Source organism: Kurthia sp. ISK08 (assembly GCF_046159805.1).
Classification (GTDB): Bacteria; Bacillota; Bacilli; order Bacillales_A; family Planococcaceae; genus Kurthia; species Kurthia gibsonii.
On record NZ_JBJXHL010000003.1, the window covers coordinates 346029 to 403699 of the forward strand.

General features: G+C 35.9%; 64 protein-coding genes, 3 riboswitches and 2 other annotated features (2 of these 69 cut by a window edge). Of the genes, 22 read left to right on the plus strand and 42 right to left on the minus strand.

What is annotated here, in order from left to right; translation table 11 throughout:
- A protein-coding gene (locus ACKVQX_RS08350) for a heavy metal translocating P-type ATPase (protein ID WP_409136195.1) crosses the window boundary here: on the minus strand, window positions 1-616 show its beginning. It extends 1514 nt beyond the left edge of the window; 616 of the gene's 2130 nt are visible here — the first part of the coding sequence; the start codon lies at window positions 614-616; the stop codon falls past the left edge of the window.
- The gene (locus ACKVQX_RS08355; RefSeq protein WP_017474136.1) at window positions 609-977 is read right to left on the minus strand and encodes a metalloregulator ArsR/SmtB family transcription factor; all 369 of its coding nucleotides are present in this window, start codon (window positions 975-977) and stop codon (window positions 609-611) included. The genes ACKVQX_RS08350 and ACKVQX_RS08355 overlap by 8 nt, the downstream gene beginning before the upstream one ends.
- 225 nt (window positions 978-1202) lie before the next feature.
- Between ACKVQX_RS08355 and ACKVQX_RS08360 the strand changes: the two genes are divergently transcribed.
- Both ACKVQX_RS08360 and ACKVQX_RS08365 read left to right on the plus strand, forming a co-directional pair.
- Window positions 1203-1403: a hypothetical protein gene (locus ACKVQX_RS08360; RefSeq protein WP_325943114.1), complete on the plus strand. Its 201-nt coding sequence runs from the start codon at window positions 1203-1205 to the stop codon at window positions 1401-1403.
- A 129-nt stretch (window positions 1404-1532) separates the two neighbouring features.
- Window positions 1533-2150, plus strand: a complete 618-nt coding sequence (locus ACKVQX_RS08365; protein ID WP_409136196.1) for an SdpI family protein — start codon at window positions 1533-1535, stop codon at window positions 2148-2150.
- Between the two features lie 293 nt (window positions 2151-2443).
- Here ACKVQX_RS08365 and ACKVQX_RS08370 read toward each other — a convergent pair whose 3' ends face one another.
- Window positions 2444-2953, minus strand: coding sequence for a DUF1648 domain-containing protein (locus ACKVQX_RS08370; RefSeq protein WP_121177254.1), 510 nt, complete (start codon window positions 2951-2953; stop codon window positions 2444-2446).
- Window positions 2954-3152: 199 nt separating this feature from the next.
- Here ACKVQX_RS08370 and ACKVQX_RS08375 point away from each other — a divergent pair, with 199 nt between their 5' ends.
- Complete coding sequence (locus tag ACKVQX_RS08375; protein WP_156422352.1) at window positions 3153-3293, plus strand: hypothetical protein; 141 nt, start codon at window positions 3153-3155, stop codon at window positions 3291-3293.
- A 343-nt stretch (window positions 3294-3636) separates the two neighbouring features.
- Window positions 3637-4503 carry a hypothetical protein gene (locus ACKVQX_RS08380; RefSeq protein ID WP_121177251.1) on the plus strand — a complete coding sequence of 289 codons (867 nt, stop codon included), beginning with the start codon at window positions 3637-3639 and terminating at the stop codon, window positions 4501-4503.
- 54 nt (window positions 4504-4557) lie between these two features.
- Here ACKVQX_RS08380 and ACKVQX_RS08385 read toward each other — a convergent pair whose 3' ends face one another.
- The 3 genes from ACKVQX_RS08385 to ACKVQX_RS08395 all read right to left on the minus strand — a co-directional run bounded on the left by ACKVQX_RS08385 (window position 4558) and on the right by ACKVQX_RS08395 (window position 7546).
- Window positions 4558-4836 carry a hypothetical protein gene (locus ACKVQX_RS08385; RefSeq protein ID WP_121177249.1) on the minus strand — a complete coding sequence of 93 codons (279 nt, stop codon included), beginning with the start codon at window positions 4834-4836 and terminating at the stop codon, window positions 4558-4560.
- Between the two features lie 151 nt (window positions 4837-4987).
- Window positions 4988-6265 (minus strand): C4-dicarboxylate transporter DctA, encoded by a 1278-nt coding sequence (gene dctA / locus ACKVQX_RS08390; protein ID WP_068453430.1) that lies wholly within the window; start codon window positions 6263-6265, stop codon window positions 4988-4990.
- A gap of 225 nt (window positions 6266-6490) precedes the next feature.
- Window positions 6491-7546: a DctP family TRAP transporter solute-binding subunit gene (locus ACKVQX_RS08395; RefSeq protein ID WP_087680763.1), complete on the minus strand. Its 1056-nt coding sequence runs from the start codon at window positions 7544-7546 to the stop codon at window positions 6491-6493.
- A gap of 102 nt (window positions 7547-7648) precedes the next feature.
- On the opposite strand from ACKVQX_RS08395, the gene ACKVQX_RS08400 reads away from it, so the two are divergent.
- From ACKVQX_RS08400 to ACKVQX_RS08425, 6 genes are all read left to right on the plus strand, one after another.
- Entirely contained in the window at window positions 7649-9238 is a 1590-nt protein-coding gene (locus tag ACKVQX_RS08400) for an ATP-binding protein (RefSeq protein WP_409136209.1), read from the plus strand.
- A 12-nt stretch (window positions 9239-9250) separates the two neighbouring features.
- The gene (locus ACKVQX_RS08405) at window positions 9251-9931 is read left to right on the plus strand and encodes a response regulator (protein WP_082701416.1); all 681 of its coding nucleotides are present in this window, start codon (window positions 9251-9253) and stop codon (window positions 9929-9931) included.
- A gap of 66 nt (window positions 9932-9997) precedes the next feature.
- Window positions 9998-10312, plus strand: coding sequence for a hypothetical protein (locus ACKVQX_RS08410; protein WP_068453425.1), 315 nt, complete (start codon window positions 9998-10000; stop codon window positions 10310-10312).
- Between the two features lie 57 nt (window positions 10313-10369).
- Entirely contained in the window at window positions 10370-10828 is a 459-nt protein-coding gene (locus tag ACKVQX_RS08415; RefSeq protein WP_068453423.1) for a hypothetical protein, read from the plus strand.
- A gap of 90 nt (window positions 10829-10918) precedes the next feature.
- Window positions 10919-11500: a GNAT family N-acetyltransferase gene (locus ACKVQX_RS08420; RefSeq protein ID WP_285216379.1), complete on the plus strand. Its 582-nt coding sequence runs from the start codon at window positions 10919-10921 to the stop codon at window positions 11498-11500.
- Between the two features lie 16 nt (window positions 11501-11516).
- Window positions 11517-12020 (plus strand): GNAT family N-acetyltransferase, encoded by a 504-nt coding sequence (locus tag ACKVQX_RS08425; protein ID WP_087680768.1) that lies wholly within the window; start codon window positions 11517-11519, stop codon window positions 12018-12020.
- A gap of 57 nt (window positions 12021-12077) precedes the next feature.
- On the opposite strand, the gene ACKVQX_RS08430 is transcribed toward ACKVQX_RS08425, so the two are convergent.
- Entirely contained in the window at window positions 12078-12458 is a 381-nt protein-coding gene (locus ACKVQX_RS08430) for a hypothetical protein (protein WP_285216380.1), read from the minus strand.
- A gap of 119 nt (window positions 12459-12577) precedes the next feature.
- Between ACKVQX_RS08430 and arsC the strand changes: the two genes are divergently transcribed.
- Genes arsC through ACKVQX_RS08455 form a run of 5 tightly spaced genes read left to right on the plus strand, consistent with a single transcriptional unit; the run spans window position 12578 to window position 16209 of the window.
- The gene (gene arsC / locus ACKVQX_RS08435) at window positions 12578-13021 is read left to right on the plus strand and encodes an arsenate reductase (thioredoxin) (protein ID WP_368634109.1); all 444 of its coding nucleotides are present in this window, start codon (window positions 12578-12580) and stop codon (window positions 13019-13021) included.
- Window positions 12999-13367, plus strand: a complete 369-nt coding sequence (gene arsD, locus ACKVQX_RS08440) for an arsenite efflux transporter metallochaperone ArsD (protein WP_068453412.1) — start codon at window positions 12999-13001, stop codon at window positions 13365-13367. The genes arsC and arsD overlap by 23 nt, the downstream gene beginning before the upstream one ends.
- Complete coding sequence (gene arsA / locus ACKVQX_RS08445; protein ID WP_368634110.1) at window positions 13364-15118, plus strand: arsenical pump-driving ATPase; 1755 nt, start codon at window positions 13364-13366, stop codon at window positions 15116-15118. The genes arsD and arsA overlap by 4 nt, the downstream gene beginning before the upstream one ends.
- Window positions 15118-15399, plus strand: a complete 282-nt coding sequence (locus ACKVQX_RS08450) for a Fe-S cluster assembly protein HesB (RefSeq protein WP_068453408.1) — start codon at window positions 15118-15120, stop codon at window positions 15397-15399. The genes arsA and ACKVQX_RS08450 overlap by 1 nt, the downstream gene beginning before the upstream one ends.
- A gap of 12 nt (window positions 15400-15411) precedes the next feature.
- Window positions 15412-16209, plus strand: a complete 798-nt coding sequence (locus ACKVQX_RS08455; protein ID WP_068453406.1) for an arsenite methyltransferase — start codon at window positions 15412-15414, stop codon at window positions 16207-16209.
- A gap of 221 nt (window positions 16210-16430) precedes the next feature.
- Here the strand turns inward: ACKVQX_RS08455 and ACKVQX_RS08460 are convergent, their stop codons facing one another.
- A complete protein-coding gene (locus ACKVQX_RS08460; protein ID WP_156422351.1) occupies window positions 16431-16592 on the minus strand; it encodes a hypothetical protein in 162 nt (53 codons plus the stop codon).
- Window position 16593: 1 nt separating this feature from the next.
- Complete coding sequence (locus ACKVQX_RS08465; protein ID WP_068453404.1) at window positions 16594-17595, minus strand: DUF4097 family beta strand repeat-containing protein; 1002 nt, start codon at window positions 17593-17595, stop codon at window positions 16594-16596.
- Between the two features lie 292 nt (window positions 17596-17887).
- On the opposite strand from ACKVQX_RS08465, the gene ACKVQX_RS08470 reads away from it, so the two are divergent.
- Window positions 17888-18490, plus strand: a complete 603-nt coding sequence (locus ACKVQX_RS08470; RefSeq protein ID WP_285216387.1) for a tetratricopeptide repeat protein — start codon at window positions 17888-17890, stop codon at window positions 18488-18490.
- 44 nt (window positions 18491-18534) lie between these two features.
- On the opposite strand, the gene ACKVQX_RS08475 is transcribed toward ACKVQX_RS08470, so the two are convergent.
- The 14 genes from ACKVQX_RS08475 to ACKVQX_RS08540 all read right to left on the minus strand — a co-directional run bounded on the left by ACKVQX_RS08475 (window position 18535) and on the right by ACKVQX_RS08540 (window position 33346).
- Window positions 18535-19116, minus strand: a complete 582-nt coding sequence (locus ACKVQX_RS08475) for an aminodeoxychorismate/anthranilate synthase component II (RefSeq protein WP_087680779.1) — start codon at window positions 19114-19116, stop codon at window positions 18535-18537.
- A complete protein-coding gene (gene trpE, locus ACKVQX_RS08480) occupies window positions 19113-20501 on the minus strand; it encodes an anthranilate synthase component I (RefSeq protein WP_068453398.1) in 1389 nt (462 codons plus the stop codon). Before trpE ends, ACKVQX_RS08475 begins: the two co-directional genes overlap by 4 nt.
- 72 nt (window positions 20502-20573) lie before the next feature.
- Window positions 20574-20780, minus strand: a binding site (T-box leader).
- Window positions 20781-20816: 36 nt separating this feature from the next.
- The gene (locus ACKVQX_RS08485) at window positions 20817-21563 is read right to left on the minus strand and encodes a hypothetical protein (RefSeq protein WP_336663930.1); all 747 of its coding nucleotides are present in this window, start codon (window positions 21561-21563) and stop codon (window positions 20817-20819) included.
- Window positions 21564-21601: 38 nt separating this feature from the next.
- Complete coding sequence (locus tag ACKVQX_RS08490; RefSeq protein ID WP_121177218.1) at window positions 21602-23218, minus strand: S8 family serine peptidase; 1617 nt, start codon at window positions 23216-23218, stop codon at window positions 21602-21604.
- 114 nt (window positions 23219-23332) lie between these two features.
- Window positions 23333-24025, minus strand: coding sequence for an ECF transporter S component (locus ACKVQX_RS08495; protein ID WP_082701415.1), 693 nt, complete (start codon window positions 24023-24025; stop codon window positions 23333-23335).
- The gene (locus ACKVQX_RS08500; protein ID WP_409136197.1) at window positions 24018-25673 is read right to left on the minus strand and encodes an ABC transporter ATP-binding protein; all 1656 of its coding nucleotides are present in this window, start codon (window positions 25671-25673) and stop codon (window positions 24018-24020) included. The genes ACKVQX_RS08495 and ACKVQX_RS08500 overlap by 8 nt, the downstream gene beginning before the upstream one ends.
- Window positions 25646-26527 carry an energy-coupling factor transporter transmembrane component T gene (locus ACKVQX_RS08505; protein ID WP_285216393.1) on the minus strand — a complete coding sequence of 294 codons (882 nt, stop codon included), beginning with the start codon at window positions 26525-26527 and terminating at the stop codon, window positions 25646-25648. The genes ACKVQX_RS08500 and ACKVQX_RS08505 overlap by 28 nt, the downstream gene beginning before the upstream one ends.
- A gap of 4 nt (window positions 26528-26531) precedes the next feature.
- On the minus strand, window positions 26532-27437 hold the full coding sequence (locus ACKVQX_RS08510; RefSeq protein ID WP_409136198.1) for a DUF4430 domain-containing protein: 906 nt from the start codon (window positions 27435-27437) through the stop codon (window positions 26532-26534).
- A gap of 81 nt (window positions 27438-27518) precedes the next feature.
- On the minus strand, window positions 27519-29063 hold the full coding sequence (locus ACKVQX_RS08515) for an Ig-like domain-containing protein (RefSeq protein ID WP_325943093.1): 1545 nt from the start codon (window positions 29061-29063) through the stop codon (window positions 27519-27521).
- Window positions 29064-29186: 123 nt separating this feature from the next.
- Window positions 29187-29369: riboswitch (cobalamin riboswitch) on the minus strand.
- A 125-nt stretch (window positions 29370-29494) separates the two neighbouring features.
- Window positions 29495-29656, minus strand: coding sequence for a transcriptional regulator (locus ACKVQX_RS08520; protein ID WP_068453384.1), 162 nt, complete (start codon window positions 29654-29656; stop codon window positions 29495-29497).
- Between the two features lie 205 nt (window positions 29657-29861).
- Entirely contained in the window at window positions 29862-30620 is a 759-nt protein-coding gene (locus ACKVQX_RS08525; RefSeq protein WP_068453382.1) for a cyclase family protein, read from the minus strand.
- A 72-nt stretch (window positions 30621-30692) separates the two neighbouring features.
- Window positions 30693-30796: riboswitch (SAM riboswitch) on the minus strand.
- 65 nt (window positions 30797-30861) lie between these two features.
- Window positions 30862-31827, minus strand: coding sequence for an NAD(P)H-dependent flavin oxidoreductase (locus ACKVQX_RS08530; protein ID WP_409136199.1), 966 nt, complete (start codon window positions 31825-31827; stop codon window positions 30862-30864).
- 18 nt (window positions 31828-31845) lie between these two features.
- Window positions 31846-32589, minus strand: a complete 744-nt coding sequence (locus tag ACKVQX_RS08535; RefSeq protein ID WP_325943091.1) for a tyrosine-protein phosphatase — start codon at window positions 32587-32589, stop codon at window positions 31846-31848.
- 13 nt (window positions 32590-32602) lie between these two features.
- Window positions 32603-33346 (minus strand): tyrosine-protein phosphatase, encoded by a 744-nt coding sequence (locus ACKVQX_RS08540; protein WP_285215003.1) that lies wholly within the window; start codon window positions 33344-33346, stop codon window positions 32603-32605.
- A 385-nt stretch (window positions 33347-33731) separates the two neighbouring features.
- Here ACKVQX_RS08540 and ACKVQX_RS08545 point away from each other — a divergent pair, with 385 nt between their 5' ends.
- Entirely contained in the window at window positions 33732-34769 is a 1038-nt protein-coding gene (locus ACKVQX_RS08545) for a PTS transporter subunit IIC (protein WP_409136200.1), read from the plus strand.
- Between the two features lie 126 nt (window positions 34770-34895).
- On the opposite strand, the gene ACKVQX_RS08550 is transcribed toward ACKVQX_RS08545, so the two are convergent.
- From ACKVQX_RS08550 to ACKVQX_RS08565, 4 genes are all read right to left on the minus strand, one after another.
- Complete coding sequence (locus tag ACKVQX_RS08550; protein ID WP_068453372.1) at window positions 34896-35744, minus strand: MurR/RpiR family transcriptional regulator; 849 nt, start codon at window positions 35742-35744, stop codon at window positions 34896-34898.
- A gap of 169 nt (window positions 35745-35913) precedes the next feature.
- The gene (locus ACKVQX_RS08555) at window positions 35914-36969 is read right to left on the minus strand and encodes a MupG family TIM beta-alpha barrel fold protein (protein WP_409136201.1); all 1056 of its coding nucleotides are present in this window, start codon (window positions 36967-36969) and stop codon (window positions 35914-35916) included.
- Between the two features lie 69 nt (window positions 36970-37038).
- Window positions 37039-38733, minus strand: a complete 1695-nt coding sequence (locus ACKVQX_RS08560; protein ID WP_285215005.1) for an EAL domain-containing protein — start codon at window positions 38731-38733, stop codon at window positions 37039-37041.
- Window positions 38734-38902: 169 nt separating this feature from the next.
- Entirely contained in the window at window positions 38903-39847 is a 945-nt protein-coding gene (locus ACKVQX_RS08565) for a tyrosine recombinase XerC (RefSeq protein ID WP_368634116.1), read from the minus strand.
- A gap of 920 nt (window positions 39848-40767) precedes the next feature.
- Between ACKVQX_RS08565 and ACKVQX_RS08570 the strand changes: the two genes are divergently transcribed.
- Both ACKVQX_RS08570 and ACKVQX_RS08575 read left to right on the plus strand, forming a co-directional pair.
- Window positions 40768-41154: a DUF485 domain-containing protein gene (locus ACKVQX_RS08570; RefSeq protein ID WP_082701412.1), complete on the plus strand. Its 387-nt coding sequence runs from the start codon at window positions 40768-40770 to the stop codon at window positions 41152-41154.
- An 8-nt stretch (window positions 41155-41162) separates the two neighbouring features.
- A complete protein-coding gene (locus ACKVQX_RS08575; protein WP_068457356.1) occupies window positions 41163-42707 on the plus strand; it encodes a cation acetate symporter in 1545 nt (514 codons plus the stop codon).
- 328 nt (window positions 42708-43035) lie between these two features.
- Here the strand turns inward: ACKVQX_RS08575 and ACKVQX_RS08580 are convergent, their stop codons facing one another.
- From ACKVQX_RS08580 to ACKVQX_RS08615, 8 genes are all read right to left on the minus strand, one after another.
- On the minus strand, window positions 43036-43236 hold the full coding sequence (locus tag ACKVQX_RS08580; protein WP_068453366.1) for a cold-shock protein: 201 nt from the start codon (window positions 43234-43236) through the stop codon (window positions 43036-43038).
- A 188-nt stretch (window positions 43237-43424) separates the two neighbouring features.
- Window positions 43425-43901, minus strand: coding sequence for a GNAT family N-acetyltransferase (locus tag ACKVQX_RS08585; RefSeq protein ID WP_068453364.1), 477 nt, complete (start codon window positions 43899-43901; stop codon window positions 43425-43427).
- Between the two features lie 58 nt (window positions 43902-43959).
- Entirely contained in the window at window positions 43960-44745 is a 786-nt protein-coding gene (gene trpA / locus ACKVQX_RS08590; protein ID WP_068453362.1) for a tryptophan synthase subunit alpha, read from the minus strand.
- Complete coding sequence (gene trpB / locus ACKVQX_RS08595) at window positions 44738-45937, minus strand: tryptophan synthase subunit beta (protein WP_068453360.1); 1200 nt, start codon at window positions 45935-45937, stop codon at window positions 44738-44740. Before trpB ends, trpA begins: the two co-directional genes overlap by 8 nt.
- Entirely contained in the window at window positions 45938-46555 is a 618-nt protein-coding gene (locus ACKVQX_RS08600; RefSeq protein WP_368634117.1) for a phosphoribosylanthranilate isomerase, read from the minus strand.
- Window positions 46555-47337: an indole-3-glycerol phosphate synthase TrpC gene (gene trpC / locus ACKVQX_RS08605; RefSeq protein ID WP_409136202.1), complete on the minus strand. Its 783-nt coding sequence runs from the start codon at window positions 47335-47337 to the stop codon at window positions 46555-46557. Before trpC ends, ACKVQX_RS08600 begins: the two co-directional genes overlap by 1 nt.
- On the minus strand, window positions 47334-48359 hold the full coding sequence (gene trpD / locus ACKVQX_RS08610) for an anthranilate phosphoribosyltransferase (RefSeq protein ID WP_325943083.1): 1026 nt from the start codon (window positions 48357-48359) through the stop codon (window positions 47334-47336). Before trpD ends, trpC begins: the two co-directional genes overlap by 4 nt.
- A 75-nt stretch (window positions 48360-48434) precedes the next feature.
- Window positions 48435-48652 (minus strand) — a binding site (T-box leader).
- Between the two features lie 115 nt (window positions 48653-48767).
- Window positions 48768-49412 carry an alpha/beta hydrolase gene (locus ACKVQX_RS08615; RefSeq protein ID WP_068453352.1) on the minus strand — a complete coding sequence of 215 codons (645 nt, stop codon included), beginning with the start codon at window positions 49410-49412 and terminating at the stop codon, window positions 48768-48770.
- A 149-nt stretch (window positions 49413-49561) separates the two neighbouring features.
- Between ACKVQX_RS08615 and ACKVQX_RS08620 the strand changes: the two genes are divergently transcribed.
- Window positions 49562-50014: a hypothetical protein gene (locus tag ACKVQX_RS08620; protein WP_068453350.1), complete on the plus strand. Its 453-nt coding sequence runs from the start codon at window positions 49562-49564 to the stop codon at window positions 50012-50014.
- Between the two features lie 118 nt (window positions 50015-50132).
- Here ACKVQX_RS08620 and ACKVQX_RS08625 read toward each other — a convergent pair whose 3' ends face one another.
- The 6 genes from ACKVQX_RS08625 to ACKVQX_RS08650 form a co-directional block, all read right to left on the minus strand.
- On the minus strand, window positions 50133-50606 hold the full coding sequence (locus ACKVQX_RS08625; protein ID WP_325943082.1) for a hypothetical protein: 474 nt from the start codon (window positions 50604-50606) through the stop codon (window positions 50133-50135).
- Window positions 50607-50659: 53 nt separating this feature from the next.
- On the minus strand, window positions 50660-52030 hold the full coding sequence (locus ACKVQX_RS08630; RefSeq protein WP_409136210.1) for a DHA2 family efflux MFS transporter permease subunit: 1371 nt from the start codon (window positions 52028-52030) through the stop codon (window positions 50660-50662).
- A 106-nt stretch (window positions 52031-52136) separates the two neighbouring features.
- Window positions 52137-52718 (minus strand): TetR/AcrR family transcriptional regulator, encoded by a 582-nt coding sequence (locus ACKVQX_RS08635; protein WP_068453346.1) that lies wholly within the window; start codon window positions 52716-52718, stop codon window positions 52137-52139.
- A gap of 198 nt (window positions 52719-52916) precedes the next feature.
- Window positions 52917-53777: an RsiV family protein gene (locus tag ACKVQX_RS08640; RefSeq protein ID WP_068453344.1), complete on the minus strand. Its 861-nt coding sequence runs from the start codon at window positions 53775-53777 to the stop codon at window positions 52917-52919.
- Between the two features lies 1 nt (window position 53778).
- A complete protein-coding gene (locus tag ACKVQX_RS08645) occupies window positions 53779-54288 on the minus strand; it encodes an RNA polymerase sigma factor (protein ID WP_068453342.1) in 510 nt (169 codons plus the stop codon).
- Between the two features lie 111 nt (window positions 54289-54399).
- Complete coding sequence (locus ACKVQX_RS08650; RefSeq protein ID WP_068453340.1) at window positions 54400-55521, minus strand: sensor histidine kinase; 1122 nt, start codon at window positions 55519-55521, stop codon at window positions 54400-54402.
- A 146-nt stretch (window positions 55522-55667) separates the two neighbouring features.
- On the opposite strand from ACKVQX_RS08650, the gene ACKVQX_RS08655 reads away from it, so the two are divergent.
- Window positions 55668-56204, plus strand: a complete 537-nt coding sequence (locus ACKVQX_RS08655) for a PadR family transcriptional regulator (RefSeq protein ID WP_068453338.1) — start codon at window positions 55668-55670, stop codon at window positions 56202-56204.
- A gap of 45 nt (window positions 56205-56249) precedes the next feature.
- On the opposite strand, the gene ACKVQX_RS08660 is transcribed toward ACKVQX_RS08655, so the two are convergent.
- The gene (locus tag ACKVQX_RS08660) at window positions 56250-56708 is read right to left on the minus strand and encodes a hypothetical protein (RefSeq protein ID WP_068453336.1); all 459 of its coding nucleotides are present in this window, start codon (window positions 56706-56708) and stop codon (window positions 56250-56252) included.
- A gap of 99 nt (window positions 56709-56807) precedes the next feature.
- Window positions 56808-56905, plus strand: a riboswitch (TPP riboswitch).
- A gap of 143 nt (window positions 56906-57048) precedes the next feature.
- Here ACKVQX_RS08660 and thiM point away from each other — a divergent pair.
- Window positions 57049-57671 carry the 5' portion of a hydroxyethylthiazole kinase gene (thiM, locus tag ACKVQX_RS08665; RefSeq protein WP_325943079.1) on the plus strand. 133 nt of this gene lie beyond the right edge of the window, so the window shows 623 of its 756 coding nt (coding positions 1-623); the start codon lies at window positions 57049-57051; the stop codon falls past the right edge of the window.

Here is a 57671-nt window from a genome sequence, read left to right on the forward strand (position 1 = left end):
CTTCTTTTGGGGCAATATCCATTAAAGATTCAATAGATTGACGCGCTTTATCCATTGAATAACGCTCTAATGCTTCACTAATCGCAAATAGGATAACAACGGTTGCCCCTTCACCCCATTCACCAATGATTGCAGCTCCTATAATTGCAATAGTCATAAGCGTATTCATATCGAAATTTAATCTGCTTAGATTTTTGAGACCTTTAATGAATAACGAATATCCACCGATTAAAATGGACGCTGCATAACCAATTGTCGGTAGAACATGCTCTTCACCATACTGCTCTCCTAAGAACCAGCTAACTACAAGTAAAAGAGCTGATATATATACCTTAATGTTTTCTTTCTGCTTCCAAAAAGGTTCTCGTTCTACCCTTTGTTCTTTTTCATCTCGAATTTTTAAATTTTCAAATGCTCCTGCTTTTTCTAATTCTTCAATGGTTGTCGTCCCTTTAACATAAACTTTAGATGCTCCGAAATTTACTTTCGCATCCTGAACACCGGGAAGTTCTTTAACATTATTTTCAAAAATGGCTGCACAGTTAGTACAAGTAAATCCTTGAACACGATAGGCTTTCATTTCTTCTTCAGACAGTTTTGCTTTCCCACTAGACATTGATCTTCACCTCTTTCTTATGTGCCAATGCAATCATCATAATTTGTCTGATATGCTCATCATCTAATGAATAAAATGCAAGTTTTCCCTCTTTTCGAAACTTAACAATCCCTTGCTTATGGAGCGTTCGCAGGTGATGAGAGGCATTTGCAACCGTAACACCTATAATATTTGCTATATCACACACACACAGTTCGTCATCTTGACATAAAGCATAGGTAATTTTTGCTCTATTTTCATCTGCAATAGCTTTTAACATTTGGGCAACACTAGAAATATCTACTGTCTGTAAATTACCTTGTATTCGATTGACCTTTTCTTCGTCATAACAATAAATTTCACAAGTATCTTTCTTAATCACATTCTCACCCCAATATCATTCAAGTGTTTATTTGAATATAGTATAACCATTTTTAATAATTCATTCAAGTGTTTGTTTGAATGAATAAAAAAATTCATAAAAAAAGAATTGGAGTACCCAATTCTAATAACAAAATAACCAAACTGCATAAGACTTTAAGTACATAACATTATCTGGCCAATTAGTAGTAAGGGAATTACATAAGCGTTATTAAGGGGCGGTAATTTGAAAAGCATAACAACTGTTATAACGATTATTCTAGGTATCGTGATTATATTTGTGCCAACGATTATTACTGGGCATGGCTATAACGATGAAAAAATGATGGGCGCATTACTTGTTGCTGATTATACATTGAGAGTGGTTTCGTTAATAATTGGACTACTTGTGATTAGCTTTGCTATTAGAGGTTCAGCTAAAAATTAGCTAAAAGAAATTACCAAAAGCACCTTCTCGTTGTAAAAGAGGGTGCTTTTTATATTGTCTTTGTAGTTCCTTTTCACGTATTAGTGGAATCGCTTTCCTCGATATTTAAAGCAAGAAAGGATGAATGTATTGAAAAATGTATTATTATTAGTTGCATCTTTTTTCATGTCTCTCATTGTGTGGTTAAGTACATATCGTTCTTTACCAGAAAAAGTTATCATGCATGATAATTCAGGTGGAATAACGGATTATGCACATAAAAGTTTCATGTTTCTCATGTTTATGATTATTTCATTTTGTGTCCTCGTTATTTTTTACGCTTTGCTGCTCATCGATAGAAAAAATGAAAATAAAAAAATGAATACAGCATTTGCTATGATCGGTGGTTTATTCGTTATTGGATTAAATATTGTCTACATACTCAATGTCTGTAATGAAGCGTTAAACACAGAACGTCTCTTTTTAATCTTTGTAGGCTGTATTTTCATTATCATCGGCAGTTTCTTACCTACAGTCAATTACAATTCTAAAGTGGGTGTTCGAAATACCGCTAGCTTTCAAAATAAAAAATCATGGACTCAAATTCAAAGATTCAGTGGATGTGCGTTTATCATCTGTGGTATATTCATAGGGTTTGCAGCTTTAATTCCATCATTCTTATATGAGATTCTTGTCATTTCACTACTGATTGCTGCTATGTTATATAGTATTCAGTTATACTCGAATAAATTGCTTAAAAATGAGTAGACGTTTAGCTCTCAAACACAGGTAAGTATAATAAAGTGAAGGTGATCCATTGGAAGTTATAATTGGATATGGATTAATACTCTTTTTCCTTGTCAATTTTTGCGTGATGATGTACCAGGCTTATAAGGAAGTGAAAGAGAACCCTAAGAGCTTTTTTAGAATGCTGATTTTCATACCTCTTGAATTATTATTAGGTACATATGGTTTCTATGTAGCAATTGTCTTGGGAGCACTGTTAATAGGTATCCTACTTGTTTTCTATCCATAATGAATCTAAAAAGCGAGTAACACGTTCAGCGTGCTACTCGTTTTTGTTTTGAGTTCATATACTTCTTTTTACACGAGGATTCGATTATGCCATACACAATCACCGATAGAATCAATCCACCGAAATACACGATAATAATATAAGAAGGAATTTTCTCTAGAGGCTGAATTTGTATAGAGGCATAGAGCAATATAAAAAAGAAAAACAGTGTCAAAGCGGATACGAGTGAAGTCCAAGAGCAATAGAGTTTGTACAGTTTCATACTTAGTTGTTTATCAAACTTTGCTAAATAGCGATTGAATTTAATAAATCGAAAGCTTTTTAACCCTGCAAACAGTAAGATTGAGACAATCGGCAATATCCATAAAACATATTTTGAACCGTAACCATCTGGACTACCTAGTAAATTAAAATGAATCGGAACCCGCCCATCTAACTCTTTCCAATACAACAGCAATATGACGATTTGAGCTAACATGAAAAAATATGAAATCGCATCGAGGTAATATGTATGTTTGGGTAGTATATACTTCATTAGATCTCCTCCTACTTAAAATTTTGTAATTAAAGATTCACTATCAGCTAATGAAAAAGTAGTTTTCAACAACAGCTTATACATCATATTTGAAGGCAATACTACATATATTTTAATCTAGCACCAAAAGGTCGTTTTCGTGCTACAATAAAATGGCAGCATTTTCAGCTGACTCCTTTTTCGGAAGGAGGTGTACTACATGCCTAAATACTCGCGACAAGAGAAAGTAAAGGCTGAACGAAAGAAAAAGCGTGAAGAAGGACTGACCATCTTTCGATATGCAGCGGATCTATTTCGATTCGTGGATACAATTTATCGTTTCTTCCGTATGATGCTGTAAGAAAAAAGAGCGTTGATTCCAACTGGATTCAACGCTCTTTCTATAGATTTAATACATAAAAAACGCCTGGTGACCAAACCAGGCGCTGTACTACATGTGATTCTCGCGACAAGAATCTTACTAACTTCATTGTATGATGATTGTAGATAGAAGTCAATTAAATAAGATAGAAATTAGTTATACTTATTGAGAGAAATTATATTATAAAAAAACTTATCTTAAAATTAGCATTTCAGAAGATAATTGCAATTTACAAACATTGCTTTTTATTCTATTTAATGTTATTTTATTAAAGACTTAATATGCAAAAGAAGTCACAAAATATATAATTAGGAGTGTAAAAATGAAAAAGTATTTATTTTTTTCGATAATATTGTTATTCTCTACAATTTTTTCACCAGTAACTGCATTTTCTAAAGATAAGACAGAGACAGTAAGAGATAGTGTAAGTAACTTTCAAGAAACTACATATGATAAAAACGGCAATAAAATTCAATTAAAATACAATTTAAATCAAAAGAGATTAAAAGTTGAAACTTTTGTTAATGATAAACTATTTGATTATGTGACTATTGCATATAAAAATGGTATATATTCTAATGAAATTATGTATTATAAGCCCAAAACTTCAAATAAAAAAATTAATTTGTCTAATTCAAGTGTTAAAAAATACTATGTTACCGATTTTATTAAAGAAACAGATGTAGGTACAAATCATATAAAGTCACCTCAAATGACTATTACTAAAAGTGCAGCAAAATCTTCTAAATATAAATATATAACTAGTAAGTATAATAGTACTTTAAAAGTCAAAGGTAATTTATGGGGATATACAACTAAGAAAAATAAAAAGAAATATATGTTTGATTTTTCTAAAGGAGCAGCTATTTCCATAGTTGGAGCAGCGCTTACTGTTATGTTCCCTCCTGGAGCAGTTGTGAGTATATTTTTATTATTGGCAGACTTAGGTGTTGGATATGCTTTCTCAAAATTAACAACCTCTTTAAATGGATACTATAATGCAACTTATTATAATTATTATTATAAAGTCTATGTAGGTAAAAAGGTGACATATAATCATAAACAATCCAGAACGGTTGTTTATTATTATAATGATAAAAATGGTAAGAAAGCTTCTAGATCTAAAAGAAGTGCTAGTTGGGCATCACAAAATGCAATCATGAATGTAGGAATTTTAGCAGGTGCTTAAAACATTAATAAGGCTTAATTCACCGAGTAAGGGTGGATTAAGCCTTATTTTTAGTTACGATGATTTCGAACGTTTTTGAATCTCTTGTTTACTTTGTAAAATCTTATATGCTAGATGTACGACAATTCCAAATAGCAGAAGTGCGAAAATAGAGGCTAAGCCGATAAAGGTCGGTTCACCAAAGCGCCAGAAAGACTCCGGTTCTTTTGCGGCAAATGAACGTGAAATCTGTAGCAAGACAACAAAGAACAATGTCACAATCGATACAAGCCCCACTTGTTTGACCTTCTTTTGCAAGAAGATCGCTTGCTCTTTACGCGATGTTAATTTCATTATGTAAAACTCCTTTAAAACATACTACCTTCTATAGTAATGGTTGAACTAAAAAGACGCAATTCTTTCCTATTAAATAGATATTCAGATTAAAAGAGTAGGCTAAGTAATTAAAAAACGAAACCGCACATATAGCGCGATTTCGTTTTTCTTATGCATGTTCTTCTTTAATTTCTTTCACGAGTGCTTCGTGTTGCTCTGGGTTGTATTCATTTTCTAGTTTTGATACAACAACTGTTGCTACTGAGTTACCAATTATGTTTGTGATGGCACGCGCTTCTGACATGAAGCGGTCTACACCGATTAGTAGGGCAATACCTGCTACTGGAATCATTGGGAACGCAGCTAATGTTGCAGCTAATGTAACGAAACCTGAACCTGTAACACCTGCAGCACCTTTTGATGTAACCATTAATACTAATAATAATGTTAGTTGTTGCCAGATAGATAGGTCAACATTGTAAACTTGTGCGATAAACATAGCAGCCATTGATAAGTAGATGGCTGTACCATCTAAGTTGAATGAGTAACCTGTTGGAATAACTAAACCAACGACTTGTTTTGAACAACCGAATTTTTCTAATTTCTTCATGATGCCTGGTAAAGCTGTTTCTGAAGAAGATGTACCTAATACAAGTAATAATTCTTCTTTGATATAAGCAAGGAATTTGAAGATGTTGAAGCCGAAGCCCTTCATAATACCGCCAAGAATTAAGAAGATGAATAGCGCCATTGTAATGTAGATACAAATCATTAATAATGCTAAGCTTTTTAAAGAACCGAAGCCGAATGAGCCGATTGTGTAAGCCATTGCACCGAATGCTGCTAATGGTGAAATAACCATGACCATACCGATGACTTTGAAGAAGATTTCAGAAGCAGATGTCATAACCTTCATAACAGGTTGTGCTGCTTCACCAATTGAAGCAGATGCTAGACCGAATAGCGCCGCACATACTAAGATTGGTAATAAATCACCGTTCGCGATTGCGCCAACGAAATGCTCTGGAATAATGTTCATAATGAATGGTACGAAGCCAGACTCTTGGGCTGCTGCTTGATCTGTAAAGTTTTGAACGGCTGATGTATCAATTTTTGATACGTCAATACCTGTGCCTTTACCTGGTTGGATAATATGTACCACGATAAAACCAATTGCAAGTGCAACTGTTGAAACAATCTCGAAGTAAATTAATGCTTTACCCCCAATTTTACCAACTTTTTTCATATCCCCCATGTTACCAATACCAATCACAACCGTTAAGAAAATAATTGGTGCGATTAACATCTTAATTAATTTGATGAAAATATCTGCTAGGATTTTTAAGTCTTGACCGAATGTTGGGAAGACGCCACCAACGATGATCCCTAAGATAATCCCGATGACTACTTGAACCGTTAAGTTCTTATACCACTTTTTCTTTTTCATGTTCATCCCTCTTTGTTATTCAATTTTGTGATCGCTTACATGTATCATAAGCGCTGTTTTAGTACAAAGGAATAATTCGGTTATAAAGTTCTTTTTGGTCATAAAGTTCTTTTTGCCGAAAAAGGATAAAAACATTGATTTAACAGCATTTTAAAAGACTGAACAAAGATGTCCAGTCTTGTATGAAAACGCTTTATGGTCATTTTTCTATTGTTGTAATACAGTTTAGGTATCTGTTTTTTTCTGAATCAATTGCTGAATTTCATGTAGATAATGTGCATCACTACGATTTTCAAATGAACGATAGAGTGGCATAAACGCTTTTTTCCACGCTGTTTGTTGCTGCGGTGTTAAAGTGTGTATCTCAACGGAGAGATTCTTCAGTTGTTGTAAGTCATGATCGTTCATCTGCATAGCATTCTCCATATTCCATTCTGTTGCATCTTTTAACGCCTGCTCAATCAATTGCTGATCGGCTGGTTCGAGTTGTTGCCAAAACTGTTTATTAATAATGACCGCATAGGCAAGAATGCCATGATTTGAAATCGTTAAATGATTTTCTTTTTTATACAGGCTTTTTGAGTAGATATTTGAAATTGTATTTTCAAGTGCATCCATCTTTTGTTTATTGAGTTCTGTAAACAATTCGTCAAATGAAGAGGTTACAGGCGTTGCTTTCACTTGCTCGAATTGTTGTTTAAGCATATCACTCTCCATCGCGCGCACGCGAAGCCCTTTAAAATCTTGTACATCTTGAATGATTTCTTTTTCATTAATCATCTGTTTAAAGCCATTTTGCCAAAAGCCAAGTGCTTTCATATTTTCATGCTGGAGTTCGTTTAAAAGACGTTCACCGACATCACTTGTGAATACTTTTTGAACTTCAGCAGTGGATGAAAACAAATAAGGTAAATCTAGAACTTCCCAACTCGGTACTTCTTTTGTTACTTTAGAAAGAGTCGGGGCAATCATCTGAACGTCATTATCTTTTAGCGCTTGTAATTCATTCACATCATTGTAAAGCATACCATTCGGTGAAATTTCAACTTGAATACGATGATGCGAGCGCTTTTGAACGAGTTCAGCAAATTTCAACACAGCTTGTCCCTTCGGTGTGTCTTCTGCGACAACATGTGAAAAACGAATCGTAATTTGATCTTTTAATCCCTCTTGTTCTTCGTCATACGGTAATGTTTCGCTTTTGAAAAAGCCTTGTTCATAGCTCATATAACCGAGTAAAGCGATGACGACGAATAGAGCGGATAGCATATATGTACGCAACGTCGACCCTCCATTTTGATTTAATTTTTATTAGTTTAACATAATTGAAGTGGTACAATGTTAAAAAGTATAAGAGAGGTGGCTTGTTTGTTCAAACAAAAAATGACCTTAAATAAAGGGATGATTGCACTTACGTTTTTCATCATTGCCTTCTCATTATTGATTGCGGGCGTCTTTATTTTAGGGAGTATTGTCAATTCAAAAGAAAAGGAATTACAGGAGCAGTCGATGCTTGTAGCGAGAACGGTAGCGACATTACCTGAAATTGAAGAAATCTTACATAACGAGAATAATTTATCTATTGAAGCACAGGCACGCCGAATTAATCAAACCGTTGAGCAGCTGCGAACGGTCAATTCTGCAGATTATATTGTAATTATGAATATGGATCATGTGCGACTGTCGCATCCTTTAACGAGTAAGCTTGGCACAGTTTCGACAACACCAGATGAAGAAGCAGCGTATTCAGAGCATTATTATACGTCGAAAGCAAAAGGTGAAGTGGGTGTAATGGTACGCGCCTTTGTACCGATCATGAATACTAAACATCAGCAAATCGGTGTTGCAGTCGTTGGCTATCGCTTACCGAGTGTTCTTGAAGTGTTAGGTGGAATGAAGTGGGAGATTGCACTTGCACTGACACTATCAATTGCCTTTGGTTTATGGGGAGCGCTGATTCTAAGTCGTCGTGTGAAGAAGCAGATGCTGGATTATGAACCGCATGAGATTGCTAAATTATATACAGAGCGTATTGAGACATTCAATGCGATGCATGAAGGAATTATCGCTATTGATAAAGAGTTTACAGTGACCATCTTCAATCCGAAAGCGCGACAAATTTTAGGGATTGGCGAGCAGAATTTGCTCGGAAAGAAGATTTATGATATTTTACCTGATACACGCTTACCAGAGATTTTAGATTTCAATCAGCCCATTTACAATAAAGAATTACATATTAATCAACATACGATTTTAAGTAATCGCGTGCCGATTGAAGTAGACGGTGAGACGGTCGGGGCGATTGCCATTTTCCAAGACCGTACAGAAGTGAAAAAGCTAGCGGAAGAATTAACGGGCGTAAAAGAGTTCGTGCAAGCACTTCGCATTCAAAATCATGAGCATAAAAATAAGTTGCATACGATTTCAGGACTTCTACAACTAGGTCATCATCAAGAAGCGATGGATTACATTGTAGAAGTGCAAACGACGCAGGAAGAAACAACGAATTTCTTAAATCAGCGCATTCAAAATCAAAATATTGCAGGTCTGGTACTGAGTAAGATCAATCGTGGTAAGGAGCTTGGCATTGATGTCATGATGGATGAGCATAGCACACTCGAACGCTTACCAGAAAAGCTTGATTTCCACGATTTTGTTGTGGTGTTTGGAAATCTTGTAGAAAATGCTTTTGATGCGCTGCAACTGACAAGTAGTTCATCAAAAGAAATCTTTATTAGTATTGACCAAAACGATGAAACATTATCCATTTTAGTGGAGGATAATGGTGTCGGTATGACCGATGAACAAATTCAAAAGATTTTCGATAATGGTTTTACAACGAAGAATTCTGCCAATCATGGCATTGGTTTATATTTAATTTCAGATATTTTAAACAAAACGAACGGTAGTATTGATATTACAAGTTCGTTGAATGAAGGAACGAGTATTTTAGTTACGTTTACAATGGAGTAGGGGGAACATCGCGTGATAGATGTTGTATTAATTGAAGACGACCCAATGGTACGTCAAGTCAATCGCCAATTTTTAGAGCAAATCGAAGGCATTCGTATTGTAGGAGTGGCGAAAGATGGAATTGAAGGGGTAGAGCAGCTGAAAACATTAGCGCCAGATGTAGCACTTATGGATATTTTCATGCCAGAACAAGATGGAATTAAAACATTGCAACAAATTCGAGATCAAGGTTTACCTGTCGATGTTATTGCTGTAACTGCAGCGAATGATATGAAAACAATTGAAAAAATGCTGCAATTAGGTGTTTATGATTATATTATGAAGCCTTTTACGTTTGATCGTATGAAGCAGACCATTCAGCAATATTTAGCGTATAAAGCGTATATTACGAAGAAGGAAACACTCAATCAGGATGAACTGGATCAATTACTGCATCCAACAAGAGAGACCGACCATTACCATGATGCTTTACCAAAGGGATTAAATGGTGCAACTTTACAAAAGATTATTCAATTTATTGGGGAGCAAAAAGGTGCTGTTACAGCTATTGAAGTGGCGCAGGGGGTTGGTTTAGCACGTGTAACTGCAAGACGTTATTTAGATTATTTAGAGAAGCAGCGTCAAGTTGTCATTGATATTCAATATGGCGGGGTAGGACGACCAGTGAATCAATACCGTCTCGTACAAAAATAAAGGTTTTAACTAAAGTTAATAGGGAATATATGGATTAGAATATTTAGTCGGAGGGTGTGAAAAAACTTGCTAATATTACTAATTCTCTCTATTATTGCACTAATAGGTATTCCTTTACTACTTGTGATATCATCGCTTAAATTTGAAGAACGTCAATTGGACGCGATGATTCATCAATACTATGTAGAGCATCGTACAGTTCGAAAAACGCAAAAGATGTCTGTAAAACCAGTTGTTGAAAAACAGACACAACAAAAAAGACCGTCTGCTGCTAAAGACGAATCAAAACGTGCGTTTACACATACAATTCGTAAAAAGTTACCTGGTTATATTTATCCGTCACGTGAAGCAATGATTCGTGATCGTGCCAATAAAAACTAATTAATAGCTTTATTTGAGGGGGCTTTCACCCTCCTACATAACAAAGGGGTTCAAAAAATGCAGTCTTTAGTAAAACAGTTACATTTTATTGAAAAAACAATTGTGCAACTATTTGATGAAGTGAATGAGCAAACATGGAAAGAACCAGAAGCAAAGGGGCTTCGTTCTGTTTTCGAATTGTGTCATCATATGACCTACTTACCAAAAGCAGATTTAATGTTAGCAAGTTCTGCGAGTCATCAGGAAATGGATGCATTTTATCAGCGCAATCGTTTGGAGACGATTTGTGAAATGAAACAGATGTTTATTTATCATATGAAGCAGCTTTACGCACATATTGAATGTATGTCAGAATGTGAAAAGCAGCGTGAATCAACCAGTTATTGGGGCGCTACATACACGCAACAAGAATGGATACTAGAAATTCTAATGCACCTCATTCATCATCGTGCCCAACTATACCAACTCTTAATGCAACATCGAGAAAAACCTATCTCAATTTGTCTATTTCAATAATTTTCAGACTGTTTCCAAAAGGGAGACAGTTTTTTCTTTTATTTTGAAAAAGGTACGCTATAATAATAAAAACGAAAGAAGGCGAATGGGATGGAATTTAGTCAATTAGAAGATGATGTTGTTTATTTACGTCCACTTGTAATGGAAGATGCAGAAGCTTTATTTGAAGCAGGAAATCATGCGGAGATTTGGACATATACAGCACATACGATTCAATCATTAAAAGATGCAGAGGCTTATATTGAAGATGCCTTACATAAATCGAAAACGGAGCAAACTTATGCAATTGTAGATCGCCAGTCGAATCGCGTAATTGGTTCAACACGTTTTTATCAAATAGATACTAAAAATCGTGCTGCAACACTCGGTTACACGTGGCTAACCCCCGCATATTTTGGCACTTCGGTGAATAAGCGTTGTAAGTATCTATTATTTCAATATGCTTTTGAAAAAGAAGGTCTTGAACGGATTCAAATCGTAGCAGATGAGCGAAATACACGCTCTTGTCGTGCTATTGAAGGGCTTTTAGCAACAAAAGAAGGGGTACTGCGTAAACATATTATTTGTAAAGATGGTTATATTCGAAATAGTGTTGTCTATTCGGTTATACGTGAAGATTGGCTGCGTGTAAAAGCGCATTTGGAGCAGGCGATTGGTTATAAAACAGTTTAAAGGAGAAAGAGACAGCATGAGTACACTAACATTCCGTATAGCAAAATTAGATGATTTAGAGCGCATTGTCGCGATTTATAATTCAACGATTGAAGGGCGTATGGTGACAGCTGATTTAGAAGCAGTCACTGTTGAAGAACGTACACCTTGGTTTCATGCACATACAGCAGATCACCGACCACTATGGGTGATGGAATTAGACAACGATATTTGTGGTTGGATTAGCTTACAAGATTTTTATGGTCGAAAAGCCTATGATGCGACAGCAGAAGTGAGCATTTATTTGGATGCGGACTTCAGAGGACATGGCTTAGGCAAAAAGGCGATTCAATTCGTTTTAGATGCAGCGCCTTCTTTATCCATTCAAACCATACTCGGCTTTATTTTTGCTCAAAATGAACCGAGTATGAAACTATTTAAACATTTCGGTTTTGAACAATGGGCGTTCTTACCGGAAGTTGCTGAACTAGACGGTATGAAAAGAGATCTCGTTATTCTAGGTAAAAAAGTAAATAAATAATGTAATCATAAGAAAAAACCAAAATTGCGCTTCGGCACAGTTTTGGTTTTTTTCTGTTTATTTTTTAAGTGGTAACGCTAGAGGCTCATCTTGATAAATGGAATAGCTTTCTCCGCTTACTTCTACCTTTTCACAAGTCTTATCTGCACAATCAAACATATAATTGTTGTCTTTTGTTTTCACAAAAACAGACATGTAGTAAGGGAAAACGCCACCTTTATAGCGATCTACGCCATAGTTAATAGATAAAATTTGTTCTTTTTCTGCAATTTTCTTGTAATCATCACTTTCCATCGTCTTAACGACCATTTCACCTAAGATTTTATATTCTTTCTCTGTTTCTTCATAGCCTCGTTCAAAAAAATACCATTTCCCAAGTAGGAAGAAGTTGAGAGCAATGCTGATTGTTAAAATCCCAATAAGTAATTTCTTTTTCATGTATGTCAATCCTTTCCAAAAAATATTATATCATAGATAGTTGAAAAGAAATTGACATCTTTTTCATATAAGAATATGATTATATAAGTAAGTTATTATATTTTGAGGTGATTTAAAAAATGAACAAAATTCTTTATTTTTTATGTACAGGTAATTCATGTCGAAGTCAAATAGCAGAAGGTTTTGCGAAGAAGTTGCTACCAACTGATTGGTCTGTAAAAAGCGCAGGAATTGAAGCGCATGGTTTGAATCCGAAAGCTGTAAAAGCCATGCAAGAGGTACAAATCGATATTACAACGCAAACTTCAGATGTGATTGACCCACAAATTCTTAATCAGGCAACATTAGTTGTAACGTTATGCGGTGATGCAGCAGATAAATGTCCTGTAACGCCACCTCATGTAAAACGTGAACATTGGGGTTTTACAGACCCTGCAAAAGCGACAGGAACAGAAGAAGAAAAGTGGGCTGTTTTTCAAGAAGTTCGCGATGCAATCCAAAAAAGAATTCAAGATTTTGTTGAAAAGGAGCTAGATGATTATGAAAGCCATTCAAATGTATGAACCAGCAATGTGTTGTCCAACAGGTCTATGTGGACCATCGATTGACACAGATTTACTGCGAATTTCATTTATTATGCATCATGTACAAAATCAACCAACAATTACAGCAGAGCGCTTTAATGTAACGAATCATCCAGATGTTTTTGTTGAAAATCAACAAGTGAATCAATTGGTTATGGAAGAAGGTATGGATTGTTTACCTATTACGCTTGTAGATGGTTTACTAGCAGTGAAAGGGCGCTATCCTACTACGGAGGAATTTTCTGAATGGACGGGAATACCTACTGAAGAATTAGCGAAAAAACCAAAAATTCGTCTAAACATTAAGGGAGATGTTTCAAAGTGAAACGTTTAACAAAAGCTGATTTTCCTACAACCCCTTTCGTCTTTTTAACAGGTAAAGGTGGCGTCGGTAAAACATCTGTTTCATGTGCATTAGCTATTTCAATGGCGCGTGAAGGGAAAAAAGTGCTGTTAATTAGTACCGACCCAGCTTCTAATCTGCAAGATGTGTTTCAACAAACGATTTATGGAGAGCCGACCCATATTTCAGATACACTCTATGCGTTAAATATTAATCCAGAAGAGGCAGCAGCTCATTATAAAGAACAAATGATTCAACCATATCGCGGAAAGCTCCCACCTGTTTTAATTCAAAATATGGAGGAACAATTATCAGGTGCTTGTACAGTTGAGATTGCTGCATTTAATGAGTTTGCTCAATTATTGACGGATCAAACCTTACTTCAAGATTTCGATCATATTATTTTTGATACAGCACCGACAGGGCACACACTACGTTTACTGCAATTACCATCGGCTTGGACACATTTTTTAGATGAAAATACGACAGGCACTTCTTGTCTAGGTCCTTTAAAGGGTTTGAATGAACATAGAGACATGTATCGTTTAGCTGTAGAGCGTTTAATGGATAAAAATCAAACGACGTTATGGCTTGTAACTCGTCCAGATGGGAATCCTTTAAAAGAAGCTGCACGTGCATCTCAAGAATTAGATGCGTTAGGTATGCAGCATCAGCAATTAATCATCAATGGCTATTTTGAAGAAGTGAGTGATGATGTGATGGAACATGCTTTCGCAAATCGTCAACGAGCAGCCCTTCAGCATATGCCGCATGCTCTACGTCATTTAAAAACATACACACTTCCATATGTACCATATACGTTGTCATCTCAAGCGAATTTAGAGTGTTGGTTACGTGATGAGTCAATTCCATTTGCTCATACAGAAACTTCATCGTTTGATGCGTATATAAACTTAGAAGAATTGGTTCAAACGTATACGAGAGAAAAGCCACATATTATTTTTACAATGGGAAAAGGTGGTGTTGGTAAAACAACCGTTGCTTCTTATATTGCTATGCGTCTTGCAGAAGAAGGGCAATCGGTTCATTTAACAACTACAGATCCAGCAGCACATCTTTCTTGGACACTAGATGAAACACTTCCTAATCTAACAATGAGTCGAATTGATCCAAAAGCAGAGTTGGCGAAATATGAAGCAGCTGTTTTGGAAAGAGCTGAAGAAACTATGACAGAAGATGGTTTAGCACTTGTGAAAGAAGATTTAGCATCTCCTTGTACAGAAGAAATTGCTGTATTTCGTGCATTTGCTGAAGTTGTGAAAGCACATGAGCATGAAACAATCATTATTGATACAGCGCCTACAGGTCATACATTATTACTTTTAGATGCGACTGAAGCGTATCATCAAGAAGTGAATCGTACACAAGGAGAGATTCCACCTGCTGTTTCTGAGTTGTTACCAAAACTACGTGATTCAGACTATACGCGTGTGTTAATTGTAAGTTTGCCTGAAGCAACACCTGTACTTGAAGCAGCACGTCTACAAACTGATTTAGAACGCGCTGGATTATCAGTTGATTATTGGGTTATGAATCAATGCTTTATTGCAGTGGCTACAGAAAGCCCTATTTTTAAAGAAAAACAGCAAATGGAGCAGCAATGGCTTGAAGCAGTTCAAAAAGAAAGTAAACGAATGGTGGTTGTTCCTTGGTTGATGGAGGAGCCTATCGGTCAAACAGGTTTAAAGAAACTAGAAGGAGAGGTTAAATAATGAATTTAACAATAGAAGGAAAAAATTATCTAATGCAAGTTATGGAAGGACAAGCGCCTAAATTGCTTCGTTTTTATGGTACAGAAGGTTGTTGTGGTGTAAATGTTCAAGTGGAAATTGCCGAACCAACTATGCAAGATACGGTTCAACTTGTAGATGGTTTAGAGATTGCTATACAAGATCAAGTGATTCCTATATTAAAAGATGTGACAATTCATGCAGAGGAAGAAGATGGACAGATGGGGCTTGTATTACAAGGTTATAGTCCGACGTCTTGTTAAGGAGGAAAAGAAATGAAAAAATCAGATGAACTTCGTACAGCAGTTCGCTTGAATTACGCAAAAGTAGCGACTCAAAATAATGACTGCTGTACAACGAATACAGTAAGTTGCTGTAATCCAGAAGAAAACTTGCAGCAATCACCGGAAGAGTTAGCTCAAAAAATGGGTTATTCTATCGAGGAATTAAATCAAATTCCAAAAGAAGCAAATATGGGATTAAGTTGTGGGAATCCACATGCTATTGCACAATTTAAAGAAGGCGAAACCGTTGTCGACTTGGGTTCAGGCGGTGGTTTTGATTGCTTCTTAGCTGCTAAAAAGGTAGGGGAGACAGGTCATGTCATCGGTGTCGATATGACACATGAAATGATCGCAAAAGCTCGCGCACAAGCTCAAAAAGCAAATTTAGCACATGTTGAGTTTCGTTTAGGTGAAATTGAGCATTTACCGATTGCCAATGAAACAGCAGATCATATTATTTCAAATTGTGTTATTAATTTATCACCAGAGAAAGAACAAGTATTTAAAGAGGCCTATCGTGTATTGAAACCAGGTGGTTATTTAGCCATTTCAGATGTGATTTTAACAGCTGAATTACCAGAAAGTTACCATGAAGATTTACAATTATATTCAGGATGCATATCAGGAGCCATATCGATTGAGACATATGAAGAATTGCTACGAAATGCAGGCTTCAAAGACATTCAAATTGAACCAAAAGATGAATCGAAGGAATTCATACGTGACTGGGAACCGAATTATGATTTAGAAAATTATATTGTATCGGCATTGATTCAAGCACGTAAATAAATCAAACGAAGGAATATGGTTGAAAAATTCATTCAACCATATTGTTTTTTTTCAAATATCTCAATATTATAAGTATTCTTATTAATGATACAAAACTTCCTATAATTTATATTATGTAAACTAAAAAGAAAAGAAATAAAAAGCGTGCAATCTTCTGTTCTATTTCCAATAAAAAATACAGTTCAGACAATTGCTTCGTCCAAACTGCATAAATGCTATATTTAGTATGCTCCGCCTTTAGCTGATCGGTTGCGTTGCATAAAGCGTGCTTCAATTTGTGCGTGATTCCGTTGTTTAACCATGCGTTGTTTTCTTTTTATACGAATGAAGTAAATACTGCTTACTAATAGCATACAACTCATTAAGATAATCCATACAAACATCTTATTTCCCTCCATCTTTCGTATCACTTACATAAAATGTACCTGACGTGAATTTTGTTGTTAATTGTTTTTGACCTGCTCCAACGATTGACGCACCTTTTGAGTTTTCACCATTCGTTAAATCAACTACGACATCACCTGACGTTTCTTCATGCGTATAACGTAGGTCGCGAACAAGTTCTGTATAATGAATGCGTACATCACTACTCGTTCCATTTATAAGCATCTTTTGTAGAGGTGTAGCCATTGTAAAATCAGCTGTACCCGATGTTAGCTTTAATGTAGCTTCTTCTCCTAAAAGTTGCTTCACTTGGATATCACCAGATGTTAATTCAGCTGTCATTTTTTTCGCTTGAACATCGACGAGACGTTGTGTACCAGACGTTGCCTTCATGCGTAAATCATCCGTTTCAATTTGTTCGAGTGATACATCCCCTGATGTAAGGCGAACAGACTGTTGATCTGAAATGATATTTTGTGCTTGTATAACACCTGAGGTTGTAGAAACCTCTACATTTTGTGCCTGTAAATCTTGCACTTTCATATTGCCTGATGTCTGTTTGAATTGTAGATGATTTCCGTATATTCCTTCGACAATCATTTGATTCGCTGTGTTTTCAACATAGAGTTCTTTCCATTCCTTTTCAGGAACAGCAATCGTTAGCTTCAGTTTGCTATGTAGGATATTGAAAAAAGCATAACGAAGCGCCTCTTTATGTGTAACTTCTACTTTTAGAGTATCGCCCTGCTTCTCTACTGTGTACGCTAGCTTTTTAGCTAAAGAACTATTCATCTTACCCTCTAACTTCGCGCGTAATTTTAAATCACTCGTCGGTACCACTTCTATATCTGCAATATCGGAATAAACATGAAGATTTTGAATATCTTCTATGGAAATTTTTTGAATATCATGAATTTCTTCCTGATTAACGCTATTCGCAACAAAATAAAAAATGGAAAATAAGAACAGTGAACCTACAATAATCAATAAGAATTTTTGCATAAGCGCTCCTTTAAATTTATTTTTGAAAATTTTGGAATATCATGTTTCATTATAAAGTATATAGCATAAAAAAGGAAGTTTTTCACAGATAGCGTCATATAGTGGTTTCATACGATGTTAAGAAGTCACTTTTTTTATGCTTTATTTTAATAAAATAGTATGAAAAATAGATTATAATGCACTTCAATGATATTTTTTTAGTAAATATGCCTTTTTTATAAAATAAGAACACTTGTTCCATATGCCGTATGTGTTGTATATTCGATATACTAATAAAAAGGAGATGGTACACATGACAACTGTTGAGAAATATACAGAGCAAGCAGAAACATTAAAAAAACAAGGGGCATATGCGGAAGCATTAGAAACATACGTCAAAGCAATCCAATTAGATAGCTCAAATAGCCGCCTATATCGCGCTTTTGGTAAAGTAGCATATCTTATGCAAGATCAGAAATTAGCAGTCGCAGCTTATCTTTCAGCCTTACATATCGAAATTGCGAAAATTGAGTATTATGGTTTAACTGAAGAAACAGAGAAAATGTTAGTTGCTCTGCCAGATGAAATGAAAGAAGCACTCCCTAAAGTAGGTGGCTTCATTATTTATTATGATACCAATACACTACGTCACTTAGCGCATGCAGTCGCAGACTTTGATGAAGAAGCAATTCGTAAACAACCAAAGATGCTCGCTTATAAAGAGATTTACGCAGCAGAATTAACAGAAGACGATGCGCTTTATGAAGAAACACTGAAACAATTCAATCGTACAGAAGACGAAGTGACAGATGAAGCAAAAGCTTTCTACATTCCTGTTGGAAAAGAACTCGCTTTTTCTTGGATTAAGTGGAACGAACTGAATAGTTTAGATGTAGGTAAATTATATTTTCCATAATAAAAAAACAGGGCTGCTACTACTAGCATTTGCCCTGTTTTTTATTATACGGTTTGTGTAATTGTATTTAAAAAAGCTTGAATCATCTGATTCCCTTCATCTGTGTGATACGATTCTGGATGGAATTGAAGCCCGTAAATCGGTAATGAGCGGTGGTGACAAGCCATAATCTCCCCGTCCTCTGTGACCGCATCTACATGAAGTAATATATGCGGGAAGTTTTCACCATTTGCGACTAATGAATGATAACGCATCACTTCGGTTTCAAAAGAACAGTTAATTAATAGTCCTTCCTTTTTATGCATGAGTGGAGACATACGTCCATGCATGATTTCTTTTGCTTGTATAATTTCCCCACCAAAAGCCTGCACAATCGTTTGATGCCCTAAGCAAATACCGAGTATGGGAAACTCTTTTTGAAGTTGTGTAACGACCTCAAGGCAAATCCCTGCTTCATCTGGTGTACCAGGACCGGGTGAAAGGACAATTGCTTGTGGTTGAAGCGCTCGAATCCCTTCGATTGTTATGGCATCATTTCGTACAACTTCTACTTCCGTACCGAGTGAGGCGATTTGTTGGTATAAGTTATATGTGAATGAATCGTAATTATCAATAAGTAGAATCATGAGATCACCTCCAATAAAGCTTTTGCCTTATTTAATGTTTCCTCATATTCACTGATTGGATTTGAATGATGTACAACACCTGCTCCAGCTTGAACATGAGCTTTCCCGTCTTTTACGACCATCGTACGAATGGCAAGTGCTAAATCTAAATCACCTGAAATCGAAAGATAACCAATCGCTCCTGCATACACGCCTCTTTTTACATGTTCGAAATCATTAATCAGTTGCATGGCGCGAATTTTCGGTGCACCTGATACCGTACCAGCTGGTAAACAGCTCGCCACAACATCTAGTGGATGAATAGCTGGTCTTAAGGTTCCTGTCACTTCTGATACAAGGTGCATGACATATTTATAACGCTCAATTACCATGTACTTTGGCACACTGACAGAACCAATCTCACATAGTCTCCCTACATCATTACGACCTAAATCAACGAGCATACGATGTTCAGCTAATTCTTTCTCATCTTGAAGTAGACCTTCTGCAATGACATCATCCTGCTTAGCATCCTTTCCACGCGGTCTTGTGCCAGCGATTGGGTTTGTCGTCACCTGACGCTTTGAAACCTTTACAAGGCTTTCTGGAGACGTTCCAAGCACTGTATAACCATCAAAGTCAATATAATACATATACGGAGATGGATTCGCTGTACGCAGTTGACGATAAAGTGCCATCGGGTTCCCATCATACTGTGCTGAAAAACGCTGAGATAGTACAATTTGAAAAATATCTCCTGCTTCAATATGACGTTTCCCTTCCTCTACCATCTGGCAATAAGCATCTTGTGTCATACTCGGTATAAATTGAAGCGCATCCACTTGTTCTAAAAAAGGTTGAAGTGGTTTCGTTAATTGCTTTTGGATTCGTTCAATTCGTTCATCTAAAATCGCTTCTGTTAAACCTTCTTGAAATAAATCAATGGTCGCAATCGTTAATGTCTGCTTAACATGATCCATCACGACAAATGTATCAAAAAAGAGTAAATGCATATCGGGCATATCGATTGGATCAACTAATACATCACCAATCTGTTCATGATAAAAAGCAGTTTCATACCCGATGTAGCCAATCGCTCCACCATAAAAAGAAAACGGATAGTCCCCTTTTACATAGGGAAGAAATTTTTTTAATTCTTCAAAAGGGTGCAGTGAATTCAATTCAATACATTTATCGCCCTTTTTATACGTAAGAATCTGATTTTTCGCAACTAGTGTTGCAACAGGTGAAGCAGCAATAAAAGAGTAACGACCACTCTCTTCATGTTTTGCAGAAGATTCAAATAGAATTTTTTGCTTCCCCTCTAATGCGTGATAAATCGAAATAGGTGTCAGCATATCTGCTTCTAACTCTAACTGCTTGTGTAATACGGTCTGTTCTGTCATGTGAAAAACTCCTCTCAACTCAGCTCATTTTTCCTCAACATATAAAAAGTCCCCCACGAAGAAAAAATCTTCATGGAGGACGAAATCAATCCGCGGTACCACCTCAGTTGTGACCTATGTCACCTCTCGCAAGTAACGGTTGCCGCCGGATGTCTCTACTTTCATGTTCAAGGCACCACTCAAAGGTCCATTCGATTCATGCACTTTACTAACTTCCACCAACCGTTAGCTCTCTTGAAAAGTAACATTGAATGTACTACTCCTTCTCAACGTGTTGCACTCATTATATGACGAATCGTCATATAATTCAATTTATTATTCTTTCTTTTTTTGGAAAAACTGTAGCATGTAATGTAAAAAACGGCGATTCGTTCGAATTTGATCTGTTAAATCACGTGCAATGACTTCAAAAAATTCATTCGACTCATCCGTACCGCGCAAGACACGTCGGGTTCTTTTTTCATCTGGCCATGAACCGATTAAATAGCCTTTTTCTTCTAATTCCCACGAAACGGTATAAAGATAGCTATTGGAAGGACCCCAACCGAAAAGGTCTTCAATCTGCTTTGCAACATCTGCCATTGAAAAACTGCTTCTCGTTTGCGCAAGTTTAAAGGTAACATAGCGCACAATATCTTTCACCGAAATCAATTTTGAAAAATAAGCTCGAAATTCTTCCGGTAATGGATGATCTGGCTTCGGTGGCTTTTCTCCATTTTTCGTCAATTCATAATAAAAGCGATCTAATATTAAAACAATCTCATGGAATCGTTCATAATAAATTTGCTGATAACGTAAAAGACGCTCTTTTCCAAGTGTCGTCGCTTCATAGTACACCTTTCTACCTTTGGTGAACGAAGAAAGAGCGCCTTCGCCTTCTAATTGCTTTGCAACACGTGCCACATATTCATAACCTACTTTGCGACCTGGGAACTGATCGACGAACTGTTCATATAACTCTGCTGCATAGAATGGTTGTGTTGAGGTTTCATGTAGCCAGAATAATGCAATCGTATCTTTTACACTAAACCCTACTGCATCTTGAAATGTTTTCTCTTTCACAGTTTAGAAACCTCCTTTTTCTTTTAGTTTACCATGTTTTAACGATAACGTATGACTCTGACAGTAGTCGATTTAGAGACATTTCCAGCCTGATCGACTGCCTTCACTTCAAATACATAGACTTTTTTCTTTTTAATTTTCGGTATAATAACCTGCGATTCACGTGTTTCTTTGATGCGTTTTCCGTTCATATAAAGAATATTTTTTAAAAAATCCTTACTACTCGACTGCTTCCACGTTAATTTCACTTGTCCTGTTGGTAGTAAATCAGCCGTTAGCTGTTTTGGAGCTTGTGGTTTTGTGGTATCTTTTTTTGTTCGAATTGTTGTCGTGACAGTTTCCGAAAAATCTCCGTCAGCATTTACAAAACGGAATGAAAAAGTTAGCTTTTTATTTGCAGGAAGGTTTTTTAAGGTTAATTTATTAGCTTTACTGCGCTGAATCACGCGTTCATTTTGTAATACGATAACGTCTTCCTTTTTACGATTTGTTAGTGAAAAAGAAGCTTCATGATCCGTCACTTTTCTTGTTGAGATGACGGGCTTTCTATCTAGTAGTACAGGTGCTTTTATCGCTAAAATCGGATAGGGCTTCTCTTTTTGCATCTGTTTTAACTTTTGAACAAGTTGCGTATTTGAACTGTACGGATAACGTTCTTTTAATAAAGCAAGTAATCCTGTAATATGCGGTGCTGCAAACGACGTACCCGTTACATAACTCACTGTACCAGAACGGTTAATCGCTGGCACATCTTCACCAGGTGCTAAAAAATCAACCCGTCCTTGATGATTTGAAAAACTACTAATATCTTGATAACGATTAATCGCTCCAACACTGACCACTTCTTTATAACTTGCTGGATAACGAACCTTTTCATAGTAACCATCATTGCCTGTAGAAGCGATCATTAAGATACCTGCTTTATTTGCCTTTTGGATGACTTGATGTAGTGCTGTTAAATCATTCGGAAGTCCAGAAGATAAGTTAATGAAATCGATTTGATGATCAATCGACCACTGAATGGCGCGTACAATATCAAAAGCAGAGCCTTTTTTTGTGCCATCTGCATATTTTAAAGCATATATTTGAACATCGGGTGCAATCCCTTGCGAAAATCCATTAAGTAGATGCGGCTTAGCAGCAATAATCGACGTAACGAGTGTGCCATGTCCTAAACCGTTATGACCGCGGTCAATCGAATCTGCTTCATTCACAGTTGTATTCGGATCGTCTGGTGCAAATACGAGGCGTTGCTTGATGGCGTGTTGCAAACTCGGTATTGTCGCTACACCGGTATCAATAACAGCTACTTTCACATTTTTCCCTGTATAAAGTGATGCAGGTGTGACAGGAATACGTAGAAGTGATAAATTCCACGTTGGTTTCGTCGGTTCATTTAATAATGTGACAGCTGTATTTTTTTCAATCGTACTATCTGGGAAAGCTTGGTGAAAAGTACGCTGTTCAGCTGTTGTAAGGTCCGTTAAGATGAGTTGTAAATCTGGCAATATTTCAGCGTTTTTCGGTAACTGTTTCTTCATATCAACTACGTCTTGATGTGGTGTAGAGATGATGACTTCTTCTGCAGCAGCGCTTATGGAAGATGTCATAACGAGACCTAGACAACAACTTGCCGCCAATAATAACCTTTTCATACCAAACCCTCCTTTAAAGTGTTGTTACTCCATTATATGAAAAATGAAGTCCTGTATTCAATAGTTGTCCTGAAAATTGAAAAAGAGCAGCGATTACTACGCTACTCTTTTAATTTAGGTCGTCTGCATGACCCCGTATTTAATTTTTAACCGTTCTAGCTTATCACCAATCGGTTTTGTAAGTAACCACAGGAAAATGACATTTGAAATCATATACGTAATAGTGAATGGAATCGCTGTGATGATTTTAGAACCATACACAATCCAACTAAAGCCGTTACCAAGCGATAAAACCGTCCAAATATCCATAAGCATCGAATACATGATACCTGAGAAAATCCCGTAAAACAGTAATGAGATTTTTGATTCCATCCAGTTCGTTTTACCGAGTAATCCAGCAATGTAGCCGAGAATACCAAGCGTGAACATTTGAAAAGGTGTCCAGGGACCTTGACCGAATAAGATATTCGACGTAACAGCAGATACAGCCCCTGTTAGAAAACCAGCTTCTGGACCAAGCTTAAAGCCTGTAATCGCAACAAGCGCTGTCATCGGTTTAAATGCTGGGATAAAGGCGAATGCTGCACGTCCTGCCACCGTAATTGCCGACATCACTGCGATAATTAATACTTCTCTCGCATCGGGTTTTCGTCTTTCAAATGATAAAAAGAAAGGAATACAAGAAAATACCATGACAAACATGGAGATTAAATTGTATTTTCCATCTTCTAATAAAGTCGCTCCAATTAAAATCCCAATAGGAATAATCACAAAAAAGATAATGAGTGAAATGACCTTTTTAGACATGTGTCATCACCTCTTGTAGAGATTGACAACGTGCAATTAACTGCTCTGTCGTTACAACATCTTCAAATAATTGACGACACATACGATTCGTCGCAGTCGTATAGAAGTGATTACCACTGTAAAAGGCAGCTGGTGTTCCTTTTGCGACGATTTCACCGTCAAAGAACATCGCACAAGACGTTGCATGTTCAGCCGAGAATTCGACATCATGCGTCACCATTAAAATTGATGTCCCTTGACTTTGTAAGTCATGTAGAATACGAGCTAATACTTGTTTAGATTCACCGTCTAGCCCCTTCGTTGGCTCATCTAGTACTAAGATTTTTGGATTTTTAAGTAGTACTTTTCCAAGTGCGACTTTTTGCTGCTCACCACCGCTTAAATCATATGGATGTTGAGCAAGTAGATGGCGAATTTGAAGTAAGTCAATTACGCGATCAATAGCTGCTTGATCTTTTGACATCATGGCGAGTTCAAGTTGCACTTCTTTTTCGACAAGCAATGTTGTTGGATCTTGTGGTAGCATCGAAATCATACCTTGATACAATTCTTTTTTTGCATATTTTTTAAGTGGCTTGTTAAAGATTGTTACTTTTCCGCGATGCGGTTTTAATAGCCCCGTTATTAAGCCGAGTGTTGTGGATTTACCCGTCCCGTTTCCACCAACAATACTTAGAAATTCACCTTGATGGAGCTGAAAATTCAATCCTCGAATTAAATCTTCTGCATGACGGTCATAGCGAAACCATACATCTTGTACATCTAGTACGACTTCACCAGAAGGCTCTGCTTCTTGAATTTGTTTATGGTCTTTTTCGTAATGCTTTTCAAGCCATGTGCGTCCGTCACGAATCGTTAAAGGTGTTTCATCTGATTGCTTGAGTGCATGATGTACACGAAGCGGTGTTGGCAAACCAAGCAACATTGGATGATGTGCATCAACATGACGTAAACGTGTAGCCGCTTTAATGGGTGTATCATTTGCAATAATTTCACCTGCATCTAAAATAATGACCCGATCTGCAATCGGATATACTTCCTCTAATCGGTGTTCAACCAGCACAATCGTTAAACCGAGTTCTTTATTGAGCTTTTGAAGTGTTGCGATAAATTCACTCGCTGCAATCGGGTCGAGTTGTGATGTAGGTTCATCTAGAATCAGTAGTTGTGGTTGCATCACCATAATACTCGCTAAATTGAGCAGCTGTTTTTGACCACCTGATAAGTCTGTTGTATTTTTTCGGAACCATGTTTGAATACCGAAGAAGCTTGCCATTTCAGCAACGCGACGACGGATTGTCATAGAATCGTAACCCAGATTTTCAAGACCAAAGCTCAATTCATGCCATACTTTATCCGTTACAATTTGTAGTTCAGGTTTTTGAAGTACATAACCGATTTGACTGGCTGCTTCACGCTGAGGCAAGTCTTGTAAAGCGACACCATTGAAATGAATCGTTCCAGACATTTGACCATGTGGCGTTAATTCACGTTTTAAATGCTTTAATAATGTACTCTTACCACATCCTGATGTTCCGCATAATACGACGAATTCACCTGCTTCAATTTCAAGAGAGATGTTTTTTAAAGTTGGTTTTGTTGCAAGTGGGTAACTAAACGTTAATTGATTGATTTCAATGAGCGCCATTTGAATGCCTCCAGTACTTCAATAAAAATAGGTAGTGACACGAGTATACCATAACTAATCGTCATGAAAATCATCGAACCGTCCCATACGATTGGTGAGAACGTTGGATAGTAGTAGAATTCGTTCCAACCGAAATAGCTACATAGCAGTTGCATGATAAATAAAATGAAAATACCGCTGAGTGCAATCCCATCTAATCGATCAAAGCGAAATAATGAAAAAGTTGAGCGCCCCTTTAATCCGTAGCCGCGCGCTTTCATCGAATCAGCTGTTTCAATTGCATTTTCTAAAGCCCACGAGATAAGGATGGATAAAATACGAGTTCCAGCTTTAATACGATGCCAAACCGAACCTGAACTAGGGTCCATGCCAATCGCACGTTGCGCATACATAATCTTCTTAATTTGATGACCGAATAGAGGTACAAGGCGCATCGTTAATGAGATTAGTAATGCCACAGCAGGGGATACTTTCGTAAATAAATATAAAAATTTATCAGATGTCATGACCGCATTAAATGCACTAAACCAAAAGATAATGGCGATTAACATGATAGAAGCAGCAAATCCATAAACAATAGCTTCGACTGTAATCGGTTGTTCGTTGATATAGAGAATCGCTGTTTCGCCTTCATGAATGAGTAAAGGGTTTAAAATAGCTGCTACCAACATGAATGGAAGCAGCCATTTAATCGATTTCAAAAAACTTTTCTTTAATAAAAGAAAGCTTGTGACAGTTGCACCCGTAAAACTAATCATAAGAAGAATAGGATGCATGTAAAACATCGTTAAACCAATAACAGCGAAAAAGTAACTGAAAATAACGAGTGGGTGAAAATCATGAAGTGATTTCATCTAACTACCACCCTAAGTCCGTTCCACCATTAGTTGTATATTGCAACTCAATGCGGTCACCATCTTCAAGTTCATAATTACCTACGCCAACAGGTGCCTTTCCACCGTTAACTGTATACATCCAGCCACTTAATGAACCTGCTTGTTTTTCGTTTATATGATTAATCCCGATAATATAAATACCGTACATTGGATTTTTTTCGTAATTAATATAAATACCGTATTTTGAACGTAGTTTTGAAATGGCATCCCAAGCTGTATCGCCTTCTTTAACTTCAATTTTTGCGTTATTTAATAGTACACCACTTGCTGGTACATATTTTTCACTTTGTAGGTTTTTCGGTAATAGCTCATAATGATCAGGATTTAGTAATGTGCGCATGCCAATTGTAATCGTTGCATATTCTTTTTTCGCTGGTTTTTCTACAGGTTTTTCAGGTGTTGACGGTTTTGGTGTCGATGGCTTCGGTATAGAAGTCGTTGTCTCTGGTTTTTTCGTTACCGTCGTTTCTTTTTTCGGTTCGTCTTTTTTGACTGGTTTTTCTGTTTTTGTTGGTTGTTCTTTAGAGGTATTATTAGATGTTGTTGTTTCCTTTTTTGCCTCTGGTTTTTGTGTTTGAGATGGTGTCGATGTTGATTTCTCCACTGTAGAAACGGACGAATTCGTTGACGTTGTCGTGTCGTTTTCAGATGTAGCAGCCACTTCTTTCGTTACAGAACCTTTATCATCTTGCGCCGTTTCTTTTGTTTCTTCTTTTTCTTTTGCTTTTTTCTGTTCTTCGTCATTTAGAACAACGACTTTTTTTGCTTCTTCCTCTTGCTCATTTTCATATTGCTGTGCGGTTTGCACTTTACAGCCTGTTAAAAGTAAGGTTGCAGATAGCGCAAATAGTATAATTTTACTTTTCATGTTGTCCCTCCTTTTAAGATAGCAATAGGGCTGTTCCAAGATTTACATCTTAGAGCAACCCTTATTCGCTATGTGTAAATCTTATTTACTTTTTACTGTAACTGTAACGGATTTACTTGTGTAATTTGATTTTTTCGCATACACTTTTACTTTTGTTTTTTCTTTTAATGTTGGTACTTTAATTGAGAAAGAACCTGTTTTTGTGCTGGCAGTTGCTTTATATGTTTTGTTTCCAATTTTTGCATATACTGTTGCACCTTTTGTTGTTGATCCGGTTACTTTTTTAGCGCCTTTTACAAGCTTACTTACTTTTGGTGTTGCAGGTGTTAAACGATCAGCCACTTTTTGTGTAATGGCTTTGCTCTTATTACCAGCTAAGTCAGTTACATAGAATTTCACTGTCGCATTGGCTTTGAACGCAGTTTTTACTGGATATGAGAATTTACCTTTTGCATCTGCTTGAACTGCTGCTAATTTTTTCGAACCATTATAGATTGTAACCGTTGCATATGGTTCTGTCGTACCTGAAATTGTTTTTGTTGTGTTCGCCACTTTTGTAACACTTAATGATTTTGGTGCAGTTGTATCATACTTTAAAGAAGAAGCTTTTGCATCTGCTAAATCAAAGAATGTATTTTTATCTGATGCATAACGATCATACGCAACAAGACCTAACATTGCACTTGTTGTTGCAAATAGTTGTGGACTTTTTTGATCTGGTGTTGTTTTAAAACCACCTGTTTTTGCATCAAAGTTTAATAACATATTTGACACAGCCCAGTGACCATTTTTAATAAATGAACGTGCTGTTTTTGGATTAATGCCATTCTCTGTTAGAGCGATGACCACTTGAGCTTGTGAATCGACACTATTACCGCCCCATGGATTATAACCTGCAACATCTGTTAATTGGCTTGACATATAATCTAAACCTTTACGAATTGACGCTTTGACAGCTGGATCTGAATCATAGTTCGCAAGTGCGCTTAACACCATCGCAGCCATGTCGACACTCACGCCATTTTCAACATCTTCAGCCCAAGAGAAGCCACCATTTTCAAATTGTGTACTTACTAAATAATCAACCATAGATTTACGTGAGAAATCAGCGTATTTTGCACCTGCTGGGAAGCTATAATCTTTCGCTTCTAAAGCACGTAATACATATAAATAATCTGTGATGTATAAACTTTTCGCTGCTTTACCTGCTACTAATTTATCACCTAATAAGTTAATTAAGTTATAACCCGCAACATTTTTCGGATCTTTACCGATTGCAGTAATCGCTAAAATTATTTTTGATAATGCGCCTGGCGAACCACTAAATTGACCTTTTTGCTTCTTTAATTCACGTTCAACATCTTTATAGAATGTTGTGTAGTAATCTTTACTTACAGCGTAATTTGAACGCGCAAAATTAAGTACTGCATCTGAACTTTGGTAAGTTGGTGTTGATACATCTGGTAATGAATAATAATAGTTCGATGTTGCTTTTAATGTATTCGCTACATCAACTTTTTTAACTGTTGGTACTTTTGCTTCTGCTTGTAAAGCCGTTGCTGGTACAGCTGAAACGACTAAAGCTGCTGATAATGTTGCTGGAATCACCCATTTTGATTTAAACATAAAAATAACCCCCAAATTGTTTTGATTTGGAGGATTAGCTAACACGAAAAGCTCACGTTCTAAAGACATGAAGAATTATGTAACAATATTTATACTTACGTGCGTCTAATCCACCCCTCGAAGATTGAAACGAATGATGAAAGCAGGTCTCCTGGCTCTATGATCACATTACTTTGACAACTTCCCGTATAAACACAGTGTTTATATGTCATTTCATCCCATATTACAGTAGCGGGGCTGCATCGGATTTTCACCAATTTCCCTATTATCTAGCCTAAAACTAGCACTCTCATCTGAAAGAATATTCAATTATCTTAATAGAAAGTATTCCATACTCTATAAAAAAAGTAAATAACTTTTCATAAAAGAAGGTCTTAGGACATACAAAAACCTCTACTTTACACATTAAGTGGAAAATAGAGGTTTAATACCTAGCTAATCTCTTGAATTGTGGCGTCTCTCTTATACTCATTAAATGCATACAATTGCTCCTCTGTTAATTGTTTGACATATAAATGGTAATTCATCGACTCCAACCCATAATTTTCGCAAGCCTGACAATATATTTGATAACCTTCCATAAAGTGTTCCATTGAACATCTCTCCTTTTGTTATATAACAGTTTTATTTGTTGTACTTAATATATAACAGATGAAAAAAGATGTCAACTCATTTTCTGAAAATTCAACGAAAATATTTGGTTTACATAATAATATTATTTTTGAAACAAAAAACACCTTGAGATGACAAGGTGTTTCCACGACAAATGAGTCTGTATAGTTTAAGACAAATGAGCCTTTATTGATTCGGTGTAATCGCAAATGAGCGTACGGGAAAACCAGATGCTTTTTCAGGTTTAGCCACGATATTAAAGATAACTGCCCCTTTTGCCGGAAGTTGATCTAAATTCGTTAAAAGTTCGACTTGATACGTATCTTGTTCTAAAACGAAATACTCTGCGGCTAATGAGCCATGTTTTCGATATTCTTCACTCGAATCTGTATCAAATGTTTCATGACCAATCGCTTTAATGCCTCGTTCTTTGAATAAAAAAGATAATACTTCGACAGACCAACCTGGCACATGAGCCACGCCTGCTTCATCAATATTATTAAAGATATCATGGTCGGGCCAGCGCTTCGACCAGTCTGTGCGTAATGCGACAAATGAGTCGGCTTCAATGATGCCATTTTGATCCTCAAATGAGAGGATGTCTTCAATCGTTACCGTGTGACCTGGATTCTTTTGTACTTGAGCTGTAATATCTACAACAATAAGTGGCAGTACTAACTCCTGAAGATGAAGTTCCTCGATATAGCGTGTATCTCGTACAAAGTGTATCGGTGCATCAAGATGTGTTCCATACTGACCTGCAAAAGAAAATTGTTGTGCAAAAAAGCCATCATCATGTGTAAAAAGTGTATCGAATTTTGCTGGATTGAATGCATGGAAGTGAGGTGACTGGCTATTAAAGGTATGTGTCAAGTCCACCCATTTCTGCTTTTTCAATGTTTGTAATGCTTGTAAAACATCTTGCTGTAAAACCGATTCGCTCATAACATCACTCCTTTTTAATCTAAAAAAAAACCTCTCCTGATAAGAAGAGGTTTTGAATAGTCAAAGGAACTCTTCTTATCTTTTAGCTTACGCTACAGGATTTAGCACAGTTCAATTTAACATTGTCTGTTGCTGAAGGGTCAACGGGCCAGTCCCTCGCCTTCTCTTGATAAGAGATACGATTTTTTTGTTAACTTCATATTACAGTAAGCAAATTGGAATTGCAACTGTTTTCTGAATATTATTTTATTTTTAGATTTAATTGCGTTCTTGCTTCTTCAATTTGCTGTTCAAATTGCTCAAATAAAGCTGCCACAGTTGGAATGGAATGAATGAAGCCGATACTTTGACCCGCATAACCAAAGCCATCTTGCTGCTCTTCATAAATATAACGACGATTTGCTGCGCCGCTAATATAATCTTTTAATGCCTCGTATGTAGGCGTCTTTTGTTCAATTTCTAAAATTTCATCTGTGAATGGTGTGTGTAGCACACGCGCTGGACCACCAATGGAACGTTTAATAACGACCGTATCCATTTCATCATGTTCAATCAATGCTTGTTTGTACAGTGGTGCTGCATCTACACATTCTTCTGTCGCAATAAAACGTGTCCCAATCTCAACTCCGTCTGCTCCTAGTGCAAAAGCAGATAAGATACCTCGACCATCTGCAATGCCTCCTGAAGCGATTACAGGGATGTTGACAGCATCGACAACGCGCGGAACGAGTACATGTGTCCCTAAATCATTTAAACCGAGGTGACCACCGCCTTCTTGTCCAACAACGACAACAATATCTGCCCCTTTTTCTTCTGCTTTTAAAGCCAATTTAACAGAAGAAACGAGTACAAGCTTCTTCATATCGGTGTCTTTCACCATTTCTAATACAGGACTTGGATTTCCTCCTGTAATCGAAATGATCTGAATACCTTCTTCTATTGCTACTTGTACAAAAGGTTCGTAATGTTCACGGTGTCGTCCAATCGCAAAGTTCACACCAAAAGGACGATCTGTTAATGTGCGTGTTTTATGAATTTCTTTTCGTAAATCTTCTGGAGAATCTAAACTGAGTGCTGTCACTTGGCCCAGTCCTCCAGCATTCGAAACTGCTGCTGCTAAATCTGCATAACCAAGATAGGCGAGACCTCCTTGAATAATTGGTTTTTCAATTCCTAATAATTCCGTTACACTTGTTTGCCACTTCATCTCAAAATCCCCCTTATGCTACTCTAAATAGAAATCTTGAATCTCTTTTCTCGTTTGTTCATCAATATGATATTCTTCTTTTAAATACATCTCAATCGTACCGTATTTTCTTAAAATCTCATCATGTACATGGTCGAGCAATGTTTGATTGACTCCTACTAATATCTGCAAAATTTCTGGATCCTTTACAGCTAATTCAAGAGGTTTTTGCCAATATGGTGGATGTTTCTCCATATATTGATTAGTTTCTAAAAAGTCTTGGACAATCGTCGTATAAGGAACACCAAGTATCAAGTACGTAATCATTGAGCCAATTCCTGTGCGGTCTTTTCCTGCTGTACAGTGTTGAATCATCGGTCCCTCATATGCTTTTAAAATAGAGACGAGTGTTTGATATGCAGGATTTTCAAATGCTAAACTGGCATAAAACTCTTTAAATAAATCCATATTCAATTGCTTCAATAAATCACTGCTCGCTAAATCTTCAATCGAAGCAAGATTAAATTGCGATCGACTAGCAGGCGCATGGACGTCATGTACACCTTGTATCCTTGGTGTCGGATGAGCTTCAATCTCACTTTCATCTCGGTAATCAATGATTGTTCGAATATGAAGCGCTTGCAGTTGTTGCAAATCTTTCGGTGTACTCTTACTTAATTCTCCACAACGATAAAGTAATCCTTTTTTCACATGTTTACCTTCAATCGTCGTTACACCACCTAAATCACGAAAATTAGGGATTCCTTCGAATGGTAAAAACATTTAAACGCCTCCATTATTCTAAATAAAAATCTTGAATTGCTTTTCTCTCTGTTTTGTCTATTTGAAACTGTTTTAAAAAGAAATTTTCAATTGTATCAAATTCATTTAAAATTTCATCATATGCAACTAATAGGAAGTCACCATTTACATAATTCATATCCGTTTCTAATTTTTGGCCCTGTAGATTTCGAATCATTACTTTTAACCATTCAGGCATTTGTTCGATAGCATTCTTCTGGCGCTCCAAAAAAGTTTGGACAATTGTTTTCAATGGTACATCCAATAGTAGATAGAGCAGAAATACACCTATTCCTGTACGATCTCTACCTAACATACAATGTTGAAGTAAAGGAACTTGTTTCAGTCGGATTACTTCAATTAAAGGCCGGTATGAATTATTTTTTGCAAGATGTTCACGATAAATACGCATACGATTTTGTGCTTCAAAATAATGGGTACTCGCTTCATAATCTTGTAAAAGTTCTGTAAGCGTGAGTGTAGGCATGGATACATGTGAATGAATTGTATGAACTCCTTGGATTTTTAAAGAAGGTTTTTCATTTTGTTCATACTCATTACGATAATCAATAATGGTTTTGATGCCTAATACTTCTTTTAAGTAATAAATATCTTGAACCGTTGCGTTACTAATATCGCCACTTTGAAATAGAAGCCCCTTTTTCACGTTACGACCATCCGAACTTTTTAGTCCACCTAAATCATGAAAATTATAAATCCCCTCAAATTGATATGTCATATTATCACCTACTTTTATAGTTCAATCCATGTATAAACACTAATTTTATATACCCCAAAATCATTATTGTAAATAAAAAAACTTGCAATCTCTTAATGATTTTAGGTCTTTGTAAAAGACGTGCATCATATCCCTTATTATTGATTGAAAAATTGACACAAATGGACTGTATAGCCTTTTAGTTTACATAATAAATTTATTTTATTTATATATTACAAAAATACTTTTCTTTTTTTCATACCAAAATCTCTCTTAAAAGACTTAAATATCTATTCCATTCTATAAATATAGAATTTTCTGATATTTCAGTATTGACTGAAATATATAGACAATATAAACTAAATTTACTTTAAAAGAACAGTTTGCTTCGAAAGGGTTTGAGCGTATGAAAGATTTTTTTAATAAGTTACTAACAGGAATGAGCTTAGGTATTGTCGTTTGTTTAATTCCTAATGCGTTGGTGGGGGAGATTCTGAAACTGATGATTCAACACTTCCCTACGATTGCACCGTTTTTACAAACCATTTTAAATGTCACATTAATTGCGATGAGTTTACTACCGGTCGTTATTGGTGTCATGATCGGGATCCAATTTAAACTCACACCGATTCAAATGACGAGTGTTGGACTAGCAACAATGGTAGGTTCAGGTGTCATCACATTTAGCGAAACAGGTATGACGATTGCTGGTATTGGTGTTGTCATTAACATCGGAATTACAGCTGGTTTAGCCGTTGTATTTGTGCAATTTTTAGGGAATAAATTAAAAGATTATACATTATTACTAATGCCTGCTCTATCATTGTTTATTCCAGGTCTAATCGGTTTATTTATCTTACCTTATGTAAAGTCTGGAGCAGATGTTGTCGGACTTGGTATTGCGACATTAACAAATCTTCAACCTGTTTTAATGGGCATGTTAATTGCGATGATTTTCTCTATTTTAATCATCTCACCTATTTCAACAATTGGTGTAGCTACAGTTATTATGTTAAGTGGTGTAAGTGCTGGAGCAGCTAATCTAGGTGTCTGTGCATCCGGTGTAGGTATGGCGATTGCTTCTTATCGTGCTAATAATTTTGGTACAGCATTAGCACACGTTGCATCTGCCAAAATTCAAATGCGTAACTTCTTTATGAAACCTAAAATTGCTTCACCGACTATACTAACAGCAGCCATTCTTGGTGCGTTAGCGGGTGTTTTCAATATTACAGGTGATCCCTATTCTGCTGGTTTTGGATTAGCTGGCTTCGTTGGTCCCCTTAAATATTTATCCATTGAACAATGGAGTACGACGAGTATGTTTTTAGCAGCTACACTGTTCATTATTTTACCGATTGTGTTAAACCTTTTATTCATTCGTTTGTTTGAACGAAAAGTGAAGTGGATTGCGCCAGAAGATTATAAAGTAACTTATGAATAAAATAAAACAAAGAAAAAGTCGTCCAATGGTGCGACTTTTCTTTATTTTCATTCAAACAATTTACATAATATAATTATTTATTAATATAAAAAGAATTACAAAACTGCAATTCTTTTCACATCTGATTTAATCAAAGTGATGATGTATAATTTGCTTAGTTTGATGTAACATATCCGCATGTGTTTCATAATTATCGATAAAATAATGATAATACAATAAATTTACAATATACTGTTGAGCAATAATTGATGTAATCGCAGCAGTACGAATAATATCGATACCTTCTATTTGACTATGGACTAAAACAACCGTCGATTTGGAAGCTAAACGACTTGAAGGGTTGGATACAATACTAATTAGTGGAATGCCTAATTCATTACACACTGTAGCCAATGTATTTGTTTCTTTTCTTTCTCCTGAATTCGAAATGAAAATTCCTACCTTTTTCTTCGGCTTAGCAGTTAGTGCTGTCGCAATCAAATGTGCATCCTCTGTGTGAAGTACGGATTTTCCAAGTCGAATAAATTTTTGAGCTATATCTTGTGCGATAAGATTAGAAGAACCTACGCCATAGACGACAAGTTCATCAGCATTCTTTAATAACTTCGTACAAGATTCAATGATATGATCATCCATTAATTGTTCTGTTTCATTTAGCGCTGCAGTCATACGAAGATTCAATTGGTGTTTAATTTGCTTAAGTGAATCGGTCGCTTTAATCTCTTGTTGTACTTGATTCCCATGTGAATTTTCTGCAGATAACATAATTTTTAAATCAGGAAACCCTTTTGCCCCAACTGATTTACAAAATCGTGTAATCGTCGCATTACTTACTCCTGCTCGTTTTGCTAATTCTTGCGTTGATAAATAAATGACTTCTTGTGAATGAGCTATTACATAGTGCGCAACAGCTTGTTCTGCTTCGGATAGTGTAGATAATTTAAATTGTATTTGAAAAATTAAGTTATTTGACATCTCAAAAGTCCCCCTTACAAAACTGCTCGTTTTACATGATTTTTAACTTTTCTGCATAAATCAGTAAATGTAAATCTCCAGTAATATGTATACATAATCCTATTATATAGGACAAAGTATGTCCTTGTGTAATGAAATTAATTTTACTCTAATGTGAAAAAAGAAACTCTTACGTAAAAGAGATTCCTTTTCTTATAGGCGTATTCATTTCTTCTAGCTTAATTTTCTGATTACATGGGCAAATTGACAATAAAGGCTGGTCCTCTTTTCGAATTTTTCCGATTGTAAAGATATGCTCATTCTTTGGTAAATCTACTTTAACTAGATGTACTTCCCCAGCATACGAACCCATACCTAGCATATTCATCGTAATATCTCCCACTTTTCTCCCTCTAGATCTACCAAACAGAACATTTTCGGAAAAATAAGAGCGACTCTCTTGTAAACGAATAACGTCTCTTGGAAGATCAGGACGTGTATGAAAGGTGAATTGATGAATCGGGTTATGCAATACATAAGAAGTCATGTACAGCGTGATATAATTCGAATGAATCCAATCTGTAAACTGTCTAGTTGCTTCTTCTGATACATCATCATCACTAATGATAATCGTTTGAATCCCTTGTTGTATTAACTCGATTGCATGCGCGAATACAGAGCTTGTACGATGTTTTTCGAGCGTTGGCGCATTGTTTAAGGTTGTAGAGATGTCGCTCATTAGAAACGCGCCTAGAGGGATATTTTCACGCTGTATCAACTGATTCTGTTGTTGAAAGAATGTATCATCTAATCCCGTAAATGGTTGTTCATATCGATCATGCCAAGCTTCTATATTCAAACCTTTAAAATTTTGAAAACAATCTATATTTAGCGTACTCGCATTTAAAATAATCCGATAATTCAAAGCGAGTTCTTTCACTTCATCTTTTGAAAAACTTTCATCTACGATAAGTGCTTGAATCGATAACTTCGCCAGTTCCGGTAACAATGATTTTGTTTGTTTTATTATCTGTACAACGAGTTGTAAGTCATGTTGTTTTGAAAAACGTGCAAGTTGTTGAAGATGTGTCATTGCTACAGGGAGCGTATCTGATGGAACTACAAGCGATGTATAAATCAGTTGAAAACCCACTTTTTGCATTTTTTGAATTTTAGATAGAGAGGGTTGCTGTGTTAAAGATACTGAGAAACCAAATATGTATCGAACCTCCTTTTTTTCATACATACCAAGAAAGACTTCTTCATAAACATAAAAAGCAATTCATCGCTACTAAAAGGATGAATTGCTTTTTTATTAAATAAGTAGTGCTTCAATTTCTTTGGCTGGAAGTGGTTTTGAGAATAAATAACCTTGTAGATAATCACAATTTGATTTTTCAATAATGCTTTGTTCCATAACCGTTTCAATACCTTCAGCTACCACCTTCATATTAAAGATTTTGGCTAATCCTATAATGGCACGAATCATATTTTCCTCATTCGTATTTTCATGGATACCACGTATAAAGTCACGATCAATCTTCAATGTATCAATCGGAAATGTTTTTAAATAACTTAATGAAGAATAGCCCTTTCCAAAATCATCTAGCGCAATTGTTACCCCAAGTTTTTTTAATTCACTAAATGTTTTTGTTAAAATGTCGCTACTATGCATTAAAGAATTTTCCGTAATTTCAATTTCGATTAATGTAGGATTACAGTTATTTTTCTTTAGAATATACTCTAATGTATCGACGAATTTTTTCTCTTTTAAGTGTAATGGCGAAATATTAATGGCGATTTTTATTGGTTCTGGCAAGGTCTTTTGCCATAATACAGCCTGTCTACAAGCTGTCTCAATTACAAATTCATCAATTGCTGTTGAAAGTCCTAATTGCTCAGCGAAATGAATAAATAATTCGGGAGAAACCCAACCAAAATCTTCATCATACCATCTAATCAATGCTTCTACATCTACAATCTTTTTTGTATGTACATGGTACTTTGGTTGGTAGTAAAGTAAGAAGTCTTGATTACGAATGGCATTACGTAATTTTTTTTCAAATAAAATATGATCCTGAAACTTTGTATTCATGGCTGTTTGATATTCTACATAGTAATTCCCCTTACGCTCTTTTGCATTCATGAGTGCAATGTCCGCTGTACGAATCACTTCATCAAATGATGCAACTTCAAGGACAGAATAACGAACGCCAATACTAACCGAACTATAAAATTCAAAGCGGTCTACTTCAAATAAATCATTAAAGCGGAATAGAATCGCATTAATTAAACGAAGTGCGTCTTTATTTTTACACATCACGACAAATTGATCGCTACCATAATGATAAACTTGTCCATATATATTCACAATTTCTGTAAGAATCGAAGCGACATTTACTAAGAATAAATCGCCAATATGATGACCAAAGCTTTCGTTAATAATCTTAAAACGATTAATACCGATTAGTAAGAAGGCATAACCTTCTTTACGCTTTGAATTTTTCATCATTTGTTCGTAAGTCATACGTAATTTCCGGCGATTTTGTAGTCCTGTTAGTTCATCATGGTAAGCTAAATGCTCATAATGTTGTGCATTCTTTTGTTCTGTAATATTTGTGCGAATCGAGATATATTGATAAGGTTTACCCTTTTCATTTAAAAAAGGGACAATGGTCGTCTGTACCCAATAAAGCGCCCCATCTTTTGCGCGATTACAAATCTCACCTTTCCATACCTTACCGTTACCGATTGTTCGCCACATTTCTTTAAAGAATGTTTTAGAATGATAGCCGGAGTTGACAATTTTATGGTCTTGTCCAATCAATTCAGAAGCTGAATACTTCGAAATTTCGCAAAAGGGTTTGTTGACAGAAATAATTTTCCCTTGCGCATTTGTAATCGCAACAATGACGGATTGATCAATGGCTGCTATGATATCAGCCATTACTGACTGATCAAATTGTGCATTGTCTAATAGTTCTAAAGTAGCGTTCATTGAAACATCCATCTGCAACCCTCCCCTAAGTGACGTATAATCGAACCTATTTTACCATAAAATTACGTATAAGTGCTCATTTCACATTTAATTTTTAGGAAATAAAATATTTATTTATATTTATTAAATAAATAGACCCGCAACTTTTTACTTATTTTTTACAAATAGTGGTTTTTAATTTTTATTTCTTATTCAAAGGATGTTCAGTCATGACACGCTGAATTTCTTTATTTTCAACATGTGTGTAAATCTGGGTTGTTGAAATATTCGAATGACCTAAAATTTGTTGTAAACTTCGAATGTCTGCTCCTGATTTATAAAGGAGTGTGGCCGATGTATGGCGCAATTTATGCGGCGTGAGTTTCTTTTTTTCAAGACCAGAATCTTGATTAATCTTTCGAACGAGGTTTGAAATGGCTTGTCTTGTTAAACGCGTCCCTTTTTGTGATAAAAATAACGCCTGTTGTTCTCCTCTTACTTGTAAATAGCGTGAGCGAATCTTCATATAAGAAGAAAGAGCTTCTAAACATTGCTCATTCAAATATAAGTTACGTTCTTTATCCCCTTTCCCTCGTACTGTTAGAATATCATCGTGTACGGAATCCACATCTAAAGCGCATAACTCGCTCACACGTATTCCTAAATTCAAAAAGAAAGTCATCATGCAATAATCACGTTCAGGGTGTCTCGAGTGTTCTACGCCCTCTAAAAACTGATGTGATTCTGTAATATTCATATAAACAGGTTGTTTTTTGCTCAACTTAGGTGCTTCTAATTCATCTGCTGGGTTTTGCGTAATTAAACGTTTTTTCGATTTTAAATAGTTGAAGAATGATTTAAGTGTTGCTACTTTGCGCGAACGCGAAGCAGCTCCGTTCCCCCGTTTCACTTCACAATACTCTAAAAACAGATAGAGATCTTCTAAGGTTAATTGTTGCAAATCTTCTATTGTAAAAAGATTCAAATCTACTTCATTCATTTTATCTAAACCTAAATCATGTGAGATTGCAATTTGAAATCGTAAAAATAATCGCAAATCATATTCATATTCTTTTCTTGTTCTTTGAGACTTTCCTTTAATTGCTGTTAAATATACTAAAAAGTCGCGTACATATTTCGGAAGCATTCTTCCACCTCTTTTACTAAATTCTAGTCTATTATATCATTAAAAAACTTTCCCAAATATACATTTGGGAAAGTTTTTGTGTTTTAAAGCTCTTTCAACCTGTTTTTTCCATAAAATGGTGCGTTAAATACAGTAAATCTATCGAATCTAATTGAACCCTGTTTTACTTATATGTGATGTTTTTCACATAGTGATTTACTTTTTCTAAGACTACTATTTAATTTAGCAAGTAGTATTTACCTTTCATTTAACGAATGATTAGTAATTCGTTAAATGAATCATACTCCTAAAAAGTATACATAAAGAGTAACTCTATTATATAAAGTTATGTTTAAAAGTAATTCACGCAACTTCATTTGAATATTCAGATAAATTATTTCAGAAGATAATGATTTCGAAATTAACATATATGGTAATAAATGTTTTATAAAAAATAGATAAAGGGTATGTAAAAAGAAAACAATTTTTCTGTTTACATCTATCGATTTAAAAAGTTACTTTTCCTTTAATTAGTAAATAAATCAAAAAAGTATCATTTATTGTTTTCATTCTTTTATGCCTTTTACAATAAATAAAATGCGTTCATTCGATTTTTTTATGCTTAGAACTATAAAAATCTCGTTAAAAACAATTTTTCCTCTGATTTTTTTCGTTTTTGATACAAAACAGGGGGTGATTGAAAAACTGTCATAAAACAGCTAAAATTCGCTTTTTCGACTAACAGACATCATAAAAACATCATATATTTTGAGATATTTTACTCTTTAAATAGAATTTTGAGTACCTATTAAAGAAAATTTTTAATTTTTTAAAGAAAAAAGTGTTGCATTTTAAAGCGCTTTCAAATAATATTAACTCAGAGCTAGGAAATAATTACCTTGCTCGCAAAAAAAAACTATATAAAAAGGAGGCATACTTTTATGGATCAAAACTTAAACGGTTCTGATGTTCTAAATGCAAAAGCAACATCAACTGAAGTTGATAAAGCAGTTGAGTTAACAGAGCAAGAGTATGTGAAAATTTCAGAAAGCTCAGAATATCATGCGCTTGTGAAAAAGAAAAACAAATTCCTTGTTCCAATGACGATTTTCTTCTTAGCATTTTACTTCACGTTACCATTACTAACTTCGTTCACAAAAGTATTACACGCAAAAGCAATTGGAGATATCACTTGGGTATGGATTTTTGCTTTAGCACAGTTCATAATGGTTTGGGCATTTGCCATGATTTATGTGAAAAAAGCAAACGCATTCGATAAAGACGCAGCAGTTATTATCGAAAAGGCTAAGGATGGTGGATACAAATGACGGGTGGCATGAGTGGAATTGGTATCGCGTTTTTCGTCGGTATCGTAGGGATTACATTACTTGTAACATACTTTGCTTCTAAAAATACAAATTCAGCACAAGATTTCTATACAGCTGGTGGTGGATTAACAGGTTGGCAAAACGGGATCGCAATCGCTGGTGACTACCTATCAGCTGCTTCATTCTTAGGTATCGCAGGTGCAATCGCTTTAACAGGTTTCGACGGTTTCTTCTATTCATTAGGTTACTTAGTAGCTTATCTAGTTGTACTTTATATCGTAGCTGAACCTTTACGTAACTTAGGTAAATATACTTTAGCGGATATGATTACAGCTCGTTTCAACCAAAAGAAAATTCGCGGAACTGCAGCAGTAAGTTCAATCGTTATCGTTTTATTCTACATGATTGCACAATTAGTAGGTGCAGGCGCTCTTATCCAATTATTATTAGGTATCGATTACAAATTTGCTGTATTAATCGTAGGTGTAATGATGACAATCTACGTATTATGGGGCGGTATGGGTGCCACTTCTTGGGTACAAATTATTAAAGCCGTTCTATTAATGTTAGGTACTGTTATTATCTCGGTATTAGTTCTGATGAAGTTCAACTTCAATATCTTAGAAATGTTCTCTTATGTAAAAACACATCAACCACATGGTGAAGCATACTTAAATGCAGGTGTAAAATATACAAATGGTATTGACACAATGTCAATGATGATCGCACTTGTACTTGGTACAGCAGGTCTTCCACATATTTTAATGCGTTTCTTCACTGTAAAAGATGCAAAAACTGCACGTAGCTCAGTTGTTACAGCAACTTGGATTGTAGGTATCTTCTATATCTTAACAATCTTCTTAGGTTTCGGTGCTGCAGCATTCGTAGGTACTGATGCAATCTTAGCTGCTAACCCAGCTGGTAACATGGCCGCACCACTGTTAGCTGAAGTATTAGGTGGCGACATTCTCATGTCCTTCATCTGTGCGGTAGCGTTCGCAACAATCTTAGCCGTAGTAGCGGGTCTTGTATTATCAGGGGCTTCTGCATTCGGACATGATATTTATGGTCAGATCATTAAAAAAGGTAAAGTAACTGAAAGACAACAAATGTTAGCTGCTCGTTGGGCTTCATTAGGCGTATCAGCATTCTCAATCCTTTTAGCACTTGGTGCACAATCATTAAACGTAGCATTCTTAGTATCACTTGCATTCTGTATCGCCGCTTCTGCGAACTTACCAGTAATTATTTACACAATTTACTACAAAAAGTTCAACACAACAGGTGCGATGGCAGCAATGTTAACAGGTTTAATCACTGCATTAATTCTTGTAGCAGTAAGTCCGAATATCTGGAGTCCTGAAGGTACTGCAATTCTTACAGGAACACCTTTATTCCCTCTTACTAACCCAGCAATCGTATCAGTTCCACTTGGTTTCTTAGCAGGTTGGATTGGTTCATTAGTTGGCGCGAAAGCAGACGCGAAGAAATATGCTGAAGTTGAAGTACGTGCAAACACTGGTATCGGTTCTTCTGGTTCAGTTGATCACTAATTCAACACAAAAAGGAATCTCCTCGGGGGTTCCTTTTTTTAATATATGAAAATGATTTATCTACCATACACAGGATTACTAATTGGTTACATCAATGAAACGTATAATGATGCCCTACCGAACATGATCTTTACTCCTATTACAAGCAAGAAACAAAACCCTCTTGATCTTACTTCAACTACTAAAATGAGCTGGTGAATATACAACCGTACTTCACTTAAAGGTCTATAATGATTATGTTTGATTATTGTGTAGCATTTTAATAAAAGAAAACACAAAAAAAGGAAACTGCCGAGGCAATTTCCTTTTTGATCGTAACTCGTTAAAATTAAAGTTTTACGATGTTTACTGCTTGTGGTCCGCGTTGGCCGTCTTCGATTTCGAATTCAACTTTTTGACCTTCGTCTAAAGATTTGAAACCTTCGCCTTGGATTGCTGAGAAGTGAGCGAATACGTCAGAACCGCCTTCAACTTCGATGAAACCGAAACCTTTTTCTGCGTTAAACCATTTTACTGTACCTTGTGTCATTTAAATGACCTCCAATTAAGTTATTAATACATAAGCTTTTAAAAAACAAAAAATTCACATATTACAAAAAGTACCGAACAAACACGATTACTCTTTGTAATATGCGAATTCATTTCTAATAAGAACTATTTGATTAACCTTAGTATATAACACTTATTACGGTTTGTAAAGCATTTACTGAAAGTTATTTAGTTCAAGGATTTTTCTAATAACCATTCATCTTGAATTGCAATTTGATCAGTAGAAAATAATGGAATAGTCGGTTTGATCAAACTTGCACGCTTAACCGCATCTAATCGAATCTCTGTCACGCGATACCCTCTCTTTTGATAAAAGCGAATGGCATGTAAATTATCATTTGTTGTAATGAGCGAAACCTTTTGAAGCTGATGTGTTTTAGCTACTTCTTCTACTCGATTTAATAGAGCACTTCCAATCCCCTTACCTTCGTAAATACAGTCTAATGAAATTATTTCTACCTCCTGTTGCTTTATTCTATAAGTTACAAGCCCAATGATTTCTTCTTCATCCATCACATAGAATCCTTCTAATTGATCACAGTGATAGACACCAGTTGAAACAACCATCTCACTACTTCCCCAGTGCGTAATGAAAAACTGTTTAACTGTTTGACGAATTTCATCATGTATTATTCTTATTTGCATATTTCTAAGCTCCTTTAGATAGAAAAAGAACCGCATGACTGCGATTCTCTCCTTTTATCTATGAATTTGTTTCGACTGGTTCTTTTTGAAAGAATTGCTCAATTGTATCATAATCTTTACGGTGCAGTGCGTCAACAATCGCACTTCCTACAATCACACCATCAATTCCTTCACTCATTTTCTCTGCTGTTTGTCGATTCGAAATGCCGAACCCTGCAAGGACAGGTAAAGATACCGACGATTTAATCTCTTTTAGGTGTTGCATAACATGATCTTGGAAATCTCTTTGTTCCCCTGTCGTTCCATTGACAGTTACCGCATAAATAAATCCTTCTGCTGCTTCTGCAATTTCTTGAATACGCATTTTAGAACTTGTTAATGATACAAGCTGTACAAGTGCGATATCCGTTCCTTCTAAGAATGGCTGAATTAAGTCGCGTTCTTCCAGTGGCATATCAGGAATGATTAATCCTTTTACATTCGCTTTTGTAGCTGCCTTCACAAAATCTTGTAAACCGAAATGAACAAGCGGATTTAAATAAGTCATCAAAATAAGTGGTGTTTGCACATCTTCTTTTATTTCTTCTAGCATCGCTAAAATAGCATGTAAATTCGTTCCTTCTGCTAAAGCACGCAATCCTGCTTTTTCGATAACAGGCCCATCTGCAACAGGGTCCGAAAAAGGAATCCCTACTTCAATAGCAGTTGCCCCCAGTTGTTGTAGATAGCGAATCGTTTCTTTTGTGTGCGTTAGTCCCCCGTCTCCTGCCATAATGTAAGGAATGAATGCTTTTTCACCTTGTTCATTTTTTTGTTCAATTACTTGCTGTAATGTTTTAGTCATGTACTTGTCCTCCTAATGCATCACGTACTTGTGCAACATCTTTATCGCCACGGCCTGATAAGCAAATCACCATGATTTCATCTTTTGTCATCTCTTTCGCTAACTTACTTGCAAAAGAAATCGCATGCGATGTTTCTAAAGCAGGAATAATTCCTTCGATTTTCGATAATAGTTTAAAACCTTCTAATGCGTCTTCATCTGTAGCAGATTTATACTCAACGCGTCCAATATCGTGTAAATAACAATGCTCTGGTCCAACACCTGGATAATCTAATCCAGCTGAAATTGAGATTGCTTCTTGTACCATCCCATGATCATCTTGTAGTAAATACATATAAGAGCCGTGTAAGACACCTTCTTTTAAATCGGCAAATGCAGCTGCGTGTTCCCCAGTTGGAATACCATGACCTGCAGCTTCTACACCATATAAGCGAACACCTTCATCTTCTACAAAAGGTGTGAACATACCAATCGCATTACTTCCCCCACCAACACATGCGACAACTGCGTCTGGTAGGCGTTGTTCTTTTTCTAAAATTTGACGGCGTGTTTCGTCACCAATAATACGCTGAAAATCGCGTACAATCGTTGGGAAAGGATGTGGTCCTAGTGCCGAGCCTAAAATATAATGTGTGTTTTCCACATTTGTCACCCAGTAGCGCATCGCCTCGTTACATGCATCTTTTAATGTAGCAGAACCTGAATCAACTGGTTGAACGGTCGCACCAAGTAACTCCATACGGAATACATTTAGTTCTTGTCTTTTGACATCTTCTCGTCCCATGAAGATTACACATTCCATATCGAACAATGCACAAACCGTAGCAGTCGCCACACCATGTTGTCCAGCACCTGTTTCGGCTACAACTTTTTTCTTCCCCATACGTTTTGCGAGTAAGACTTGCCCTAGTGCATTATTGATTTTATGTGCGCCGGTATGATTTAAGTCTTCGCGCTTAAAGTAGATTTTTGGTCCACCTAGATGTTCTGATAATCGCTTTGCAAAATAAAGTGGATTTTCACGACCTACATAGTTGTGTAAGTAATCTTGTAGTTCTTCTTGGAAGCTCGGGTCTTGTTTTGCTTCTTCATATGCTTGTTCTAATTCATTTAAAGCTGTCATTAATGTTTCGGGTACAAATTGACCACCGAATTTACCAAAACGCCCTTTTTTCTCTGTTGTTGTTACCATTTATACCACTCCGTTTCTTGTTTGATTCATAAATGCGCGCATACGCATTTCATCTTTTTGTCCGTCTATTTCAACACCACTTGATACATCAATTCCGTAAGGTTCTACTTGTTCAATCGCACGCCCTACATTCTCAGGGGTTAATCCACCTGCTAGGATGATGTTTTGTCGATTGATTTTCGTATTTTCTAATAATGTCCAATCAAACGTATTACCACTACCACCTTCATATTCAATGCCAGGTGCATCGAATAGATAGTAATCGACGTTATATTGTGCTGCTTTTTGTATATCTTCTTTTGTTCGAACTGAAATGGCTTTAATAGTCGTATATGGTTTTAAAGCCTCAACGACTTGCTGGGATTCTTGACCATGTAATTGAATCACGTCTAGTGGCACTTCTTTTGCAATGTGTAACATATTCTCCACTGTTTCATTGACGAATACCCCTACTTTTTGAATGGGTTCAGGAATCGACTGCGCTAAAACTTTTGCTTGTTCAACGGTTACTTGTCGTTTACTCTTCGCGAATACAAATCCGATATAATCCACTTGTTCTTCAACAGCTACTTGAATATGCTCTTTTTTCGTTAATCCACAAATTTTTACGCGTACCATTAGTAGACACCTTCTTTTTGAACTTGAAAACTTCGAAGTGTGGCTTCAACATCTTCTGCGCGCATCAATGTTTCACCAACTAGGATGGCATCTGCACCGTCGTTTGACACAAGTTCTGCATCAGCAATAGTTTGAATACCACTTTCGCTAATAAATACATGTTGATCCATTTCATTACGTGCTGCGGCAATCGTTTTTGTATGTGCTAAGTCCACTTCAAATGTTTTTAAATTCCGATTATTAACCCCGATTATTTTCGCACCAATTCTTTTAGCAATTGTATATTCTTCTAGGTCATGCACTTCGACCAACACTTCTAGTTGTAGCGACTCTGCATAATCATGTAGTTCTTTTAATCGCTTTTCATGAAGGGCAGCCACAATAAGTAGAATAATGGATGCGCCTGCTGTTCTTGCATCTTCAATTTGTACCTCATGTAAGATGAAGTCTTTTCGTAGAACAGGTATTGTGATTTCATTTGCGACAGCTTCTAAATCAGCTAACGAACCTTTGAAAAATTGTTCATCTGTTAGTACCGAGATGCATGCTGCTCCCGCACGCTCATATTTTTTCGCTTGTTCAATAGGATTAATATTCGATTGAATCATTCCTTTAGAAGGTGATGCTCTTTTAATTTCTGCAATAACTTGTAAATGAGGTGTTTGAAGTAGTTGGTTATATAAAGAATAGACCGGTTTATCTGTTTCTACTTTCTTTTCCTCACGTAATCGCTTTTGAATTTCGATTTCTTTTTGTTGTAAGATTTTATCTAAAATCGTCATTTCGTCATCTCCAGTCGTTGATGATACTGTCGAACTGCTTGTAATTTTTCATAGGCCTTTCCTTGTTCAATCGCTTGGTTCGCACGATGAATACCTTCTTGAATTGTCTGTACTTTACCAGCTGCATATAAACCAAGACCCGCATTAAAAAGTACTGCATCATAATAAGCATTTTTTTTACCAAGTAATAATTGTTCTAATATTCTGGCATTTTCAGCTGGCGTACCACCTTTAATTGCTTCTAGTGGATACTCAGGTAAACCCAGTTCCTGTGCAGTAATTGTAAATGAAATAATCTCGCCATCATCGAGTAAGGCACATGTCGTTTCGCCGCAAAGTGAGGCTTCATCCATTCCTTGTTCACCACTAACGACTAATGCACGTTTTCTTCCTAACTTCTTTAAAACTTCTGCATAGGGAATGACAAAATCAGGACGATTAATGCCTGTTAGTTGATACGTTAAATCAACAGGATTCACAAGAGGACCCACTAGATTAAAAATTGTTGGTGTTCCTAATTGTTGGCGAATTTGTCCAATCCGCTTTAATTTTGGGTGCGCAGCAGGTGCGAAAATAAAAGCTAATTTCTCTTGTTTTAATAAAGGACTTACTTTTGATAAGTCCATTGTAGCTGGAATCCCTAGTTCTTCTAACAAGTCTGTACTGCCAGAAGCACTCGATACTTTTCGATTACCATGTTTTGCGACTGGAACGTCACAAGCAGCTAAGACAAAAGCGGCTGTTGTACTGATATTAAAACTTTTTAAACCATCGCCACCCGTTCCACAGTTATCTAAATAAGCTAGTGACTGTACACCTTGAACTTCATTTGCATGTTCTTTCATCGTTTTAGCGAGAGCAGCGAGTTCTTGTGCTGTCTCTCCTTTTTTAGCTAGTGCTACTAAAAACGACATAATCTCTTGTTCGGGTGTTTGTTCATCTAACATCTTATGTGCTGCGATCGTCATTTCTTGATTCGTTAAGTGTTGTCTTTGTTCCACTTTTTCAATGAATGCTTTCATACACTTCTCCACTCTCCTCAACTCAACTTTACTTTTGAAAGAAATAAAAAAAGTCCCCATGAAGGAAAAAACCTTCATGAGGACGATATTATTCGCGGTGCCACCTCAATTTCAGATTGCTAAACAATCTGATCTCGACATCCGTAACGAGGATGATTCGTTATCTACTACTACAAATTGGTTCATAGATACTCTCATAAGTCCATTCATATAGCGACTAGATCAGTTTTCACCAACCACTGATTCTCTATAACTAGCTTAACTATACTACTACTCTTACTCTTCAATTTCTCGGCTCTGCTATTTTGATGAGACTGACACTGCTCTCAGTGCCTTCTGCTCATATACGTTCAAAAGTATTGCTTACATCTTATTCCATAGAAAATAGAATGTCAAGTGATTCATTTATTAAGATATATGTTGTTTTAAGAAACGAATAATTTCACGTTGTACTTCAGGTGTAACACCGTGACCGTCTTCAAATGCCATAAATGTTACATTAGCTTGTTGGTCTTTATAGAAGTCACGTGCTTCTTCACCCCATTGATATGGTAGTACATAGTCCATCTTACCATGTGAAATAAAGACTGGTAGCGATGCAACGCTACGTTTACTATATTCTTCTTTGACATGTCCTGGTAAATAACCACTTAATGCGATGGCTCCAGCTAAGCGTTCTGTTCCTAAAACAAATGGTAATGTTTCAGCTAGTGTTGCACCTTGGCTAAAGCCGAGTACGAAAACTTTTGTTGCATCAATTGAATACGTTTGAATAGCTTCTTCAATAAATGCTTGAATATGTAAGACGATTTTATCGAAAATTTGACGATCTGGTTTGCCGAAATCTTCATCAATGAAGAACGCATAACCAGGTGCTTGTGTAATTGGTCCACGCAAGCTGAAAATATGGTATTCATCTTGAAGTTCTGTTAATAAGCCTGGTAAATCCTTCTCGTTACTTCCCATACCATGTAACAAGAAAACGGCTGGATATAACTTTCCTGCTTCTTGTTCTTTTGGTGCAGTGTGTTCAAATGTAAATGGCGATTTCATCTATAAATCTTCCTTTCAAAACGAATTACTTGTATCATAGCATATCGCTCGATTCCACGTAAATCCATTATGCACCAGACACAAAATACCGTATTAAGTGCAAACTTTTTACTTGGTTCATGCGTCTAATGTATAAAGGAGGGACTCTTGTGGTGAAAAGATGGTTTTCAAAGCGAAAAAAACAGCAGCGTATGGTGGAACAGATATTACAAAATAATCGTCACATGCTATATAAAATTCTCTATTTGTATGTAGGTGATGAGCAGACAGCACTTTCTATTTTAGAGCAAGGCAAGACAGATTGTTTGAATGCGCACTGGTCAATTGAACAACCCGACTTGTTGTTTAGAAAGATTGTGCAAAAGCATATCGAGTATGCGATGAAAGCTGCACCACTTCCAGCAACCCAAGAGCCATATCGTGCAATTGCTTATTTATATTTTGGCGCACAGTTACATGACGAATTGTTAAGTCGCTTACTGCATTGCGATGAAGATGCACTACAACAAATGATTTTACAAGTGATGGTCAATGCAGAGGGTAAACCACAAAAAATACAACAAGCTTATGAACATATTCAAGTACCAGCAAATCTTACATAGGAAAAACAAGCAAACACCATCCACATCATATAAGCATAAGAAAAACTGGAATCGCGCTTTGATGCGGTTCCAGTTTTTCGTTGTGAACTCTTAGTGAGATATTTTGTCTCAGCTTGTTTTATTTTTCTTTCGCATTAAATGCATCTACTAAACGCTGAATCGCTTCATGTTGTGAGAACATCATTGGATAGCCTTGCCACTTCACAAGTAAATGTTCATTCATTAAAAAGTCATTCAACCGATCATTCGGTAACTTCTTTTTCAATTGTAGCAGTTCTACTGCGTAAAGTGTTTTACCCTTTACTTTATAACTCACAATAAAGCGTGGCTCTTTTTCAAAATAATTACGGTCTGTTCGTTCATACTTTTCAATATGAACAAGTGGTGTAGACTCAATAAAAGGTGTTGCTTCTTTCCCTTTAAAAGTCATGCTTTTTTCTCCATTTGAAATCGTTACCTCATCTACTTGTTGTACATGATTCAGAATATCTTCTGTAGCTTTTTGTTGTTTTTGATTCTGATTGTACATATTCCACGCAGCAATTCCAATAACAACAAGTATCGAGATAAAGATCATCCATCTTTTTTTCATTCTATCTACTCCTATATGTAACACATCTTTTACGATTGTATCACATCTAGTCGTTATTCAACATGCACACGTTTTACAAAGAATGTGGAAATGAATCCGACTAACGCAATCCCAGCAATATAATAGAATACATGGTTTGTTCCCGCTGCAATCATCTCTGTTGGTGGTGATTGTGGATTTTCAGACATGAAGATTTTTTGACCTTGTACCATTAAAGTAATCGCAACTGCTGTTCCCGCTGCACCTGCGATTTGCTGTAATGTGTTCATCACGGCTGAACCATCTGAATAAAGCTGTCTCGGTAATTGATTTAAACCGTTTGTTTGAGCAGGCATAATAATAAATGAAATACCTGCAAAGAAAACAATATGCGAACCAATTACTTGCCATAATGCTGCATCTGCTTTTAGTGAGAAGATGAATAAGATACTGCCGATAAAGGCAAGTGCAAAACCAATTGTTAGTAGCGTTTTTGCACCGATTTTCTCAAAGTTTTTTCCAATGAATGGAGCTAAAATGGCATTAATTGAACTACCTGGTAATAAGATAACTCCTGCTAGAGCAGCACTGTATAGAAGTGCTCCTTTTACATAAAGAGGTAGTAAAATCGCTGTTGATAAAATAAGTAGCATTCCAATAAATAATTGTAATGTACCAAGTGTAAACATCGGTTGCTTAAATACAGCTAAATTTAACATTGGAATCTTCATTGTAAATTGTCGAACGACAAATAACATGATTGCGATGACACCTGCTACAAGTGTCACCCATACTTCAGGTGCTGAAATTGATTTTTCAGCAATCGTACTTAGACTAAAAATAAGTCCTCCAAAACCGATAGTTGATAAAATAATTGATAAAACATCAATCTTCGGTTTTGTAATCGTTGCGACATTGTCAATTTGCTTTACACCGAATACCCCTAAAGCAATAAATAAAATAACGCTTAGCCAGAAAATGTAAGCCCATCCAAGTGAATCGACAATTAAACCGGCGATTGTAGGACCTACAGCTGGTGCTGTTGTAATAACAAGTCCCATTAAACCCATCACAATGCCGCGTTTATAAATCGGAAAAATTAATAAAATAACGTTCATTAAAAGCGGTAAAAGAATACCCGTTCCTAACGCTTGTATAATACGTCCGATTAATAAAATCGCAAAGCTCGGTGCTAACGCTGCGATAATTGAGCCAATAATTGAGAAAGTAAATGATGCGATTACGAGTTGGCGTGTCGTAAACCATCTTAAAATAAGTGCGGATACAGGAACAAGAATTCCAAGTGTTAATAAATATCCTGTTGTAAGCCACTGTGCGGCAGATGCATTAATCGAGAAACCTGCCATAATATTTGTTAATGCCATGTTTAATGCTGTTTCGCTGAATAGTCCAATGAAAGCACCTAGCATGAGAACAAATGCCATTCCTTTTGGACTTCTTACTTGTACTACTTGTGGTTGTGTCAATTGTATAACCTCTTTCTTATAATTAGACCAGTCTATATAATTCGATGGAAAAATGTTACCTTTACTATTTTTGTAATAATAAAGGTAACATTTTTACGATATCTTGAAGTGGTTGATTTGATTTTTTAGTGAGGCTAAGTGTTACTGCCCCCTCAATCAAGGCATTCAATGTACTGCTAATTAAACGAGCTTGTTCTTTTGAATAATCAGATGCTACTAGTTTTTCAATATAAATTTCTTCAAAACGTTCAAAAACAGCTTCACATTTTAAACGAAGACGTTCATTCACTAATGCTGTTTCGGCAGCCATCAATCCAATTGGCAATGAATCTGCACAAAGCGGTATATTTTCAACCACTGCAAATTTATCTGCAATTTTTAAAATATGTGCTTGAAAAGCTTTTAATGGATCTACTTCGTTTTGTGTGTCTTCTAAAATATTTGCGGCAACCATTGCACCGAATCGTTCGATTGCTTCGCTCGCTAACTGTTCTTTACCATCTGGGAAGTGGTAATAGAGCGAACCTTTTGGCGCACCGCTCTCTTTAATAATCTGATTTAACCCTGTTGCATGATAACCATTCATATGAAAAAGACGCGTAGCTGTTTGTAAAATTCGTTCACGTGATTGATTTTTACTTGTCATCGTAAGACACCTCGAAATTATAGTGATTGGTCTAATTAATGATATTAAATACTTTTCAAATGATTGTCAATGTGTTTTTCTTTAGTACGTTTTTTATTTTTTATATATAGACTAGAGAGGTTTATTATATTTAAAATAAAGGTGTAATATTAAAAAACCTATCACTTGTTTTAAGAAGTGATAGGTTTTCGTTTGAATTTATCGAATATATTGGTTTGATACAAGTAATGATTGAATAACTTTTGTTGGAATAACAAATTTCACTGGTCCCATACTACCTGGAGCTACTTCATATTCGTTGAATGAAATAACTAATTCATGTTTCTTGTTAATATAGAATGATTGGTTTGCTTGGATTTGATCAAAACCATCTGTTATTTCTGCATCCATACCTTTGATAAAGTAGACTTGTTCTCCTTTGCTATCAGTCATTTGTTTTTTCATTTGTTGCTTAATTTCATCTGAAATCACTTGAACATAGTCTTTATTTTTAAATAGTGACGGTAATGTAATCACTTGTTTTAATGTAGGATCTACTACATCATACTGTAATGTTGTTGCACTACTTGCTTCTGTCTCCGTTGTTTCACGTTCAATTACAAGTAATTGTTTTGTATCTTGTAATACACGATAATCACTTGTTACACTCGCATGTCCTTCACCTTTTAATGCTTTCATACGTTGTTCAAACTTTGTATATTGCTCTTTTGCTTCTTTTTCATATTTTTCATTCAATGTTTGTTCAACGTCTTTATTTTCTAAGTCTCGTACTTTTGGTGTTTTAATGTCTGCTGCATACTGTTCATCTTCATATTGGAACGTCATCGCTTGGAACACATGACCAACGATAGGCATTCCTCCCATCGCACGTGCAACCGATGCATTGGTATTTAATGTAACGAATAAAGCAATAATAGCTGCTGCAATTGCTGCACTCATCCAATACGGACGATAGTTTTTCTTCTTTGTCCCTAATTCTTTTCTCACCATTTGTTGTAGTTCTGGTGGAATCGGTGTATTTTTATAAGCTGTTCGCTCTTTTTTTAATTTTGGATTCATATTAGAATTCCTCCTCCGTTTTTAAATCAGCACGTAATAGGCGTAATGCCTTATATAAACGTGTTTTAATCGTATTTGTATTTTCTTCTAAAATAAAAGCAATGTCTTCAATTTTTAAGTCTTCAAAGAATCGTAAAATTACAACTTCACGATAAATCGTCGGTAAGTCGTCAAGCGCGTGCTCTAAATCAACATTTTCATAAGCATCATGAAAATTTCTTTGATTCGCTTGTAATTGTTCATCTTCCATCACTTGAACTCGTTTATGTTTTCTTAAAAAATCGAGTGATGTATGTACAACAATTTTATAAAACCAACTTTTTAATTTTTCTTTTTCGATTAATTTGTCATAAGACTGCATTGCTTTTTGGATACTATCTTGTACGACGTCTAATGCATCTTGCTCATTTTTTGTATAACTATAAGCAAGGCGATAAAAATCGTTTTGATAGCGTTCGATTAATTGGATCAGCTGATCATCGTAGTGTAGCTTTTTACGCGTAAATTTCATGCTAAGGGCTCCTTCTATGTTTGTATACGTGTAATAGACGTATGTCCTTCTATAAAAAGTTTGCATTTAATATAAAAAAATGAGGTACGCTTTTCTGCGCCCCTCATTTCTTTATATTTCCTGATACACAATAACAAAAGGTACAATGATTGTAACCGTTGTTCCTTTGTTTTGTTCAAAGTTCACTGTACCATTGACGAATTGAATCCGTTCTTGGATGCCTTTAATTCCATTCCCTTGCTCACCCTGTACAGTATTATAGCCAATTCCATCATCTGAAATCGTCATACGAATTTCTTTATCTGTCTGCTCAATACGAATCGTACATTTCTTTGCTTGACTATGGCGTACGATATTATTAACAACTTCTTTTAAACACATACTCAATGTATTTTCTAAAATAAGTGGTACTTCTTCAAGTTTTAATTGCCCTTTTACTTTTAAATCGATATTGGCAATTTCTAAAATCTGTTGGACATGCAATAATTCATCTTCAATTTTTATTTTTTTCATATCGGACACCATTTCACGCACTTCTTTTAATGCCATACTTGCCGTTTTACGAATATCTGATAGCTCATTTTTCGCTTGTTCTTGATTTTTATCAACTAAACGAATCGCTAAATCGAGTTTAAGACCAATCATTGATAATTTCTGCCCAAGTGTATCATGTAAGTCACGTGCAATTCGTTGTCTTTCTTCTACAACACTTAATTCAGAAATACGATTCTCTGCTGATTTCAACTTATTTTCTAAGTGGTCACTCTGTGTACGGCTGAATAAATAGAATGGTGCTAAAATCGTACCGAACACGATGACAACCATAAATGGAATTTGCTGAATATAAATAGCCGTTTCAATGAAAAAGCCACCAATAATCGCACCAACTGTTGCCGCAATGTGTAAGCCATACATAATATAAAAGCCGACTTTACTACGAATACGTCCAATTAAAAATGACGTAAAAATAGAAAAATAAAAATAGCCATATAAAATCGACATAACGGCATTTATAATCATCTCAAATGATAGCCACATATACGTCAAACCACTTGGTAGTTTGAAATCTAAATACACACAAATCAGATATGTAATCAGAATGGCTGCTGCAATACTTTGCGTCGTATGATCTTGATTTTTAAATACTGAATAAAATGGAATAAAGCAAATAAATACCCATGCTAAAATACTTTGAATGGGATGTTTCGGTATAATAGAATACCATTTTGACACACGCGTTCAACTCCTTAATTCTCTGTCTATCATATAACAAAATACTGTTTCAAGCTAGAAACATCTTGTTTTCTGTAGTTTCCTTTTACAATATCGTGTACTATTAGAATAACGACGTAAATTTCATTTATTGGAGGCATCAAGTGATGTTAATTCAACTTTTTATTTTAGGGATTTTATCTGAAAATAATTACCATCCCTACTTTATCAAAAAGCTCTTCACAAATATTGTTGATATTGATCCAAGTTTTAAATTAAGTGATGGAAAACTTTATTATCATTTCGACTCGTTAGAAAAAAAAGGATATATTAAAAAAATCGAAGTCATTCATACAGAAAATCGTCCTGAAAAATCCGTTTATGCCATTACAGATGCTGGACGTGCGTATATGGTAGAACTCATTTATAAAACATTCGACTCGATTAATTTAGCAGATGTACAAAGTCTCTATATTCCTATTTTATTTTTAAAGTATGTTGATTTAAAACGTGTAATTGGTCTATTAGATCAGGCAATCGAGCGTGAGAGTAAGCGAATCGATTCGATTATTGAAGCTGGTTCACATCCTTCTGTAAAAGATGTTGATCATATTCAATTAATTATCCGACATGCAAATCGACAATTTAACGAAAACTTAAAATGGCTACAAGATATTCGTGACGCAATTGCAGAACATATTTAAGCATACAAAAAAGACTTAGGCACTGAGCCCAAGTCTTTTTGTTATTTAATCTGTCACTTTACTCCGGAATAAACTTCCTAACGAAAAAGCAATTGTATGAATGATTAAAAAGACAGATTCATTAAAATACCAATCATTTGTATAACTATTAAACGGTGAACGACCGTAAATAATCGATTTCGAATCATTCCATGTTCCGCCAAAAACTTCAATTTGACTTGTTACATATTGATATTCTGTACCGCCTGCTAAAATAAAAATCACGACAATAATAAGAATTGCTGATGCTAGCTTTCCTTTTGTTGCTGTTTCAAAAAAAGATACGCCAACGCTCCACGTAATAAACAGACTGACACACAGGAAAGGCACTAATAAAACAATTAAAAAGAAAGCAGGGTTTAAGTTTCCAACTTTTTCAGTAGGGTCCAACGTAAAATAATAATTGATGACCATGAAACCTAAAAAACTAATCCCTAAAGAAATATACCACGATAGATTTTTCACACAATTTCCCTCCATACTTGTTCTCATTATACAAGACAACCTATTTTTACTAAAGCGGAACCTTGCAAAATGGTCTAAATATGGTATGCTCTAACCATACTAGATTTGCGGGGGGACTCTTAGGAGTTGAGAAGGTAAAACCTGACCCTTTGAACCTGTCAGTTAATACTGGCGTAGGGAGCAGCTGTTTTTCGCATGTAATGCTGTTCTACGATTAATTCGTTGAGCAGCTTTTTTATTTTTATAGTGAAAAAGCAGAAACCCGTCCTCTAATTTAGTGAAACTGAGTATGAGAAGCTTCATGAATCTGCTTTTCATTCATCAATGGAGGTAACTAAAAATGAGTATCCAATCAATTCATTCAACGAAACCAATTGTTCACTGTATTACGAATTATGTCGTAACAAACTTTACTGCAAATGGACTTTTAGCAGTAGGTGCATCGCCCATCATGGCGGATGAAATACAAGAAATGCATGATATTGTTCAAATCGCAAATGGATTATTAATTAATATCGGTACGTTAAATACACGCACAGTCGATGCGATGATATTAGCTGGACAAGCTGCAAATAAAAAAGGGATTCCAGTCGTTTTAGATCCTGTAGGCATCGGTGCTTCTAAATATCGTAAACAAACAGTCGAACAACTATTACAACATGTGCAATTTACAGCCATTCGCTGTAATGTTGGTGAGTTAGCGGCTCTTGCGGAAATTAAAGTCACCTCTCGTGGTGTCGATGCAGGTGAGGTGTCTTTTGAAATTGAAGAAGCAGCTAAACAAGTCGCAACACGCTACAAAACGATTGTTGCTGTAAGTGGTGTAGAAGATTTAATCACAGATGGCACGACGGTTCACATAATAAACGGCGGACATGCATGGATGGAACAAATTACAGGAGCTGGTTGCTTATTATCTGCCCTAACAGCTGCTTCAATCGCATCACATACAGACGCACTACA

Excerpts from the sequence above, each read along its gene's own strand:
- ACKVQX_RS08370 (WP_121177254.1), bottom strand. The coding sequence starts at position 2,953 with ATGAAGTATATACTACCCAAACATACATATTACCTCGATGCGATTTCA.
- ACKVQX_RS08375 (WP_156422352.1), top strand. The coding sequence starts at position 3,153 with ATGCCTAAATACTCGCGACAAGAGAAAGTAAAGGCTGAACGAAAGAAA.
- ACKVQX_RS08380 (WP_121177251.1), top strand. The coding sequence starts at position 3,637 with ATGAAAAAGTATTTATTTTTTTCGATAATATTGTTATTCTCTACAATT.
- ACKVQX_RS08385 (WP_121177249.1), bottom strand. The coding sequence starts at position 4,836 with ATGAAATTAACATCGCGTAAAGAGCAAGCGATCTTCTTGCAAAAGAAG.
- dctA (WP_068453430.1), bottom strand. The coding sequence starts at position 6,265 with ATGAAAAAGAAAAAGTGGTATAAGAACTTAACGGTTCAAGTAGTCATC.
- ACKVQX_RS08400 (WP_409136209.1), top strand. The coding sequence starts at position 7,649 with ATGACCTTAAATAAAGGGATGATTGCACTTACGTTTTTCATCATTGCC.
- ACKVQX_RS08415 (WP_068453423.1), top strand. The coding sequence starts at position 10,370 with ATGCAGTCTTTAGTAAAACAGTTACATTTTATTGAAAAAACAATTGTG.
- ACKVQX_RS08420 (WP_285216379.1), top strand. The coding sequence starts at position 10,919 with ATGGAATTTAGTCAATTAGAAGATGATGTTGTTTATTTACGTCCACTT.
- ACKVQX_RS08425 (WP_087680768.1), top strand. The coding sequence starts at position 11,517 with ATGAGTACACTAACATTCCGTATAGCAAAATTAGATGATTTAGAGCGC.
- ACKVQX_RS08430 (WP_285216380.1), bottom strand. The coding sequence starts at position 12,458 with ATGAAAAAGAAATTACTTATTGGGATTTTAACAATCAGCATTGCTCTC.
- arsC (WP_368634109.1), top strand. The coding sequence starts at position 12,578 with ATGAACAAAATTCTTTATTTTTTATGTACAGGTAATTCATGTCGAAGT.
- arsD (WP_068453412.1), top strand. The coding sequence starts at position 12,999 with ATGAAAGCCATTCAAATGTATGAACCAGCAATGTGTTGTCCAACAGGT.
- ACKVQX_RS08450 (WP_068453408.1), top strand. The coding sequence starts at position 15,118 with ATGAATTTAACAATAGAAGGAAAAAATTATCTAATGCAAGTTATGGAA.
- ACKVQX_RS08455 (WP_068453406.1), top strand. The coding sequence starts at position 15,412 with ATGAAAAAATCAGATGAACTTCGTACAGCAGTTCGCTTGAATTACGCA.
- ACKVQX_RS08460 (WP_156422351.1), bottom strand. The coding sequence starts at position 16,592 with ATGTTTGTATGGATTATCTTAATGAGTTGTATGCTATTAGTAAGCAGT.
- ACKVQX_RS08465 (WP_068453404.1), bottom strand. The coding sequence starts at position 17,595 with ATGCAAAAATTCTTATTGATTATTGTAGGTTCACTGTTCTTATTTTCC.
- ACKVQX_RS08470 (WP_285216387.1), top strand. The coding sequence starts at position 17,888 with ATGACAACTGTTGAGAAATATACAGAGCAAGCAGAAACATTAAAAAAA.
- ACKVQX_RS08475 (WP_087680779.1), bottom strand. The coding sequence starts at position 19,116 with ATGATTCTACTTATTGATAATTACGATTCATTCACATATAACTTATAC.
- trpE (WP_068453398.1), bottom strand. The coding sequence starts at position 20,501 with ATGACAGAACAGACCGTATTACACAAGCAGTTAGAGTTAGAAGCAGAT.
- ACKVQX_RS08490 (WP_121177218.1), bottom strand. The coding sequence starts at position 23,218 with ATGAAAAGGTTATTATTGGCGGCAAGTTGTTGTCTAGGTCTCGTTATG.
- ACKVQX_RS08495 (WP_082701415.1), bottom strand. The coding sequence starts at position 24,025 with ATGTCTAAAAAGGTCATTTCACTCATTATCTTTTTTGTGATTATTCCT.
- ACKVQX_RS08500 (WP_409136197.1), bottom strand. The coding sequence starts at position 25,673 with ATGGCGCTCATTGAAATCAATCAATTAACGTTTAGTTACCCACTTGCA.
- ACKVQX_RS08505 (WP_285216393.1), bottom strand. The coding sequence starts at position 26,527 with ATGAAATCACTTCATGATTTTCACCCACTCGTTATTTTCAGTTACTTT.
- ACKVQX_RS08510 (WP_409136198.1), bottom strand. The coding sequence starts at position 27,437 with ATGAAAAGTAAAATTATACTATTTGCGCTATCTGCAACCTTACTTTTA.
- ACKVQX_RS08515 (WP_325943093.1), bottom strand. The coding sequence starts at position 29,063 with ATGTTTAAATCAAAATGGGTGATTCCAGCAACATTATCAGCAGCTTTA.
- ACKVQX_RS08520 (WP_068453384.1), bottom strand. The coding sequence starts at position 29,656 with ATGGAACACTTTATGGAAGGTTATCAAATATATTGTCAGGCTTGCGAA.
- ACKVQX_RS08525 (WP_068453382.1), bottom strand. The coding sequence starts at position 30,620 with ATGAGCGAATCGGTTTTACAGCAAGATGTTTTACAAGCATTACAAACA.
- ACKVQX_RS08530 (WP_409136199.1), bottom strand. The coding sequence starts at position 31,827 with ATGAAGTGGCAAACAAGTGTAACGGAATTATTAGGAATTGAAAAACCA.
- ACKVQX_RS08535 (WP_325943091.1), bottom strand. The coding sequence starts at position 32,589 with ATGTTTTTACCATTCGAAGGAATCCCTAATTTTCGTGATTTAGGTGGT.
- ACKVQX_RS08540 (WP_285215003.1), bottom strand. The coding sequence starts at position 33,346 with ATGACATATCAATTTGAGGGGATTTATAATTTTCATGATTTAGGTGGA.
- ACKVQX_RS08545 (WP_409136200.1), top strand. The coding sequence starts at position 33,732 with ATGAAAGATTTTTTTAATAAGTTACTAACAGGAATGAGCTTAGGTATT.
- ACKVQX_RS08550 (WP_068453372.1), bottom strand. The coding sequence starts at position 35,744 with ATGTCAAATAACTTAATTTTTCAAATACAATTTAAATTATCTACACTA.
- ACKVQX_RS08555 (WP_409136201.1), bottom strand. The coding sequence starts at position 36,969 with ATGTATGAAAAAAAGGAGGTTCGATACATATTTGGTTTCTCAGTATCT.
- ACKVQX_RS08560 (WP_285215005.1), bottom strand. The coding sequence starts at position 38,733 with ATGGATGTTTCAATGAACGCTACTTTAGAACTATTAGACAATGCACAA.
- ACKVQX_RS08565 (WP_368634116.1), bottom strand. The coding sequence starts at position 39,847 with ATGCTTCCGAAATATGTACGCGACTTTTTAGTATATTTAACAGCAATT.
- ACKVQX_RS08570 (WP_082701412.1), top strand. The coding sequence starts at position 40,768 with ATGGATCAAAACTTAAACGGTTCTGATGTTCTAAATGCAAAAGCAACA.
- ACKVQX_RS08575 (WP_068457356.1), top strand. The coding sequence starts at position 41,163 with ATGAGTGGAATTGGTATCGCGTTTTTCGTCGGTATCGTAGGGATTACA.
- ACKVQX_RS08580 (WP_068453366.1), bottom strand. The coding sequence starts at position 43,236 with ATGACACAAGGTACAGTAAAATGGTTTAACGCAGAAAAAGGTTTCGGT.
- ACKVQX_RS08585 (WP_068453364.1), bottom strand. The coding sequence starts at position 43,901 with ATGCAAATAAGAATAATACATGATGAAATTCGTCAAACAGTTAAACAG.
- trpA (WP_068453362.1), bottom strand. The coding sequence starts at position 44,745 with ATGACTAAAACATTACAGCAAGTAATTGAACAAAAAAATGAACAAGGT.
- trpB (WP_068453360.1), bottom strand. The coding sequence starts at position 45,937 with ATGGTAACAACAACAGAGAAAAAAGGGCGTTTTGGTAAATTCGGTGGT.
- ACKVQX_RS08600 (WP_368634117.1), bottom strand. The coding sequence starts at position 46,555 with ATGGTACGCGTAAAAATTTGTGGATTAACGAAAAAAGAGCATATTCAA.
- trpC (WP_409136202.1), bottom strand. The coding sequence starts at position 47,337 with ATGACGATTTTAGATAAAATCTTACAACAAAAAGAAATCGAAATTCAA.
- trpD (WP_325943083.1), bottom strand. The coding sequence starts at position 48,359 with ATGAAAGCATTCATTGAAAAAGTGGAACAAAGACAACACTTAACGAAT.
- ACKVQX_RS08615 (WP_068453352.1), bottom strand. The coding sequence starts at position 49,412 with ATGAAATCGCCATTTACATTTGAACACACTGCACCAAAAGAACAAGAA.
- ACKVQX_RS08625 (WP_325943082.1), bottom strand. The coding sequence starts at position 50,606 with ATGAAAAAAAGATGGATGATCTTTATCTCGATACTTGTTGTTATTGGA.
- ACKVQX_RS08630 (WP_409136210.1), bottom strand. The coding sequence starts at position 52,030 with ATGGCATTTGTTCTCATGCTAGGTGCTTTCATTGGACTATTCAGCGAA.
- ACKVQX_RS08635 (WP_068453346.1), bottom strand. The coding sequence starts at position 52,718 with ATGACAAGTAAAAATCAATCACGTGAACGAATTTTACAAACAGCTACG.
- ACKVQX_RS08640 (WP_068453344.1), bottom strand. The coding sequence starts at position 53,777 with ATGAATCCAAAATTAAAAAAAGAGCGAACAGCTTATAAAAATACACCG.
- ACKVQX_RS08645 (WP_068453342.1), bottom strand. The coding sequence starts at position 54,288 with ATGAAATTTACGCGTAAAAAGCTACACTACGATGATCAGCTGATCCAA.
- ACKVQX_RS08655 (WP_068453338.1), top strand. The coding sequence starts at position 55,668 with ATGTTAATTCAACTTTTTATTTTAGGGATTTTATCTGAAAATAATTAC.